General features: G+C 30.6%; 67 protein-coding genes, 2 pseudogenes and 1 other annotated feature (1 of these 70 cut by a window edge). Of the genes and pseudogenes, 15 read left to right on the top strand and 54 right to left on the bottom strand.

Features of this window, described 5'->3' with window-relative positions; genetic code table 11:
* Both V5E38_RS10330 and V5E38_RS10335 read right to left on the bottom strand, forming a co-directional pair.
* Nucleotides 1-193, bottom strand: partial view of a DMT family transporter gene (locus tag V5E38_RS10330; RefSeq protein ID WP_499213215.1) — the beginning only. It extends 719 nt beyond the left edge of the window; the window shows 193 of its 912 coding nt (coding positions 1-193); the start codon lies at nt 191-193; its stop codon lies off the left edge, out of view.
* Nucleotides 194-207: 14 nt separating this feature from the next.
* Nucleotides 208-762 (bottom strand): GNAT family N-acetyltransferase, encoded by a 555-nt coding sequence (locus V5E38_RS10335; protein ID WP_499213216.1) that lies wholly within the window; start codon nt 760-762, stop codon nt 208-210.
* A 317-nt stretch (nt 763-1079) separates the two neighbouring features.
* On the opposite strand from V5E38_RS10335, the gene spxA reads away from it, so the two are divergent.
* The 3 genes from spxA (at nt 1080) to V5E38_RS10350 (ending at nt 2459) form a co-directional block, all read left to right on the top strand.
* Complete coding sequence (spxA, locus tag V5E38_RS10340; protein WP_499213217.1) at nt 1080-1475, top strand: thioredoxin domain-containing protein; 396 nt, start codon at nt 1080-1082, stop codon at nt 1473-1475.
* A 105-nt stretch (nt 1476-1580) separates the two neighbouring features.
* The gene (locus V5E38_RS10345; RefSeq protein ID WP_097978623.1) at nt 1581-1994 is read left to right on the top strand and encodes an RrF2 family transcriptional regulator; all 414 of its coding nucleotides are present in this window, start codon (nt 1581-1583) and stop codon (nt 1992-1994) included.
* A gap of 129 nt (nt 1995-2123) precedes the next feature.
* Nucleotides 2124-2459, top strand: coding sequence for an IDEAL domain-containing protein (locus V5E38_RS10350; RefSeq protein WP_097978622.1), 336 nt, complete (start codon nt 2124-2126; stop codon nt 2457-2459).
* 225 nt (nt 2460-2684) lie between these two features.
* Here the strand turns inward: V5E38_RS10350 and V5E38_RS10355 are convergent, their stop codons facing one another.
* The 6 genes from V5E38_RS10355 to V5E38_RS10380 form a co-directional block, all read right to left on the bottom strand.
* Nucleotides 2685-3593: an SH3 domain-containing protein gene (locus tag V5E38_RS10355; protein ID WP_499213218.1), complete on the bottom strand. Its 909-nt coding sequence runs from the start codon at nt 3591-3593 to the stop codon at nt 2685-2687.
* 333 nt (nt 3594-3926) lie between these two features.
* Nucleotides 3927-4493, bottom strand: coding sequence for a hypothetical protein (locus V5E38_RS10360; RefSeq protein ID WP_499213219.1), 567 nt, complete (start codon nt 4491-4493; stop codon nt 3927-3929).
* Between the two features lie 369 nt (nt 4494-4862).
* Nucleotides 4863-6338, bottom strand: coding sequence for an MDR family MFS transporter (locus V5E38_RS10365; protein ID WP_097978620.1), 1476 nt, complete (start codon nt 6336-6338; stop codon nt 4863-4865).
* A 363-nt stretch (nt 6339-6701) separates the two neighbouring features.
* Nucleotides 6702-6950, bottom strand: a complete 249-nt coding sequence (locus V5E38_RS10370) for a DUF3243 domain-containing protein (protein WP_056466188.1) — start codon at nt 6948-6950, stop codon at nt 6702-6704.
* Nucleotides 6951-7105: 155 nt separating this feature from the next.
* A complete protein-coding gene (locus V5E38_RS10375) occupies nt 7106-7969 on the bottom strand; it encodes a DegV family protein (protein WP_499213220.1) in 864 nt (287 codons plus the stop codon).
* 537 nt (nt 7970-8506) lie between these two features.
* Nucleotides 8507-9175: a DUF6944 family repetitive protein gene (locus tag V5E38_RS10380; RefSeq protein ID WP_499213221.1), complete on the bottom strand. Its 669-nt coding sequence runs from the start codon at nt 9173-9175 to the stop codon at nt 8507-8509.
* Nucleotides 9176-9282: 107 nt separating this feature from the next.
* Nucleotides 9283-9554 (top strand) — a binding site (T-box leader).
* Nucleotides 9555-9625: 71 nt separating this feature from the next.
* On the opposite strand from V5E38_RS10380, the gene lysS reads away from it, so the two are divergent.
* A complete protein-coding gene (gene lysS, locus V5E38_RS10385; RefSeq protein WP_499213222.1) occupies nt 9626-11194 on the top strand; it encodes a lysine--tRNA ligase in 1569 nt (522 codons plus the stop codon).
* A 64-nt stretch (nt 11195-11258) separates the two neighbouring features.
* On the opposite strand, the gene V5E38_RS10390 is transcribed toward lysS, so the two are convergent.
* Nucleotides 11259-11411, bottom strand: coding sequence for a hypothetical protein (locus V5E38_RS10390; protein ID WP_165347078.1), 153 nt, complete (start codon nt 11409-11411; stop codon nt 11259-11261).
* 150 nt (nt 11412-11561) lie between these two features.
* Between V5E38_RS10390 and V5E38_RS10395 the strand changes: the two genes are divergently transcribed.
* Nucleotides 11562-12071, top strand: a complete 510-nt coding sequence (locus V5E38_RS10395; protein WP_499213223.1) for a hypothetical protein — start codon at nt 11562-11564, stop codon at nt 12069-12071.
* A gap of 35 nt (nt 12072-12106) precedes the next feature.
* Here V5E38_RS10395 and V5E38_RS10400 read toward each other — a convergent pair whose 3' ends face one another.
* The 8 genes from V5E38_RS10400 to V5E38_RS10435 all read right to left on the bottom strand — a co-directional run bounded on the left by V5E38_RS10400 (nt 12107) and on the right by V5E38_RS10435 (nt 18432).
* Entirely contained in the window at nt 12107-12421 is a 315-nt protein-coding gene (locus V5E38_RS10400) for a GGDEF domain-containing protein (protein WP_499213224.1), read from the bottom strand.
* Nucleotides 12418-12618, bottom strand: a complete 201-nt coding sequence (locus V5E38_RS10405; RefSeq protein WP_499213225.1) for a hypothetical protein — start codon at nt 12616-12618, stop codon at nt 12418-12420. The genes V5E38_RS10400 and V5E38_RS10405 overlap by 4 nt, the downstream gene beginning before the upstream one ends.
* Before the next feature lie 4 nt (nt 12619-12622).
* Nucleotides 12623-12844: an EAL domain-containing protein gene (locus V5E38_RS10410; protein ID WP_499213564.1), complete on the bottom strand. Its 222-nt coding sequence runs from the start codon at nt 12842-12844 to the stop codon at nt 12623-12625.
* A 334-nt stretch (nt 12845-13178) separates the two neighbouring features.
* The gene (locus tag V5E38_RS10415) at nt 13179-13796 is read right to left on the bottom strand and encodes a rhomboid family intramembrane serine protease (RefSeq protein WP_499213226.1); all 618 of its coding nucleotides are present in this window, start codon (nt 13794-13796) and stop codon (nt 13179-13181) included.
* Nucleotides 13797-14030: 234 nt separating this feature from the next.
* A complete protein-coding gene (locus V5E38_RS10420; protein WP_499213227.1) occupies nt 14031-14966 on the bottom strand; it encodes a serine hydrolase domain-containing protein in 936 nt (311 codons plus the stop codon).
* Nucleotides 14967-15139: 173 nt separating this feature from the next.
* Nucleotides 15140-15757, bottom strand: coding sequence for an NUDIX hydrolase (locus V5E38_RS10425; RefSeq protein ID WP_499213228.1), 618 nt, complete (start codon nt 15755-15757; stop codon nt 15140-15142).
* Between the two features lie 151 nt (nt 15758-15908).
* A complete protein-coding gene (locus tag V5E38_RS10430) occupies nt 15909-16673 on the bottom strand; it encodes an exodeoxyribonuclease III (protein ID WP_499213229.1) in 765 nt (254 codons plus the stop codon).
* 1138 nt (nt 16674-17811) lie between these two features.
* A complete protein-coding gene (locus tag V5E38_RS10435; RefSeq protein WP_499213230.1) occupies nt 17812-18432 on the bottom strand; it encodes a class I SAM-dependent methyltransferase in 621 nt (206 codons plus the stop codon).
* A 528-nt stretch (nt 18433-18960) separates the two neighbouring features.
* Between V5E38_RS10435 and V5E38_RS10440 the strand changes: the two genes are divergently transcribed.
* Nucleotides 18961-19182 (top strand): cyclase, encoded by a 222-nt coding sequence (locus tag V5E38_RS10440; protein WP_499213231.1) that lies wholly within the window; start codon nt 18961-18963, stop codon nt 19180-19182.
* A gap of 185 nt (nt 19183-19367) precedes the next feature.
* Here V5E38_RS10440 and V5E38_RS10445 read toward each other — a convergent pair whose 3' ends face one another.
* Complete coding sequence (locus V5E38_RS10445) at nt 19368-19994, bottom strand: 3'-5' exonuclease (RefSeq protein WP_499213232.1); 627 nt, start codon at nt 19992-19994, stop codon at nt 19368-19370.
* Nucleotides 19995-20155: 161 nt separating this feature from the next.
* Here V5E38_RS10445 and V5E38_RS10450 point away from each other — a divergent pair, with 161 nt between their 5' ends.
* Nucleotides 20156-20563, top strand: a complete 408-nt coding sequence (locus tag V5E38_RS10450; RefSeq protein ID WP_176522655.1) for a CidA/LrgA family protein — start codon at nt 20156-20158, stop codon at nt 20561-20563.
* Nucleotides 20550-21239, top strand: a complete 690-nt coding sequence (locus tag V5E38_RS10455) for an LrgB family protein (RefSeq protein ID WP_499213233.1) — start codon at nt 20550-20552, stop codon at nt 21237-21239. Before V5E38_RS10450 ends, V5E38_RS10455 begins: the two co-directional genes overlap by 14 nt.
* Before the next feature lie 130 nt (nt 21240-21369).
* On the opposite strand, the gene V5E38_RS10460 is transcribed toward V5E38_RS10455, so the two are convergent.
* The 11 genes from V5E38_RS10460 to V5E38_RS10510 form a co-directional block, all read right to left on the bottom strand.
* Nucleotides 21370-21606, bottom strand: coding sequence for a hypothetical protein (locus V5E38_RS10460; RefSeq protein ID WP_088010547.1), 237 nt, complete (start codon nt 21604-21606; stop codon nt 21370-21372).
* A gap of 119 nt (nt 21607-21725) precedes the next feature.
* On the bottom strand, nt 21726-22613 hold the full coding sequence (locus V5E38_RS10465) for a GNAT family N-acetyltransferase (protein WP_499213234.1): 888 nt from the start codon (nt 22611-22613) through the stop codon (nt 21726-21728).
* Between the two features lie 16 nt (nt 22614-22629).
* Nucleotides 22630-23859 (bottom strand): MFS transporter, encoded by a 1230-nt coding sequence (locus V5E38_RS10470; RefSeq protein WP_499213235.1) that lies wholly within the window; start codon nt 23857-23859, stop codon nt 22630-22632.
* 235 nt (nt 23860-24094) lie between these two features.
* Nucleotides 24095-24709, bottom strand: coding sequence for a TetR/AcrR family transcriptional regulator (locus tag V5E38_RS10475; protein ID WP_499213236.1), 615 nt, complete (start codon nt 24707-24709; stop codon nt 24095-24097).
* Nucleotides 24710-24883: 174 nt separating this feature from the next.
* Nucleotides 24884-25195: a thiamine-binding protein gene (locus V5E38_RS10480; RefSeq protein WP_499213237.1), complete on the bottom strand. Its 312-nt coding sequence runs from the start codon at nt 25193-25195 to the stop codon at nt 24884-24886.
* Between the two features lie 253 nt (nt 25196-25448).
* Entirely contained in the window at nt 25449-26378 is a 930-nt protein-coding gene (locus tag V5E38_RS10485) for a D-2-hydroxyacid dehydrogenase (protein WP_499213238.1), read from the bottom strand.
* A gap of 514 nt (nt 26379-26892) precedes the next feature.
* Nucleotides 26893-27615 carry an amino acid ABC transporter ATP-binding protein gene (locus V5E38_RS10490; RefSeq protein ID WP_098428921.1) on the bottom strand — a complete coding sequence of 241 codons (723 nt, stop codon included), beginning with the start codon at nt 27613-27615 and terminating at the stop codon, nt 26893-26895.
* Nucleotides 27612-28268 (bottom strand): amino acid ABC transporter permease, encoded by a 657-nt coding sequence (locus tag V5E38_RS10495; protein WP_097978601.1) that lies wholly within the window; start codon nt 28266-28268, stop codon nt 27612-27614. The genes V5E38_RS10490 and V5E38_RS10495 overlap by 4 nt, the downstream gene beginning before the upstream one ends.
* A gap of 63 nt (nt 28269-28331) precedes the next feature.
* Nucleotides 28332-29141 carry a basic amino acid ABC transporter substrate-binding protein gene (locus V5E38_RS10500; protein ID WP_499213239.1) on the bottom strand — a complete coding sequence of 270 codons (810 nt, stop codon included), beginning with the start codon at nt 29139-29141 and terminating at the stop codon, nt 28332-28334.
* Nucleotides 29142-29447: 306 nt separating this feature from the next.
* Nucleotides 29448-32528, bottom strand: coding sequence for a sbcc family protein (locus V5E38_RS10505; protein ID WP_499213240.1), 3081 nt, complete (start codon nt 32526-32528; stop codon nt 29448-29450).
* A 2-nt stretch (nt 32529-32530) separates the two neighbouring features.
* Entirely contained in the window at nt 32531-33685 is a 1155-nt protein-coding gene (locus V5E38_RS10510) for an exonuclease SbcCD subunit D (protein WP_499213241.1), read from the bottom strand.
* A 203-nt stretch (nt 33686-33888) separates the two neighbouring features.
* On the opposite strand from V5E38_RS10510, the gene V5E38_RS10515 reads away from it, so the two are divergent.
* Complete coding sequence (locus V5E38_RS10515; RefSeq protein ID WP_499213242.1) at nt 33889-34206, top strand: thioredoxin family protein; 318 nt, start codon at nt 33889-33891, stop codon at nt 34204-34206.
* Nucleotides 34207-34491: 285 nt separating this feature from the next.
* On the opposite strand, the gene V5E38_RS10520 is transcribed toward V5E38_RS10515, so the two are convergent.
* Both V5E38_RS10520 and V5E38_RS10525 read right to left on the bottom strand, forming a co-directional pair.
* Nucleotides 34492-35115, bottom strand: coding sequence for a phosphatase PAP2 family protein (locus V5E38_RS10520; protein WP_499213243.1), 624 nt, complete (start codon nt 35113-35115; stop codon nt 34492-34494).
* Between the two features lie 99 nt (nt 35116-35214).
* Nucleotides 35215-35391, bottom strand: coding sequence for a YozD family protein (locus tag V5E38_RS10525; protein ID WP_069032035.1), 177 nt, complete (start codon nt 35389-35391; stop codon nt 35215-35217).
* A 153-nt stretch (nt 35392-35544) separates the two neighbouring features.
* On the opposite strand from V5E38_RS10525, the gene V5E38_RS10530 reads away from it, so the two are divergent.
* A complete protein-coding gene (locus V5E38_RS10530; RefSeq protein ID WP_499213244.1) occupies nt 35545-35700 on the top strand; it encodes a hypothetical protein in 156 nt (51 codons plus the stop codon).
* A gap of 13 nt (nt 35701-35713) precedes the next feature.
* On the opposite strand, the gene yodN is transcribed toward V5E38_RS10530, so the two are convergent.
* From yodN to phaQ, 4 genes are all read right to left on the bottom strand, one after another.
* Nucleotides 35714-36337: a germination protein YodN gene (gene yodN / locus V5E38_RS10535; protein ID WP_499213245.1), complete on the bottom strand. Its 624-nt coding sequence runs from the start codon at nt 36335-36337 to the stop codon at nt 35714-35716.
* Between the two features lie 16 nt (nt 36338-36353).
* A complete protein-coding gene (locus V5E38_RS10540; RefSeq protein WP_286133683.1) occupies nt 36354-36485 on the bottom strand; it encodes a hypothetical protein in 132 nt (43 codons plus the stop codon).
* 168 nt (nt 36486-36653) lie between these two features.
* Nucleotides 36654-37226, bottom strand: a complete 573-nt coding sequence (gene phaP, locus V5E38_RS10545) for a polyhydroxyalkanoic acid inclusion protein PhaP (protein WP_499213246.1) — start codon at nt 37224-37226, stop codon at nt 36654-36656.
* Nucleotides 37223-37645: a poly-beta-hydroxybutyrate-responsive repressor gene (gene phaQ / locus V5E38_RS10550; RefSeq protein ID WP_499213247.1), complete on the bottom strand. Its 423-nt coding sequence runs from the start codon at nt 37643-37645 to the stop codon at nt 37223-37225. The genes phaP and phaQ overlap by 4 nt, the downstream gene beginning before the upstream one ends.
* Nucleotides 37646-37804: 159 nt before the next feature.
* On the opposite strand from phaQ, the gene V5E38_RS10555 reads away from it, so the two are divergent.
* Together V5E38_RS10555 and V5E38_RS10560 are read left to right on the top strand one after the other, a co-directional pair.
* Nucleotides 37805-38587: an alpha/beta fold hydrolase gene (locus V5E38_RS10555; protein WP_499213248.1), complete on the top strand. Its 783-nt coding sequence runs from the start codon at nt 37805-37807 to the stop codon at nt 38585-38587.
* A gap of 156 nt (nt 38588-38743) precedes the next feature.
* Nucleotides 38744-39367 (top strand): DUF4257 domain-containing protein, encoded by a 624-nt coding sequence (locus tag V5E38_RS10560; protein ID WP_499213249.1) that lies wholly within the window; start codon nt 38744-38746, stop codon nt 39365-39367.
* A 142-nt stretch (nt 39368-39509) separates the two neighbouring features.
* On the opposite strand, the gene V5E38_RS10565 is transcribed toward V5E38_RS10560, so the two are convergent.
* The 5 genes and pseudogenes from V5E38_RS10565 to V5E38_RS10585 all read right to left on the bottom strand — a co-directional run.
* Nucleotides 39510-40979, bottom strand: coding sequence for a recombinase family protein (locus V5E38_RS10565; RefSeq protein WP_499213250.1), 1470 nt, complete (start codon nt 40977-40979; stop codon nt 39510-39512).
* 53 nt (nt 40980-41032) lie between these two features.
* A pseudogene (locus tag V5E38_RS10570) lies at nt 41033-41128 on the bottom strand (YodN-related protein); the annotation flags it as partial.
* Between the two features lie 222 nt (nt 41129-41350).
* Nucleotides 41351-41569 carry a YozE family protein gene (locus V5E38_RS10575; protein ID WP_025671848.1) on the bottom strand — a complete coding sequence of 73 codons (219 nt, stop codon included), beginning with the start codon at nt 41567-41569 and terminating at the stop codon, nt 41351-41353.
* A gap of 112 nt (nt 41570-41681) precedes the next feature.
* On the bottom strand, nt 41682-41972 hold the full coding sequence (locus tag V5E38_RS10580; protein WP_499213251.1) for a YokU family protein: 291 nt from the start codon (nt 41970-41972) through the stop codon (nt 41682-41684).
* Nucleotides 41965-42378, bottom strand: a pseudogene (locus V5E38_RS10585) (lysine 2,3-aminomutase); the annotation flags it as partial. The pseudogene V5E38_RS10585 and the gene V5E38_RS10580, both read right to left, overlap by 8 nt.
* 874 nt (nt 42379-43252) lie before the next feature.
* Here V5E38_RS10585 and recJ point away from each other — a divergent pair.
* Nucleotides 43253-44932 (top strand): single-stranded-DNA-specific exonuclease RecJ, encoded by a 1680-nt coding sequence (gene recJ, locus V5E38_RS10590; RefSeq protein WP_499213252.1) that lies wholly within the window; start codon nt 43253-43255, stop codon nt 44930-44932.
* Nucleotides 44933-45117: 185 nt separating this feature from the next.
* Entirely contained in the window at nt 45118-45375 is a 258-nt protein-coding gene (locus V5E38_RS10595; RefSeq protein WP_499213253.1) for a hypothetical protein, read from the top strand.
* 85 nt (nt 45376-45460) lie between these two features.
* Here V5E38_RS10595 and V5E38_RS10600 read toward each other — a convergent pair whose 3' ends face one another.
* From V5E38_RS10600 to V5E38_RS10655, 12 genes are all read right to left on the bottom strand, one after another.
* Complete coding sequence (locus V5E38_RS10600) at nt 45461-45958, bottom strand: GrpB family protein (RefSeq protein ID WP_499213254.1); 498 nt, start codon at nt 45956-45958, stop codon at nt 45461-45463.
* Nucleotides 45959-46539: 581 nt separating this feature from the next.
* Nucleotides 46540-46833, bottom strand: coding sequence for a hypothetical protein (locus V5E38_RS10605; protein WP_499213255.1), 294 nt, complete (start codon nt 46831-46833; stop codon nt 46540-46542).
* Nucleotides 46834-47478: 645 nt separating this feature from the next.
* Nucleotides 47479-47844, bottom strand: coding sequence for a hypothetical protein (locus V5E38_RS10610; protein ID WP_499213256.1), 366 nt, complete (start codon nt 47842-47844; stop codon nt 47479-47481).
* A 164-nt stretch (nt 47845-48008) separates the two neighbouring features.
* Entirely contained in the window at nt 48009-48299 is a 291-nt protein-coding gene (locus V5E38_RS10615; RefSeq protein ID WP_499213257.1) for a hypothetical protein, read from the bottom strand.
* A gap of 101 nt (nt 48300-48400) precedes the next feature.
* The gene (locus tag V5E38_RS10620; RefSeq protein WP_499213258.1) at nt 48401-48754 is read right to left on the bottom strand and encodes a hypothetical protein; all 354 of its coding nucleotides are present in this window, start codon (nt 48752-48754) and stop codon (nt 48401-48403) included.
* Between the two features lie 316 nt (nt 48755-49070).
* Entirely contained in the window at nt 49071-49574 is a 504-nt protein-coding gene (locus tag V5E38_RS10625) for a hypothetical protein (protein WP_499213259.1), read from the bottom strand.
* 140 nt (nt 49575-49714) lie between these two features.
* Nucleotides 49715-50044 carry a hypothetical protein gene (locus tag V5E38_RS10630; RefSeq protein WP_499213260.1) on the bottom strand — a complete coding sequence of 110 codons (330 nt, stop codon included), beginning with the start codon at nt 50042-50044 and terminating at the stop codon, nt 49715-49717.
* Nucleotides 50045-50369: 325 nt separating this feature from the next.
* Nucleotides 50370-50537 (bottom strand): hypothetical protein, encoded by a 168-nt coding sequence (locus V5E38_RS10635; RefSeq protein WP_499213261.1) that lies wholly within the window; start codon nt 50535-50537, stop codon nt 50370-50372.
* 179 nt (nt 50538-50716) lie between these two features.
* Nucleotides 50717-51040, bottom strand: coding sequence for a hypothetical protein (locus V5E38_RS10640; RefSeq protein ID WP_499213262.1), 324 nt, complete (start codon nt 51038-51040; stop codon nt 50717-50719).
* 89 nt (nt 51041-51129) lie between these two features.
* A complete protein-coding gene (locus tag V5E38_RS10645; protein WP_499213263.1) occupies nt 51130-52272 on the bottom strand; it encodes an anti-sigma factor in 1143 nt (380 codons plus the stop codon).
* Complete coding sequence (locus V5E38_RS10650; protein ID WP_129692254.1) at nt 52265-52765, bottom strand: RNA polymerase sigma factor; 501 nt, start codon at nt 52763-52765, stop codon at nt 52265-52267. Before V5E38_RS10650 ends, V5E38_RS10645 begins: the two co-directional genes overlap by 8 nt.
* A 596-nt stretch (nt 52766-53361) precedes the next feature.
* The gene (locus V5E38_RS10655) at nt 53362-54753 is read right to left on the bottom strand and encodes a M1 family metallopeptidase (RefSeq protein ID WP_499213264.1); all 1392 of its coding nucleotides are present in this window, start codon (nt 54751-54753) and stop codon (nt 53362-53364) included.
* A 369-nt stretch (nt 54754-55122) separates the two neighbouring features.
* On the opposite strand from V5E38_RS10655, the gene V5E38_RS10660 reads away from it, so the two are divergent.
* The gene (locus V5E38_RS10660) at nt 55123-55551 is read left to right on the top strand and encodes a DUF4362 domain-containing protein (RefSeq protein WP_129692252.1); all 429 of its coding nucleotides are present in this window, start codon (nt 55123-55125) and stop codon (nt 55549-55551) included.
* 154 nt (nt 55552-55705) lie between these two features.
* On the opposite strand, the gene V5E38_RS10665 is transcribed toward V5E38_RS10660, so the two are convergent.
* Together V5E38_RS10665 and V5E38_RS10670 are read right to left on the bottom strand one after the other, a co-directional pair.
* On the bottom strand, nt 55706-56161 hold the full coding sequence (locus V5E38_RS10665) for a DUF4304 domain-containing protein (RefSeq protein WP_165347235.1): 456 nt from the start codon (nt 56159-56161) through the stop codon (nt 55706-55708).
* 131 nt (nt 56162-56292) lie between these two features.
* Nucleotides 56293-56541, bottom strand: a complete 249-nt coding sequence (locus V5E38_RS10670; protein ID WP_098948406.1) for a hypothetical protein — start codon at nt 56539-56541, stop codon at nt 56293-56295.
* Between the last annotated feature and the right edge of the window lie 161 nt (nt 56542-56702).

The raw sequence follows: 56702 nt of genomic DNA on the forward strand, positions 1-56702 counted from the left end.
AATCTTTTTTATTAATTTTCCAGCTTTTTTGGGTAAGACTGATTACTCCTAATGTTAATAATGCTAAAAGAAATCTCATTTCTAGTAATAACCATGGGGAAATACGATCTAATACTACTTTACTGACAACATAAGTCATACCCCAAATACTTGCGGCCAATGATAAATACAATGCTCCTTTAAAGAAGTTCATTTCATTCCCAGCTCCTACTTTTTATTCCAATCATTTTTCGATAGTCCAAACATAATTTCATTTACATATTGGCCTTTAAAATATGAATTTTCTATTATTTTTATCTGTTGAAATCCTAACTTTCTTAATAATTTAATTGAGGATGAATTTTGCTGATCAGCGATTGCGTTTATTTTTTCTTTATTTAATTCATTAAATAAATAATCAAGAATCCCTTGTAATGCTTCAAAGGCATATCCCTTATTTTGGTACATTGGCTCTAATGTAAAGCCGATTTCAATTTGATTTTTAGGAATTGATAAAGTGTGTACTCCAATATCCCCTATTAGTTGACCATCCATTTTATTTTCAATCGCAACCTGAACCCATGAATCAGGAATATTCATTTCAGCTGACTTTTGCTTTTCGATAAAATCAGTCGCTTGTTCATATGTATAATTTTCCCAGCCTTGATAAATCGCAACATCGGGATTTGAACGATATTTATAAAAGTTGCTAACATCTTCATCTTTAAACCTTCTAAGTTTTAATCGACTAGTCTCTATTTCAAAAAATTCTAGTTTGCTCATATTCCACCTCTAAAAATTCTCGTTCTATTTTAATTGTACATTCTATTATACTTAGAAATTTCAAAATAAACTAACTTTTTACACTTTAATTTTTATTTCATTTTTGTATTTCGTTTCAGTATAAAATACAATCCATCATTTAAATTTTTAAAATATAGTTGACACTTTTAACTGTAAATAATAAAATTACAGTATACTCATTTAAATTGAGTAAGGAACCAAACAATTTGTTTTATTAGATAATATATACTGACTAGTTTTTTATCCTAACTGTAATTTTCTTTATTACATTTTAAATATAAGGAGTGTGTAAAAGAATGGTGAATCTATATGTAACATCAAGTTGTACATCTTGTCGCAAAGCAAAAGCTTGGTTAGAGGAACATGAGATTGATTATACTGTGAAAAATATTATGAATGAATCTCTTACACTTGAGGAGATTAAATCTATTCTTCGCATGACAGAAACTGGTACTGAAGAAATTATTTCGAAAAAATCAAAAACGTTTCAAGAATTAAATATAAATATTGATTCTCTCCCACTGAATGAATTATATAAATTAATCATAAATAATCCCAAAATGTTGCGCCTGCCAATAATCCTTGACGAAAAAAGATTACAGGTTGGTTATAATGAAGAAGAAATTCGTAGTTTTCTTCCTCGTAAACTACGAACATTCACATACATTAATTCACAAAAAGTAGCTAATTAATAACTTTTTTTAATAATTAAAGGTCCGTTTTCTAACACATTTTATTGCAGTACTAAATATAATCACGAAATATATAAAGAAATTAACGATTTTAGGAGGCAGACCATGAATAGTGATTTCACTCTTGCCATTCATAGTTTAACTTATCTTGCGCTGCAGCCGGATCGGATGTCAACAAGTGATGCAATATCAGGGAGTGCCTGTGTCCATCCAGTTCGTATTCGTAAAGTGCTTAGTTTGTTAAAAAAGCATGGATTTATAAAATCGAAGGAAGGCACTGGTGGTGGATTTATTTTTGCCATCGATTTAAATGAAGTAAATCTATGGGACATTTATATGATCACCTCTGAGGGGGCATTGCAACCTAAGTGCCCAGAATCAAATGAAAAGTGTGTTGTTGGGGCAAATATGCAAAATGTTCTTTTTAATATTTTCTTAGGTGCAGAAAAACATCTTGGGGGTTATTTAAAGCAATACACTATTAAGGACATTGTCGATCATATTAAAAGTGAGAAGTAAGCAGCTAAAAAAGTGAAGGCTAAGCCTTCTTTTATCCGAAATGTAACAAAAAAAATTACAGTTTGTTTTAAGGGCTGTAATGATCACAAGTTTTTTAATTAATAAATCTAAATAAGTAGGTGGAATAAAATGAACATAAATAATGATTCTATTTTAAAAATAGGTGACTGGGTTAAAGGTATATCATTGCAAGGAGAATTAGTAATAGGTTATGTTGAATCATTTACTAATCTTGATGAAGTAGTAAAGGTAAATGTCATAACTTCAGATAATAATACGACTGTTGGAAAGTCTATTCAAATGCTAAATAGAAACGTAAAGAAAATACCTGATTCGAAAGTGACAAACAAAGAACAGATTCACTTTCTAATTGACTTGGCCCTCTCAACAGGAGATGAGGATTGGTTTAATGAGCTATCTTCTCAGTTAAACTCCATGAGGCAACTTGTTAATAGCGTAAAATAAAGCTTTTAAAACAGAAGTAATAAGAGTTCCTAAAGGTTGTCTATTAGACAGCCTTTTTTTAGTTCAAAATCTTAACAAAGCCTTTCTGATAAGACTCCACTTCTTCCCCTTCACTCGAACGATAAACAAGAAGTTCATCTCTGAAATTAATCATCATGAATCCACAAGTTACTTAGTTTGAAATATAAAAAAACTGATCAAATCATTGACCAGTTTCAAATCATATTAATATTGAGTTAATTTATTCAATGGTGCTTGAATAATTAGTGGTTTTTTTGCAGGATCTAACCATTTTAAAATGGATACTACATTTGTTTTAGATGTAGCTGTGCAGCCTGCAGTATACCCTGAAGTTCCAGCTACGTGAAAAAAGATTGCACTACCTTTTCCCGGGGTTCTCGCAGTATTATAGTTAATAACAAATCCATAATCATATTGGGAAATATTCATTTTTTCAGCAGTTTTCCATCTACCGTCATTTTCTGATGCTAATTGCCAAGTATTATATAATTTACTATTCGAATCATCTACCCAAACATCATTTGAAGTAATTTTACGATAAGTCATTTTCGTACCTGGATTTGCATATCTACCGAATGCTGTTGTAATTGTATATTTCCCTTCAGGTGTTTCATAATCACCCTCATTCTTACTACTAATCATGCCGTTTTTACCGATCACACCTGAATATGTATGTAACTTTTTCCAACTAGTACCGCTTTTTTCAAATGTTTCAATAAAAACATTTCTTGTACTTTCATTTTCAGCTGACACAATGATTAATTGCTTTGAAGTACCTAAAGTTTTCATTTTATTTACGGTCGTAGCAGAAACTGTTGTTGGAGTTTTTTTAATATATTTACTTGAAACCCATCCAGTTTTTGTTCCACTTTTTATTTTATACCAAGATCCACTTGTGCTTGTAATCGTAACTTTCGCACCCTTTTTAAGTGTCCCAATTACTTTATAACTAGTACTAGGACCGCTTCTTACATTTAAAACTGATGCAGTTACTGTACCGCTTATCGTCGCAGCTTCCACGGTCTTAATTGAATTCGGAGTAGTATTTCCATAGAATAAACCTCCAGTTAAAATTGATAGTGCTAAAGTTGTTTTGCAAATACTTTTAATCATTAAATCAGCTCCATTGTAAAGTAAATCTATATTCGAGCCTTTATTATACATAACTAACCTTACATAATAAGGACATTTTTATTACAATTCAATTAGTTTTATAACAGTTCTCTTAAAATTGTAGAAATTATTAAAATTCTTCCGATACTATTTAAATTATAATCAAAAATGACAAAAAAAGATGCATTTTAATTTGTTCTCTTCTGTGGGACAAATGCTAAAAAAAGTAATTGAAATAGCGTAATATTAACACTAAACAAAGTATTGGAATTCGTACCAAGGATTTGTTTTTTTATTTACATATCTACAATAAAATAGTATACATTTCTACTATTATTTTTTTAATTTAAAATTAGCAATTTCTTTTCCACCCGATGTTACTATTAAAGTACCATCTAAAGCATTTTCTTTTAGTTTTTCTAGTTTGTCTGTTGACGGAACTCTCACAGGAATTTGAGAAGTTTCCTCGGTTACACCTAAATCAAATGTAAGAATGTATTTTCCAATTTTATTGGATTTAATTCCCCCATCAAACTGAACACCATAACCTAAGCCCGTTTCATAATACGACGAAGGATTAAATAGATTAAATCCCATTATATCTTTAGAAATAGTAGCTAATTTTTTGCTAGGAACTAACTTTACCTTTAAAGTCGTATCTGCTGTTCCTCCGATTTGTCGATTTCCATTATTTTTAATTTTAAATTCGTAGAGTAAAGCTGTTGGAATAACCTCTTGTCCCTTTTTATCACCTTCAGTTAAAATGGTTGAGCCAACATATTTTTTATCTTTAACAATCTCAACTTTTTTACTAACAAGGTCTAGAGATGGTTTAGACGAGCAAGCAGTTAATAGAACAAGAAGCAAGGTAATACTTAAAAGAGTTGTGTACCATTTCATCACTTGTCCTCCTTTAATGTCAATTACGCTTATTTTATCATAACATTTCCATTTTTCAGAAAAAATTATCACATATACAAAATATCTTCATTTGTAAAGTTGTAATATGTTCAATTTCTAAGGAAGGATTGAACCAAATTTAACTATAATAATCGCTTTAAATACACAATGTACAATAACTATTGTACTTAAGATTTTAGTGCTATTTTATAAACCATTTATCCTTAATTAATTAAACAAAAAGCCTAATATCAATAAAAACAGACCATTCCGCTACAGCGAAATGGTCTGCGATTTTAAATCGATTTCTAAATTTTATCCCCGTAAAGAGATCCCGTTAATTTTAAATTTTGGCTTCTTTATTATTTCTTAATGTCCGACCATCATTGAAGATTTTGATTCGTCAAGATCTGCTTTTGACGCATCTGCATCTTGCACTTTTGGTTTACGTAAAATAATTGCTAACAACGCTCCTACTAATGCAATACCTGCTGCTAGTAAGAATGTATCACCAAATGCTGAAATCATTGCATTTAATGGATTCGTTGTTTTTGCCATATAATCCTTTGTACTTGAAGTTAAAAATCCAGCCATACCTGCTACTGCAAATGATACCATTACTTGCTGAGCAGCTGCAGTTAAAGGCGTTACACGACTTACTAAATGTCTTGGTGCAGATTGTAATACGTGTGTATTAATCGGCATCATTGATAATCCCATTCCAGCACCCATCATTGCAAGTGTTAACATTATAAATGTGTTTGAAGAGTCAACTGTAATTTTAGAGAAAATGAATAGTGCAGATGTGATAATTGTTAAACCAACTAACGCCATCGGTCTAGCTCCAACTTTATCATACATTTTCCCACCAATTGGCATCATTAAAGCAGATGCTAATGCTTGAGGTAACATAATTAAGCCCGTTTCAAATGCCCCATATTGTTTAACTGTTTGTAAAAATAATGGAACAATTAGGAAAGAACCGAATAAAGCAATTTGCATAATCCAAGTAATTAAAATACTTCTAACAAAATCAGACGATTTAAATACACGTAACTCAAGTAAAGGTTGTTTTAGGCGAAGCTCAACAAAGATGAAAAGTAATAATGCAACACCACCAACAATTAAACCTGTTAATGTTCCTTTTGAAGTCCAACTTATTGAACTTTGACTAACTCCGTAAGCTAACATTGAGAAAGCGATTGGAGCAATAATAATTCCTAATCCGTCTAAAGCAGGTACTGATTTAGATTCAAAATTAGGTAAAAATTTAGCGCCAATGATCATTGCAATAATACCGATTGGTAAATTAATTAGGAAAATCCAATGCCAAGTAGAATACTCAACAAACCACCCTGAGATAACCGGACCTAATGCAGGCGCAAGTAACATCGGAATTCCAAGCATCCCCATAATTGAACCGATTTTTTCTGGAGGAGCTAATCTAAAGATAATTGCCATACCGATTGGCGCAACCATTCCTCCACCAATTCCTTGTATTACTCGAAATAAAATTAACTGTTCAGGTGTTTGAGCTACAGAACAAAGAACTGATCCGATTGTAAAAAACAAAATCGTTAATAAGAAAATTTTCTTAGCTCCAAAACGATCAGACATCCAGCCTGCAAGTGGTATAACAGCCGATAATGCCAATGTATATCCTGTAATCGTCCACTGCATTTTTGTTAAATCAGATTTAAAATATTCGGTAATTCCAGGTAATGCTACGTTTACTACCGTACTATCTAAAATAACCATGATCATACCTACGATTACTGCCATCATTGGACCAATAATCGTTTTTACACTAAACGGCGTGTCAGCCGAGTTTTGCTGATTATTCATATATTATCCCCATTTCTTCTATCTATTTTTGTTAAGCAGTATTGAAATTCGTTCAAATTTTCCATTCTATTTATTAGTGCAAAAAAACATTTTATGATAAAAGCGAAATTTGAACAGAAAGTCTATCATACAAAAAAACAATTAAAATGTAAATAGTAATTGTCCTTAATCCGAAAACAGTACTCACAATAAGTACAGTATATGTTAATTATATGTCCTTTTCAAGTTTAATATTTAATTATTTTTATTGTTTCTTTGTAAACCTACTTTGTTGCTTCAAACAGAAAGTTTTAATAATAAAACAAATAAAAATAGCCCTTATGATTCTATTCACAGGGCTATTTTTTAATCACATTATTTTAATTATTTATTTTTAACATACTTCATCATTAGATGAGCAATTGTATGTTGTTCTTGTTCATCTGCAACTTCCCAAAGGTCTTTTAAAATTTGTTCTTCTGCATTTTTTGGTTCAACTTCATTTGCTAAATAATTTCCTAAGCGATATGCCATTTCAGAAATAGCACCTTCACCAACACCTTTTTCACCTGTTGCATCTAAACGATCACCTAAAAAATCTTTCCATTGATCCCAGTTATCTAAAATTGACATCGTTTTTCACCTCATAATAATAGTTGTTGAAGATTACATAAATACTATTTGCCTTTTATGAAGTAATTATGTATGAATTATTATCCGGGTAATATTATCAGAAAATTTAAATAAAAAGAGCTAACCATTTTGCAAAATTAGCTCTTTTAGTTATTTTATTTTTTATTCTCGTTCATAAAAAATATCGCTAAAGTACCAGGCCCTGCATGAGCACCTATAGCAGAACCGATTGAATTAATGACAAATTCCTTACATCCAAATGTCTCTGCCATCGCATTTTTAATTTCAATTGCTTTTTCTTGATCGTCACCGTGAGAAATACCAATTAATTGAGTTGATAAATTTGTCCCTCTAGATTCCATAATTTCAAGAATTCTTTTTATCAATTTTTTTGAACCTCTAATTTTTTCAAGTGGAATTAACTTTCCATCTTCAACGTGTAAGATCGGTTTAATATTTAATAAATTGCCGACAAAACCAGCAACCTTACTCAAGCGACCTCCACGCACCAAATATTGAAGGTCATCCACTGTAAAGATATGTTCTATATGTTGTATGCTATGTTTAATATTAATAACAACATCTTCTTTTGTAGCTCCCTCCATCACAAGCTTTGCAGCATTAACAGCAATTAACCCTTGTCCGATTGATGCACTTTTTGTATCAAATATCTCTAAATCAAAATCAGGAAATTCCTCGTCAAATTCATTTTTTACCATTACTGCAGATTGATATGTACCTGAAAGTTCAGAAGAAAACGCTATATAGATACATGGTGTATTTTCTTTTGCATATTTAACGAAGGTATTATAAATATACTCATAAGACGGAAGAGACGTTTTAAATACTTTTCCATTACGCATTTCATTAAATAAAGTCTTTGAATCCAATGTTAAACCATCAAAATATTCTTTTTCATCTTCTGAATAAACTCGTAGTGGAATGACATCAATATTATATTGTTCAATGATCTCTTTTGGTAAATCAGCCGCACTATCCGTAATAATTTTTAAATTCATCTAATCATACCTCTGTTTCAAAAAATTGGTTTATTCTATTTAAACGCATAAATTCTATTCTCTCACAAAATGCTTTTACAGAAAAACAAAATGGTTTAATATAATTTTAACATAATCGGGCAAGAAGTCTCCTTCCTCAAGTGTGTGAAGGATTTTAGTCCAACAGTAGGTGGGATGTGAATTGCCTTTTTTCGATAGAAAAGCATATGGTTATATGCTATGATTTTCTTATGAATTGTTCTTTGATAAGTAGTTATAGAGGTTGAGTGGACAAATAAGACATAGTGCGAAAACCAAGCCCGTCACCCTTCCACTCGTAATATAACTAAGGTAACGAAAGAGCCTCCATTCGTTGGACATCTACCGCAGGAACTGTGGGAAGTAACGCTCGTGGAGATGAAAGGTTGCTTTCGTCACGGAATCGAGAAGTCCCCACTTCAAGCGTTAGCTAAGTGGTGGGAGTAGTTCACTAATAATATTTGCTATTAACTAATATATACCTTCTTTTTTTCATATTCTTCACAAAAAATTATTAATTTACCATTCGAACTGTTGATTTGGATAATAGCCATATCGATATTCTAATTGTTTTTTTTCATCTTCACTTCTTTTTTGACGCAATGCATAAATAATTAAAATGGATCCGAACACTTGTACCCAGCTACCAACAAGTAATAAATCTTTACCTAATATAGTCTTATCACGTAGTAACGCCACATTAGCAATACCGTCAATTAAAGCTCCTAAACCGATTAATTGATTGCCATAAGCCTCAATTTTATCTAGTTGCGTCCCCTCAATCAATGCTCCAGTTGTTTCAATTTGAGCACCAATTGATTGTATAATACCTCCTAGCGCGTTTAACCTAATACCTTCTTTTTCCATTCCTTCAATTTCTAAATTTGTTGCAAATGTATTTGTAGCATTTCCGGCTGCTTGAATCCAAGCACCAATCATCATTGTTAATTCATATTCTTTTTCTATTTCATTTTCATTTTCTTTTTTTGCTCTCTCATATAATTTTTCTCTTCCAATTGCTTGAATGGTGTTGCCAAAAGCTTCGATTGCATTACCTTTAGCGAATAAACTTCTACCAAAGTTTTCACTTACGATTTTTGTACTTGAAATACCAACTGCAGCCGTTGATGTACCTAATAATAAAAAATATGCACCGATTAGGGGTAAATCATCAACTAAATCCCTCAATTTGGCACCTCCATTCAAACAGTATTTAAACTAGTTTATTCAACTTTAAATTTAATTGACAATTAATATTGTTTTGATTAATATAATAACAATTAATATTTCGAAATTTAAAAGCTATGAAGAGAAAAGTAGTAAAGTTAAAATTATTTACAGAGAACTCCTGTGTGCTGAAAAAGGAGTAATAATAGACTTTATGAAAAAAGACTTGGAGCTTCGTATGGAACTAAAGTTCACTAGTTCACTTTAGGGATGGTACGACGGGTTCTCCCGTTATAGAGATAGGGTATAAGCATTCGTGCCGTACCTAAATAAGGTTGGTATGGTAACATATCAATAAACTGGGGTGGTACCACGAAGTTTACAAACTCTCGTCCTCAAGATGATTAAATCTTGGGGGTGGGAGTTTTTTTATTTGCAATAGTTAAATAAAAATAATTTTGAGGTGAAAACATGCACTGGGCATATAAAATCGCAAATGAATTAATTGAAAAATATCCAAATAAAGAAACTTATGTATGTGCATCTGGCATAAGTCCATCCGGATCGGTTCATATTGGAAATTTTCGTGAGATCATTACAACTTATTTTGTTGTGAAAGCTTTAAATAATTTAGGTAAGAAAACAAGATTTATCTTTTCTTGGGATGATTTTGATCGTTTTAGGAAGGTCCCAAATAATATTGATCCAACTTATCATCGTTTTATAGGGAAAGCTTATTCAAATATTCCTGACCCATTTGGTTGTCACTCAACATTCGCTGAACACTTTGAAAAGGAATTTGAAAATTCCTTAACTGAACTAGGAATTCAGGTTGAGTTTATTTATCAAAGTAAAGAATACAAATCCGGTAGATACAATGAAGACATAATATATGCTATTGAAAAAAGAAAAGAAATTTATGATATTTTAATGAAGTTCAAAACAAGTGTTCCAACTGAACAAGAACGTAATGATTTTTACCCTATTACTCTGTACTGTGAAAATTGTGAGAAAGATGATCCTTCAATAACTCAATATAATAAGGAAAGCAAAACTTTAGATTATACATGCCGTTGTGGATTTTCAAATCAATTATCTGTAGAAGTTTCAAACAATATTAAATTAAACTGGAAAATTGATTGGGCAATGAGGTGGATGAAAGAAGATGTGGTTTTCGAACCTGGTGGAAGAGATCATTCATCTGAAACCGGGAGTTACAATGTTTCAAAAGAAATTGCTAAAGCTATATTTGACTATGATGCACCTCATTATACACCTTATGAGTTTATTAGCATAAAAGGTCAAAATCAAAAAATGTCGAGCTCCTCTGGTTATTTAATAACCCCAGCTGAGTTAATGCAAATCTATTTACCCGAAGTGATTCTCTTTATGTTTGCTAAATATAAACCAACAGCACCATTTAAGATTGGTCTAGATGAAGACGTGATTAAAAACTATTCAGAATTTGAACGGTATCAATCAAATTATATTGATCAATCTTTACTCGATTTAGATATTTGCCAATCGGTCGAATTTGCACATAACGGCAAAATTGATAAAAAATATCCAAAGTTTAATCATGTAGCTAGCATTCTGCCTCTCGTTAATTACAATATAGATCTTTTAAAAGACATATTTGTTAATAATGGAGAAACTTACTCATCCATTGAAATACAGAAAATTAGTCAGTTGGCTGAATATTGGATTAAAAAATACAATCAACAAAAAAATATTATAATAAATGAAAAACAGGCTTTTGAATTTTATCACTCTTTAACTGAAGAACAGCAATATTGGTTGAAAAATTTATGTGACTATCTATTAAATACCGAGCTCCAAAATCAAACTGAATTAATGAAAGAATTATACTCGATTTGTTATCATGACGATAAAAAAATAATGAAAGCAAATCAAAAATCTTTTTTCACAATGATCTATCAGCTTGTTTTAAATAGAACAAGTGGGCCACCTATTCCATTGTTGTTTCAAGCAGTGAATAAAAATCAGTTAATCCATTTATTTAACTTCAACAAAGGTTAATATAAGGGCAAAAATAAAAATGAGACTCAGATTTTTAAAATCTGAGTCCCATTTTTATCTATTTCTATTGAATACGATTTTTAAATGCTTCTTCTGTCACAATATAATCTTCTTCTCGATCTTCATGTTTACGGTCTTCAGGAGCGACTAGTGATCCTTTTGGATGAGTTGGTTCATGACCTTTTTTCTTATGATTAAAGCTTTTACCTCTTGCCATTATAAAATCCTCCTTAGTTAAATCATCATTAATAATATGAGTAATTGGACTTTAACTTATAGATGGTAGATTATTACAAGGAGGAATTTTAATAGTCTGATTTTGATGATATGATAATGAAAAGGACTTAATTAATTGTTGAGGTAGAAGATGAAAAAAGAATTTGCAATCAGTATTTCAAATCAGATTAAAAATTGGATGGCTTCAAATAATTTTTTATTTAATATTGAAGAAATACCAACAACTTTCAATACATTACAAAATTTTCAACAATGGACAAACGGTAAACCAATTGTTTCAGCCTTTCATTTAAGTAAAGTCGAGGAAGAAAGCTATTATTTACTATTAATCGACTGGCATCGTAATGACAATTTTTATTTAGTCATATATGTTGAAAATAAATCTACAACAGTTGCAGAAATAAGAGAAATTCGTGAGCAAGATGGACAATTTTCGCTAGTTTGGAATTATAATCCATTGAAACGGGACGGTAAAAACGCTGAACGAAAATCCTATTTCAAACAAGTATTTGGTTCTCTTCAAGTAGATATACCAATTCCGAGCACTCCTAATGAAGTTGAACGATTTTTTAATGATCTCTACAAATTATGTAGAAACCGTCAAACAGCAGACAGGATTATAGATCTATATGATATTTAAATTAAAAATGAGCACTCTACCAAAAGAAACACCTTCTATAATCTAGAAGGTGTTTCACCGTTCAAATCTTCGTAACAAATAACACAATTTTTCCCGTTTTGTTTTCCTGCATACATAGCCTTATCAGCGCGATTAATACTCTCAACTACACCTTTTTGTAGATTAAATTTCGATAGTCCAAACGTCATTGTTACGTGTATGATTTGACTTTCATAATGAAATTCGTGTTTCTCAATCGCACATCTAAGTCTTTCAGCTGTTTCTTTCGATTGATTAAACGGTGTATTTGGTAATACGATTAAAAATTCTTCTCCACCCCATCGCCCTAAATAATCATTCGAACGAATCAATTCTTTAATTCAAAAATCAAAAATGAGCAGTTTAATTCAGTTTCAGTTGTTTTTTCTAAATCAGATAGAATCAAGTCGTGTAGTCCTCTTCGATTTAATGCTCCCGTTAAAGGATCTTTTAATGAAAGATCTTCTAGCTCGGTTTTCTTGCATTCTAAATCATTTACTAATACCTTTATTTTTTTTTCAGCATCCATTCTTTTACCATAAATCGTAAGCATAGTTGAAGTAGTTAAAATATAATATAGAGTTTAGAGAGACATTAATATCATCAATAAATGCATTATCTATTTTTAATTTATCAAATGGAAATTGTTGTAAATAACTAAAAGAAGAATAGCCTGTTCCAAAATCATCAATTGAAAGTCGAAAATGAAACCTTTTAAGATTGAGATACTCAAATCGATTTTCCCAAAATAATATTCAATTAAAGTAATTCACATAATAATCTAAATAATACCGAACAAGAAGTAATATGAAAGTGCATAGAACGAGAATTTTTTGTGTCTTCTCAAGTTTTTCTGCATTTACAACACCTTTCTGGTTATATATTCATACTTAATTATTATCTTAGGATAATTAACTTAAGGTTATTTTAACTTTTATATTTACGTTTCTCAACGTCAAAAAAATGGAAATTAACTATAACTAACGTTAACTATCAACTAAATCCAAACCAAAACAAACCTAGTTCAATCCGAACTAGGTTTGTTTTGAAAAATATTTCTAATGTTAAAACTTATTCTCAATATGTACACTAAACATTAACAGAGTTTTGAAACCGTGCACCCTTTTTTAATAAAAGAGGAGTAATCATAAAACCGATGATCATACCTGCCAAGTGACCAGTTAAACTTGTCGACGGGATAATTAATGAGGATAGTAATCCAATTCCTAAAAATGTTATGACAAACTTACGATCATCAGAAAAGAGCATATTTTTTCTAAATACGGTAATAAATAAATACATTCCTAAAAAAGCATAGCCTACACCGGATGCCCCTGTCTCAACTGTATTAGGCGAATAGTTAAAATTAATAATAAGTCCAGTAAGAATAACCGATAATAAATAAAATAATAAAAATTTAACTGAACCTAACGCTCTTTCTAAAGGTCTACCTAAAATAATCATAAAAGTCATATTCATAAAAAAATGAGCGTAGCTTCCGTGCATAAATGCATAAGTAAAAAGTCTCCATATTTCACCTTGTTTTACTAATTCGTGCTCATAACCACCTAAATTGATGATATTTTCAATCGTATACCCACCTAAAAATGTCGTAATAATCGCTAAGATAGTACATAAACCAACCATAATTGTTGTGATTGGATATTTCCTAATAAACGTTTTGAAGTCTTCTGTCACCAAAAACATCAATCTTCATCCCTTCTTGGAGCTATTATCAAGTTGTTATTTATATATTCTAATTACTTAATTCGACATTTTTCCGTAAACTCCTATTCTCAAATAAAAAAATCATACAAAATTTAGAGGTAGGAATAGGAATTATAGGATTAAGGGTATTTTAAAAAGATTATATAAAAGAGTAGGCAATACAGGATTATTAATCCTTGGTTTACGTATCCACCTTTACTCCCATTTTAAGTCCTATTCATTTGTTAATAGTAAAGGATAGTATTTTTGAATGATTTTTAATGGGGTAGAAGTATTAATATATTTTGCACTTGTAAAAACAGCTACGAATTGATTTTTTGGTGAAATAAAGATGAATTGACCTCCATATCCCATGGCAAAATAGATCGTTGAATCAAGATCCTTTAACTCATTATTTTCAAGCACCCACCAATGATAGGCATATGAACCAACATGCGGATATGTATGGTACTTCGCTTTTGTTGATTTTTCAATCCACTCACTTGAAATAATTTGTGTATTATTCCATTTTCCTTTTTGCATCATTAAGATCCCAAGCTTTAGTAGATCATCTGTCGTTAAACTTAAGCCAAATCCCCCAATATTAATTCCTTTTGAATCTTCGTGCCAAATAAACTCTTTTATACCTAAAGGATCAAATAACATTCGTTTTGCGAAAGTAGAAAGTTTTTCATTCGTTACCATCTGAATAATTGCACTAAGTACTTGAGATGCTCCAGAATCATAAATCATTTTTTCACCTGGTTTATTAACCATTTCTTTTTCTAGTACATATTGGATCCAGTCTTTACTATTAATCATTGGAAATGGACGCCCACCCCATTCTCCCCACTCTTGCCAATCATATCCAGCTGTCATAGTGAGCAAATGTTCGATCGTAATGTCTCTTTTTTTCGATTCAATATTTGGAAAAAATTTAGTAATTGGTACATCAACACTTTCTATAAATCCTTTATCAATGACAATTCCTATTAACATCGATAAAACACTTTTCGTAACAGAATTAATTTTGAATAGTTTTGTTTCGCTTTTTGAATTTTTATAAAAATTATATTTAATTTCTCCATTTTGATAAATAAGACAAGTAGAAATGCGTTCTTTTTTTAATTCATTTTCGAATTTTACATAATCCATAAAATTGGTTTTCAAATCATTTCTCCTTTTGAGTTGAGTTAGTAAGTTCCTTCTATTTTAATTCCAAATATGTATATATTTCATTCATTCAATCATTTTTAATATTTTGTCCCCTTTAAAACAAAATCGAGCTGCGCTAGCAACTCTAAAATGATTTTTTAACATCTTATCTATTTTTAAAATGATCTTTAATCAAAACAAGTTTCTTTATTAGGATTTCGATAATATTCAAACATTAAATCTAATTGAGGAGCAGTATTTCGATTGAGAGAAAGCTCTGGTAAATGCTCTTGATCAAAGAAATCAATATCACTTGTTTCTGTTCCAATTGAGGGATTACCACCAACAATTTCACATTGTATAAATAATTTGTAGTAGTGATATGAATGAGGTGGATGGTCGTGCTTTGTCATGTCTAATACTGCTAATAGTTTTTTCACTTCAACTTTATAGCCTGATTCTTCAAATATTTCTTTTACTACATTTTCTGAAGCTGATAATCCAACGTCACAAAAACCACCTGGTAAAGACCATTTATTTTCTAGCTTTTCTTTTACTAATAATATTTTACCGTTCCTAAAAACGACACCTCTAACATCAAGCTTTGGTGTGGGATACCCCCGTTCATTGCGAAACAATCCTTCGATTTCATCAATTTGTAATTCTGAATAATGATTTAAAATATCAGCACTTATATGTCTTAGTTCTTCATACCTTTCTTTATCAAAAACATCCTTCGTAAAGGTCAATCCTGCTTGAGAAATTGCTTGGATTCTCTGTGCCCATTCTAACCATTTTATACTCATAGGAATCCACTTCCTTTTCTACTTATAGGTAGTCTTCTTAACAATCTATACTTTGTCCTAAAGTTAGTTTACGCATAATTGCTTCTCGTTGACTTACTAAATGCCTATATAAAAAAAGAAAGCTCTAAAACCTTAGAGCTTTTTTCTAAAATTAAATGATCGAATTTTCCATCGTTAAAACAACGGGACAATGATCACTTCCCATAATGTGAGAGTGAATTTCTGAATTTATTAATTCATTTTGTAATCTATTTGAAATAATAAAATAATCAATACGCCATCCAATATTTCGTTCTCGGACCTTTGCCATATAAGACCACCAACTATATGAACTTTCTTTAGTTGGATTTAAAAATCGAAAGCTGTCAGTAAAACCACTTTCTAATAATGCTGTCATTTTACCACGTTCTTCTTCCGTAAAGCCAGAATTCGTGCGATTTGATTTTGGATTTGCCAAATCGATTTCATTATGTGCGACATTTAAGTCTCCACATAAGATGACAGGTTTTTGTTCATCGAGCTTATTTAAGTAGCTTTTAAAATCATCTTCCCATTTTAATCTTATTGGTAATCTAGCTAAGTCTCGCTGAGAATTTGGCGTATAAACATTTACCATATAAAATTTCTCGAATTCTAAGGTTAATACTCTTCCTTCTTGATCTTCTTCTTTACCATTAAATCCAAAACTAACATTTAATGGTTTATGTTTCGTAAAAATTGCAGTACCAGAATAACCCTTTCTTACTGCAGAATGCCAAAATTGATAATAACCGTCTAATTCCAGAGTTATTTGATCTTCTTGGCACTTCGTTTCTTGTATACAAAATAGATCTGCTTTTTGTTCATTAAAATAATCTAAAAATCCCTTTTGTACACATGCTCTTATTCCGTTTACATTCCATGATATTAATTTCATACTTTTTTCTCCAATTTACGTTTAGGTTTCAGTTTTACTAATGATGAACGATAAATAAGCAATACTTATTTACACCTTGTCCAATACGCTTTTATATTCATCTGATGCTGACTTAAATTTATCTAAGAGATCAATTAATGTATCTTTGACTGTAGACTGACCTGGTAAAATTTTATCGAAGTTAAATTCTATTTTTAAATCCTCATTGTCAATCGTGATACACTAAAAAAACGTTATATTTCTTCAATACTGAATACTTTTTGGGTAGACGACTTATTTATGTTATGAATTGTTTCATTTAATTTATTTATCTCAGCTTTAATCTTTACAACATCATGATTTATTCTGACATGTCCCCAGTCTCCTACGTTGTCCACAAGCGTAAAACACGTAGCTTCCGTCCATACTTCCTATTACTACTCTCGATTTACCCTTTTCCACAGTGACCACATACTAATTTATCACTAAAAATATTAGTTGAGTTTTTCTTGCCTCTACCATTAACAGATCTACTATCTATAACTCTTGTACTCCTGCTAAATCGGCTAACATCTTTATAGATTATTAGTGAATGTTTTGGTTTTCACTTGAAGGTGACTAACGCGTACTAATTTTGAAAACCAGTACGCTTTATCATATTAGTTCCACTTACTTCTCACATACATATTGACTAAGTCATACCCCTTATCATCATATCCCTTATCTCTACAGTATTCTGTGTAATACTTTTGTTGGTTTTCTAATCAATTAAGTTGATCCTCCGAGCTAGATGATACCCTAGTATATATAGCAACTATTATTTTTTCTGATTCGTCCATACTTATATCACCTCATCAAAAAGCATAATAAGTTTATTTTATCATGAACACTGATTGTGCTGCATATAATAATAGATTACAAATTAGATTGCATAGAAAAAAACCATCTACTTTTTTATGGCAGATGGTTAGGTGGTATTCTTTGGTACAAGAAATAGTCTCGATGGATCAGATGATAAGTATAATATAAAATGGATTAACTAAAACGAATTCTCCAAAACGGGAAAGCCCCGGCGAATTGTACTAAAAAAGCTCAGACTTTATTTCACTGAGTATTTCTTATTTAAATTCACTTATAGCTTCCTAATAATGAAACACCATCAGCTCACTTTTTTGATGATAATCTTTCTATACATTCCATCAAACATTATTGAAATATCTTCTTTAACAGATAAATTAGCCTTTTGCTTGTCACACAATTTTTCAAAGTTGACTCCTATGTCAGTACCAAATAATTTTATTAGTGGTCTAATTGCTTTTTTTAATGGCGAAATTCCTTTATTTTTTGGTGTAAATTTATCAAAGATGATAATTTCTCCATTTGGTTTCAATACTCTCAACATTTCTTTAAGACACTTATCTGGATCTGGAACAACAGATAATACAAGGCTACATACAACTAAATCAAAATGAAAATCACAAAAACTCATGTCTTGAGCGTCCATTTTTAAAAATTTTATTGATGAGTCTTTAAATTTTTCTTTTGCTTTGTTAAGCATATCATCTGAATAGTCTATAGATGTAATCTCTAATTCTTTGTGATTAATCAATTCCAAATCTGCACCAGTTCCTACTCCCACAAATAGTATCTTTTGATTTTTTACAAAATCGGTTTTATTGAAAATCTCTTTCCTTGCGCGGAGGAATTGCCCAGTGTTAAAAAACTTATCATATATAGGAGAATAAATTTTGTAGATCAACTCATTCCAAAGATTATTCATAATACACCCCATTTTAATTACTATATGACTTTAAAGGGAAAAATCCTAATTTCTAATAACATTCTAACATAAATTTCCAATGCCTCTTTTTATTTTATCTAAAAATGAGAGGTATTTTCTAAATTAGCAGGCGACAATGATGAATTCTGATTTTCAATTTAAACTGTCAATTCGTTATTTTGAAATATTAGATAAACATGAATAAATTTCTACTTCAACAAACCCTTGTTTAGTATGATTTATGGTAAATTTTTACATTTAAATAATTAAAAAGGCCTATAACTAAAACAACTAATCATATTTTTTATATAATAATATTACATTTCTTGTTTTAACTTTTTACCAATATCACCTTTTTAAAGAAACTCTTTGTCCTGTGAGTTTCTCCCTTTTTTCAAGCATTTTTGCCTTTGTCCACTATGAAATCTTTGTTGAACAACATAAACTATTTTGGTAGATCGTGAGGTTATTATTCATTTAATTAGAATAATATTATAATAATCTCCAAATACATAGGGAGGAATCAAAATGGATAAAAGAGTACAATTCGACTTTGAAATTGAGTTTACAAATGGTGGAGGAATACAGGGACAGGATTTCCGTCTTGATATTGAAGGAGATGACATTTCTGACGAAGAGTTAGCTAAGTATATCGTAGAGGATATGAGATTGTTAATGGTTGGTGTAGTTAGAATACTAAACAAAAAAATAATTAATGAAAAACATAAGAGAATACTTCCAGATCGATGAACTGAAATAAATCAAAAAAGACATAGCCACGAAAAGTAGGTTAATGTCTTTTTTTTAAAATTTAGATGAGCCAGCTCTGCTCCCTTTCCATCATCTTTGCAGAATGAATGGCTCATTTAGTTTATATACAGCTTAGTTGGATATTAATGAGTCTGCATTAAAAAAGACAGAAAAGGAAAATAATCCTAATCTGTCTTTATTTTTGTTCTTTTATGGCTTTTCTTCGGTTTTACTAATGATGAACGATAATCAAACTGATGAATTTGCCCGTGATAAATTAAAGTTTTATCATATAACTCTTCGAATGATGAGATTTCATATTCCTTCGTTAATTGAAGAAATATTTTAGCGCAAGCCTCAGCATCCGCTAATGCATGGTGATGATGTTCTAATAAAATACCGAATTGACTTGATAAAGTATCTAATGTATAACGAGATTGTTTTGGCAATACCTTCTTAGCAAGCTGCAGTGAACATAGTAAATTATTTAACGCTGAAGGTATACCATATCTTGATAAATTATCTTTTAATGCATAACCATCAAATGCTAGATTATGTGCTACTAATGTTTTCCCCTCAATTTTATCTTTAATCGTTTCATAAAATTCTGGGAAAAGAGGTGCATCTTGTACATCTCTTGGCCTAATTCCGTGCACAGAAATATTCATCGAATAAAATTCTTCTTCAGGATTAATTAGAGAGTAAACTTGGTCAACAATTACTCCTTCTTCAACAAATACAAAACCGGCAGCACAAATGCTATGTCGATTGTAATTTGCCGTTTCAAAATCGAACGCTACAAATGATTTCATTTTATATAACTTCCTCTATTTATATGATAAAACTATTATAATCTTTTTTATAAAAAGATGCATTTTTATAATAATGAATAAAGTTCACATTTTCGCCATAATTTATTGTACAATAATAAGATTAATAGTCTATTAGATTGTAGAATCAAAGGATGTTGAAAATGAATTTTGTAAAATTGATTGTTCAAATAAGCTTTCTTTACTTATTATTTTTTATTGGAAATTTAATTCAGCAACAATTTCATCTAATTATTCCAGGAAGTATTATTGGTATGTTGTTATTATTTTGTTTACTATTTATACCATTCTTTAAGGAAAAATGGATTCGAAATGGGAGTAATTTTTTAAGTAAGCACTTAACGCTCTTGTTTATTCCAGCTACTGTAGGAATAATGAATTATTCTTCTATTTTAAATTTTCACGGTTTAATTTCTATTATAATCGTATTAATTAGTACAGCAGTTGTATTTACAATTACCGCAAGCATTAGTTCGTATCTTACTTCGAGAGCCCATAAAAAACAAACAACTGATTTATTAATTGGGAGGGATACGAATGAAGGACTTTAAAAGTTTACTATTTATCCTCTTAACCATTTTATGTTATATTCTTGCTAAAAAAATGTACGCTAAATTCACATACTCGTTACTGATTCCGATTGTTACCTCAACTACAGTTATTATCATCATTCTTGTAAATCTTCACATTACTTATGAATCGTATATGCTTGGAGGAAAATGGATTAATTTGCTTTTAGGACCTGCTGTTGTTTCTTTTGCCTATCCATTATACGAGCATCGGGCAACATTAAAGAAACATTGTATGTCGATAATAGTTAGTGTAATGGCTGGAACAATTGTCGGTCTACTTTCAGGTGTATACTTATCTCTATGGCTCGGATTAAAAAAAATCATCTTGCTTTCTTTAGCAGCAAAATCAGTTACGACCCCATTAGCTATGGGCATCACTTCAATGATTGGTGGTATTCCATCTTTAACGGTTGTATATGTAATGATTGCTGGTATTTCAGGATCAATGTTTGGTCCTGCTATTCTATCTAAACTTAAAATAGACCATCCTGTTGCGATTGGCGCTTCATATGGAATATCATCACATGGAGTTGGTACAGCAAAAGCAGCAGAATATGGTAAAATTGAACAAGCAATTAGTTCAATTGCAATGACGCTTAGTGCGATATTTGCCTCTATTCTTATCCCATTTTTCATAAAATTAATACTAAAATAAAACTTCCCACAAGGTATTTATTTTCCTTGTGGGATATTTTTTGATTTTCACAGATCAGTATATTTCAAAACAAAAAAAGTGTCTCAAAAGTATGATAACTTATGAGACACCTAATTTAATATTTTTTAATTTACCAAGGTCTTCCACAACATCCACCATGCCATCCCCATGGTCGATAATAACCCCACGGTCTTCCCCATCCCCAAGGACGTCCCCAACCCCATGGTCTTCCCCATCCCCATGGGCCAAATGCCGCTGCACCAAATAAAAACGGAAAGAAGAATGGGAAAAACCTTTCATCTTCTTGTTGCGGTACTCCTGAATATGGATAATACGGTTGCTCAATTTGTTGACGATAATCATACATTATAAATCACCTCCATACTATCTAATGTACGGAGATTAGCTCATTTAGGAGCAAGGTCATGTAATAGGCAGAAGTACAAATTCTTAAGTGAAGAGTACTGTCACTCTTTCCTTCTTATCCTAAATCATTTTGTACATTTCATATTGAGCTATTTTTTCTTTCTTAAATTCTAGTTTATGCAAGAAACCTTCAAGGCTATTGTTATTTGGGATTGATGTTGAGAAAGATTTTAAATTTAGTTCACTAGCCGCAGATTGTAATAAGCTAGTTGCTATTTTTCGATTACGGTAAACTTTATCAATAATTAGGAGACTTATTCTACCATTTTCATTAACTGCTATAGCACCAACATTTTCATGGCTAACTTTAGCTAGAAAATAACTAAAATTAGTTAGTTTTTCTAAATAATCAATGTCATTTTGCCAGTTTATATGATAGTCCCAATTCGTAATTGTTTCTTTGAAAGTATTAAAATCAACTTTATTTATTACTGTGCTAGAATCTAATTGTAATTGGTGTAAACTTGTTAAATCTGATTTAGAAAAGTAAGAAAGGTCATAAATCTTTTCGTATCCAAGTTTCTTGTAAAAGTTAATTGCTCGATCATTTCCAACAATTACTTCTAGGAATAGTTGTTTACATCCGTTTATCTCTGCTTCCTCTTTATGCAGTTCAAATAATTTTTGGCTAACACCTAATCCCCTATAATCTGGACTAATAGCCAAAGTTCCACATCGCATTGTTTTAATTGTTTCATACTTTTTAATACCGCCTAAAATCACACCTACCGCTTCATTTTCATAAATTGCTACGAATGAGTGCTCCGGTTTGTTACCTTCTGGACCAAAAAACAAATTGACAAACTGTTCCTTAGAATAATTGAATTTAACGATATAATCTGAAAAACCGATCGAAAATGCTTGATAAGCTAATTCAACGTCTACTTCGCTACATCTAAAATAATTTATTTTTTCTACCTCAATATTCTTCTTCAAATTTGTTTCCATATAATCACGTCCTTTTTTATTTAGAAATAATGAGTTCATTTTCATTTTCTTGAATTTGATCATAGTTAAAATCAAATTTTTTCTTTAATAGTAAGTAACTGGTTACACATAAAATCATAATGATTAGACTACCATGAAACAACCAAACAAGATGTGGCATTGATAAAAATGATAATAAGGGTGATGCCGCTACAAAACCGATTGTAAAGCCAACCCTATTTAACAAATTTGCGACTCCGAAGATTCTACCCCTTATGGAATTATCGGTTTTTTGAATCATTGTTGAAAAATAAGTACCTGCTGCATTATCAAAAAAGCCTGTAAAAAATGCGAAGAAAAATACGATCCATAAAATTTGATTCGATAAAAATAGAATAAAGCCGATTGATGTTAAAACTGAAGTTCCGTAATACATAAATAGAAAATGTTTTTTTAACCAAGATACCTTAGGAATTAACCAAGTCGAAAGGATTCCTCCAATCCCCCAAGTTCCCCAAATAAGTCCTTGGTAAAATGTTGCATGTTCTGTGCTAATTTTTTCTGCTAATATTGGTACTCCGACATTATGAGAGCTTGCTGAGAATGTTTGAAATAGAAATACAATGAATACAAATACTAAAAGCGGTTTGATTAGGACATAAGTTTTTACTTCTTTCAAATCATTAAATAGTTGTTTCCATTGATTGTTTACACCTTTTTTAACCGTATTTTCCCATTTATAAAAGATTAGAACAAATGCAGATAAGAAATAAGAAAGGGCATCTATTCCGATGATTACACGATAATCTACAACCGTTGATAGAAATGCTGATCCTAAAAATCCAATAACCATACTAATTGCAGCAAGGCGTGAAATAAAAGCATTTATTTTCAAAATATTTTCTTCACCAAATATTTGGGGTAAATCTGCACTAAAGCTGACTGAAAAAAAGCTTCCTAATGCACCAATGATAAATGCTACAATTGCAAACATTAAAGGCGAAGGGAAAATACATAAGGTAAGAATACTCATTCCTCTAGTAATATCGCTAAATATCATTAGCTTTCTTCGATTATATCGATCGGCAAATACACCAGAAAATAAACTTGTTAAAATCCCTCCACAAACTCGAAGGGCTAAAACCGCAGCCAACCATGATGTACTTTTCGTCATCGAGTAGATCACTGCATTCATTACTACTAATTCCATCATACTACCTATATCCGAGAACGCCTTTGTATATAAAAAATAGACTTTCTTTCCCATTATAATCCCTTCATTCTACCAAAATAAAAAAATTACATACTTATTAATACATAGACAAACAAATAATTCTAATTTGGACTGAATTCATCGTGATTCCTCCTTTCCAATTAAAACTGACTATTAAGTTTATTTTATTCTATGATTAGTGTATGTTCTTTGCTTTATTTTTAACATAAAAAATTTTCTGAATTTAAAGTTTTAGGTAGGAAAGTTTTCACCTTCACTACCATAAACTTTAATTTTGAACTATATAAGACATAATCATTTCTTCTACTGCTTTAAATTGTGCTTTGTAAATTTCATCTTCTTCTACAACTGAATAATGTAAGCAAATGCCATCTATATTAGCCCAAAATAAACTCGAAATAATATCAGGATCGATTGTTTTCTTAAATTCACCAGATGCTATTCCTTGTTTAATAATTTCACTTAAAAATAATCGGTATTGATCTTTGTACCTTTCAATCATAATGGCTTGTAGATTTTCATGCCTAGCTGAATTAATCCAAAACTCCATATGGACTCTAATCATATTTCGCCATTCTTCTGTTAAAGAAATTTCACTATACATTTGAAATAACTCTATTAACTTATCTTTTGATGAACTAATATTTTGAAATCGTTGATTAATTTTTTCAAATGTTTGGACTGTTCTTTCTTGCATTAACGTTAAATAGAGCTCTTCCTTACTTTTAAAATAATTATAAATTAGCCCTTTACTCGTTTTAGAATATGCAACTATATCATCCATTGTTGTCGTATGATATCCTTTTTCTCCAAAACATTTTAAAGCACTTTCAAGAAGACTCTCTCTTTTGCGTTCTTTGTAATCATCTGAGACTTTTGGCATTGAACACATTCCTTTACTCAATAAATATATTTAAACTGACTGATTAGTTTAGTTTATCAACTAAAATTTGGAATTTCAAGAGAATATTCGAAATAATCACGCGATTATTTTCAAATCACACAAAAAAAGTGACAATAAGTCGTTAAACTTATTAATCACTTTATCAAGTAAAAATTAGTTTTGTTCAAGTTTTGCTTGAACAGAAGCTAACTTCCCTTCCATTGTACTCTTCTTATCGCGACGATCATCAATGCGAATAGTCGTTGCAACTCTTGAAATTCCATTTTCAAATGGTACCTCATGCATTTCTTGTACAACTTTTAATAATAACGGTAATTCGCCTTCAATAATTGTATTCATAGGTGTAAGTTGGAATTTCACTTCGCCATTATACTTTTCTAAAACTTTATGTATATTTGCTACATACGCACTCACACTAGGTGATTCTGTGCCAATTGGTACGATTGAAACGTCAATAATTGCCATTTTTATATTCTCCTTATTTATCAATTTGTTACTTGTCTATCCTAACATGTTTGAGATAATAATGAAAACTCGACGATTGGCGAGCTTTCAGGCGAAGACAGAGGCGTCGTTTCACTTATACTTTGTTCCTAAAATTTGCAACTACGTCGAGTTCCCTTCAGCAAATTTATAATTTCTAAATGTGAAATGATAAATTTAACTATTCATCTCCTGGCAAGCCATAGGTAAATAATCCCCATTCTACATCATAAAATTAATATCCCTTTTCAATCTTCACTATATTTCTTAGTTTTTCGTTATTTTCTAATGTTGAAAGTGTATTGACAAAACACTTAACACCATCATTTGGTAAAGTAACTGCCGAAATATGTGGTGTTATTTTTACATTAGACATTTGCCATAATTCAGAATCGGCTGGAAGTGGTTCAACAGCAAAAACATCTAAAATAGCTTTTCTAATATACCCACTATTCAAAGCTTCCTTTAAAGAGTCCTCACATACAGTTGCTCCTCTACCAACATTTATAAACCCTACATTATTTAACTGTTTAAATGTACTCATATCTAATATATTTTTAGTTTCATTCGTAAAGGGAAGAACACTAATCATCCAATCTGTATGATCTAAAATTGTAGATGCTTCTTGGAATGGTACTATTTTTTCAAAATATTGTTTTTGATTACCACTCATAGAAACTCCATATACTTTCATTCCTAAGCCTGATAAAACTTTACCAATATGTCCTCCAATTTCTCCTGTACCATAAATGACGACTTTTTGGTCTTCTAAAGATTTTGGGATATGAAATTCCCACTTATTTTTACTCTGTAAATTTGAAAATTGTTCATGTAATTGTGAATCCTGGAGTATGTAACTTAAACAATATTGACTCATTTTTGGACCAAAAACATCAATCGTTCGCGTTAAAAGCACATCATTTTTCCATTTAATTTTCATGAAACTATCTACGCCCGCTGCTAATGAATGGACCCACTTTATGTTTCCAAATTCAAAATTTGGTGTTGGACGAAAACCAACAAATGTATCAGCCCACTCATAATCCTCTTTTGTTACTTCATTTTCAGGTAAAAAACGAAACTCTTTTGATAGATTATGTGATTCAATTAGGTCTTTTAGCTTATGATGAATTCGGCTAGTCACTAGTATTCTTTGAATTTCCATTGTCCTACACTCCTTTTTTTGTCTTAAATAAATTTTAGCATAATATTCCGAAAAGAATGAAAAGAAAACACTTCGAGTAATATAATAGAATTCGAGACCCTTTTCTCTCCAATCTAAAGGGGGTTCTAGATGACCTTTTGGTTCTTTTCAACTCATAATTAGTTAGGTTTTATCAACTTTCTAAGTGATTTAGAAAGAATTAAACGATATTTGCTAGATTTCCATTTAAAATAATTTACTATAGTATAGAAACTACGTCTTAATACCCTAACTGGTACGGGTAATTTTTAATCTTATTTGCGATTCTTAAGAATTTAATTGCTGTTTAGCTGATTTTAATTGCTGTTCTGTCACTTTTATTTGCTATTCTCAAAATTTATTTGCACAGTTGTACTCCTTATTTGCGGTTCACTTAGATTTATTTGCAGCTCAGACTGAATACCAAATCTACTTTGACATAAAAAAAGAGGTTCCCTTAAAAAATCGGGACAACCTCATCTGTTTACTATCTTCCTTATAATACTTTACTTAAGAAACTTTTCGTGCGCTCGTGTTTTGGGAAATCAAATATTTGCACTGGACTGTTTTCTTCCACTATGTAACCTTGATCCATAAAGATTACGCGATCACCAACTTCACGAGCAAATCCCATTTCGTGTGTAACAATGACCATTGTCATTCCTTCTTTAGCAAGTTGCTTCATAACCTCTAAAACTTCACCAACCATTTCGGGATCTAGAGCTGATGTAGGTTCGTCGAATAACATAATTTTTGGTTCCATTGCAAGTGCTCTTGCGATCGCAACACGTTGTTTTTGTCCTCCAGATAATGAGTCAGGATATACATTTGCCTTATCTGAAAGCCCTACTTTTTTTAATAATTCAAGTGCTTTCGTTTTAGCAAAATCATTCGCTCGATTTCTTACTTTTTTAGGTGCTAGAGTAATATTTTCTAAAACTGTTAAATGTGGAAAGAGATTAAAATGTTGGAATACCATGCCTACTTCAGTACGAATTTTATTTATATTTGTTTTTTTATCTGTAAGATCGACGTCTTCGATAAAGACTTTACCCGCTGTTATTGTTTCTAACATATTTAAACATCGAAGAAAGGTTGACTTACCAGAACCAGAAGGACCGATTACAACGCATACTTCACGTGGTTGAATTGTAATGTTGATATCTTTTAATACTTCTAGCGAACCAAATGATTTTTTTAATTTTTCTACTTTAATCATCCCGTAGTCAACCTTCTTTCAATGCGATTTAAAACAAAGCTTAATGTTAATGTTAAGACTAAATAGATTACTGCAGCAGATATATACGGCTCCCACACTTTATAATATTGCCCCTGCATTGCTCTACTCCAATACATAAGCTCAGGTGCGGCAATAATAGCTGCAATTGAAGATTCCTTAATTAAGACAATAAATTCGTTTCCAAGTGGAGGGATCATACGTTTTATCGCTTGAGGTAAAATAACATGTTTCATAGCTTGTACATGCGTCATTCCTAATGAACGAGAAGCCTCCATTTGACCCTTATCGATTGATTGAATCCCGGCACGAAAGATTTCAGCAATATAAGCTGCTGCATTTAATGATAGTGCAATGATTGCGGCCGCTATTGCGTTTGTCTCTCCTATAAAATACGGAACTACCCCAAAGTGAATTAATAAAATTTGTACAAATAACGGTGTGCCTCTAAAGAAATTGATATACCAAACAAAAGGTAATGCTAACCATTTATTTGATTGCATTTTACCTAATCCAATAAATAATCCGATTATTGTACCTAAAAATATTCCTGCAAAAGATAAGCCAATTGTTAATGCAGTTCCTTTTAGGAAAAACGGTATGTATTCTTTTACAATTCCAAAATCAAATCCCATTTCTTTTCCCCCATTTAGATAAAATTGCGTAACACAAGTGCCTGTTACGCAATTTTTAATTTCCTATTTATTTTCTTCTGCTTTTAATGTTTCAAGATCTGGCTCTGATCCAAAATGCTCTTTATAAATTTTTTCATAAGTACCATTGTTTACTACTTCTTTAATTGCTTTATCAAGTTTACCTTTTAATTTACTTCCATCTTGAAGTAATAGACCGTAGTATTCAGGTTCAAAGCTATTTTTATCATCAACAACAACTAGCTTTTTATCTGGATTATTTTTTGCATATGCTTCTAGAACACCATTGTCCGCAACTACTGCATCAGCTCCTCCACTAAGAAGCTCTAAAATTGCTAAATTGTTATTTTCAAATTTTTTAAGATTTTTATTGTTTTTACCAAACATTTTTTCAACAGCTTCTTGTCCTGTTGTACCATTTTGCACTGCTACAACCTTCCCCTTCAAATCTGCGGCCGATTTAATACTACTACCTTCTGGAACTAGAATTTTGTTAATCGAAAGAAAATAAGGAGTTGTAAAATCATATGTTTTCTCACGATCTGCATTGATTGAAATAGAAGACATACCAATATCAGCAGTTTTGCCACCAATTTCAGCAAATAATGGGTCCCATCCAGTATTCACAATTTTGATATTTACCCCAGCTTCTTTCGCAACTGCATTTGTAAAATCAACATCGAATCCTACTATTTTACCGTTATCAAGATATTCAAAAGGCGCATAGGCAGCATCAGTAACAACTCGTAATGGTTTGTCTGCTGTTCCGCTTGTTTTCGTATCCTTACCACAACCCGATAAAATTAGAGCCGTCGTCACAGCAAATGCAAACGATAGTTTTTTAACCTTTTTCATTTTAATACCCCCAATTAATTTTGTTTTATGTAAGTAAATTTCTGATTAGATTAAATATATTGAAAATTTTATATATTTAGATTTTTAATCATTATATCTATTCTTGTTTAAATATGCAATACTATGTCATTTTTTGCCAATTCCCTCCATTCAACAGGCTAATTCAAAGGATTATTAAAATAAGATTTTATATGATTAATGTATTTATAGATAATTATATTTCATTCAAAAAAATTCTAGTCGAACTCTTATTAGTAAAAATAAAAAACCGGAAACATTCGCTTAGTTTCCGGTTCTCTTACAGCTTTATTTAATTAAAATTGATAACTCTGAATATCCCTTGTTCGTTTTATGAACTTCAATTACTGCAGGCATTGCATCCTTTACATCTTGCACATGAGAAATAACGCCAATTACACGTCCAGATTTCTGAAGTTGAATAAGTGTATCAATTGCTTTTGATAATAATTCATCATCTAGTGATCCAAATCCCTCATCTATAAACAACGTATCAATTGATACGCCACCTTTATGCGCTTGAATAATATCTGCCATTCCTAATGCTAAACAAAGTGATGCATTAAACTGCTCTCCACCAGATAATGTTTTTACATCCCTAGCAAGGCCCGTATAGGAATCATATACTTCCAATCCTAAACCACTTTGTTTCCTACCTTTTTCAACTGCATCTTTTCGTTGCAATTGAAATTGGCCATTTGATAAATGATCAAGTCGAATATTTGCCGATTCAATAATTTGTTCAAAATAATCCAATAAGACATACCGTTCAAACGAAATCATTTTATCATTATCGCCTTTTGTAACTTTATATAAATCAGTTAAACCTGCTAATTTTTGTTCAGTTTTTACAAAATCCTCTTGATAAATTTGTAGGTCAATTTTCAATTGACTTAATCGCTTATTTAATTCTTGAATACGAATCATCTCATTAACGATCGCGTCTAAATGCTGAGTAATTTCTTGTACCTTCATTTTAAGTTCACTTACATCAATTTTTTCCATCGATTGAACTTGTTTTTCAAGCAACTCTTTTTCAGTACTTAATCTTTGAAGATTCTCTTCAAACATTGATAAATCATTTCGATATTGATCAATCATTCGAATATAATCAATTGCACTTATAAAATCTGATTCTCCATTAAACTCATACTCAACAATTTTTTCATGATAACGAATCGTTGTTGAGCGAATCTCTTCATTTAATTTTAAAACTTCTTTCTCAAGATGAGTACGAGTAGTCTCTTTAACCGTCTTCTGTTCAGTTAGGATTCTATATTCTTCTTCAATTTTTGAAATTTTAGCTTTTAATATTGCTATATTTTTTTCAATATCATTTTTTTCCAATTGCCATTTCTCAAGAGTTCTCAAAGATTCCGGTAATTTTGATTCAATTTGTACAATCTGAATTTTTAATTCATTTATTTCATTCGTAAACTTATTCATTGCTTCAGTTTTCTCGGTAACTTTTACGGTTAAATCCCTAATTAATTGTTCTTTTGTTTTTATTACATTATTAATCTTTTCGAAAGTAGCTTTTTTCTCAGTCAGATTTTTTAAGTTTGATTCATTTTCATTAAACTCATTAGCAAGAGCTTTAAGACCTTCATTTGTAAAATCAAATTGTCCATGCTCCTCAAAAAATGATTGTTCATCAATTTTTAATGAGTTTTCCTTACTTTTAATTTCCCCCTGAATTGTTGCTAGTTCAGTCTGGAATTGATTTACTTGTATTTTCAATTTTTCTGCTTCTTCTTCATTAACAGTCCCATTAAATTTAGCAAGTGATGGGTGATGTGTGCTTCCACAAACTGGACAATGCTCTTGATCTTTTAAATCTTTCGCTAAAAATGCTGCTTTTTGCTGATGCATTTCACTTTCAATTCTGTCTAATTCATTTTTTAGCTTAACATGGTCTAAATTTTTTATTTGATATTCATTTTGTTTTTGCTCTAATTCTTTTTTTGCAAAAAAGATTCGTTTAGCAAACCCACCTTTTAATGAGATTTCCTTGTTTAATAAGGAGAGTTTTGCCCATAGATCATGAACACCTTCTAAATCATTTAGTTGCTGTTTTAATTGATTTAATTCTTCGTTCTCTTTCTTTAAACCATCTTGTAATGTCTTTTCTTCATTTTCGAATAATAGGAACTGCTTTGACTTGTTTTGAAACGCTACCTTATGATTTTGAAATCGATCAACATCTTCTTTTAACGCTAATAAATTACTCAATTGGCTTTCTAAGCTACCTAATTTTTTTTGCTCTTCAGGTAATGTAGCAACTTCCGCAGAGATTTTTTCAATTTTAATAAGTGTTTCTTTTAAACTTTCTATTTCGAATAATAATTTATCGTTTGTTACTTGAAGTGAATTTTTTAGTTTCTCAAGTTCAGTTTTTATAGGCAATACTTTTTCAGCATTTGTGGCTAATTTTATTTTTACTTTTTTATCTTCTATTTCTACCTCTTGACCTTTTAACATGGTTAATAATTCAATTACTTCATGTAGTCGTTCAATATTTTTATTATGGGCCTCTGCTGAAAATAGCTTTTGTTGACTAACTTCTAATTGTGATTTTTGGATTTTCTCATTTTCTTCAAGCCTTTTTAAATCATCCATTATACTTACTATGTGTCCAGTCAAAATCTCATTAACAATATGAAGATTAATTTGAGAATCGTCGGCAATTTGAATTCCTTTTTCTCTTAACAATTTTTCAATCACTTCTAATTTAATAACGATTTTCTGCTTTAAATTAGTAAATTTACTTTCCATGTTTTTTCTTGCTAAATTTAGAGTTTCAGTTACTTTTTCAAATAGTTCAGTTCTGAAAATTTTCCGCAAAATTTCTTCCTTTTCTTTTGTATCCGAAACTAATAATTTTCGAAATTCACCTTGAGGAAGTAATACGATTTGTTTGAATTGATCTGCATTAATCCCTAATAATTCTTCTACTTTTTTATTGACGATTGAAGTTTTGTTAAATTCCTGGCAATAAGGCACTTTTTCTTCATTCTCAATTTTATAAAACTCGATTTTATCGCCTGTTATACCTTTATTTTGTTTCTTTTGATGACCTTTTTGTCTAAAAATATTATAATGGTTTCCTTTTAATTCAAATGTTAATTCAACACTAGTATATAGATCGTCATCTGCAAAATGACTTCGAAGCAATGTTTGGTCATTCCTATTTTCACCGCTCGCCTCACCAAAAAGAGCAAAACAAATTCCATCAAATATTGTTGTTTTACCTGCACCGGTTGGACCAGTTATTGCAAATAGTCCTTTTTCGTTTAGTCGACTAAAGTCAACATTTACCTTATCCTTGTAAGGTCCAAAAGCGTGAAGTATTACTTTTAATGGCTTCATATCTATTCCTCCCTTACAAAGATTTCTTGAATAATCTCTTTCATATATTGTTCATCTTCATTTTTCAAATCTTCATTTTTCATTTCTTTATAAAAAGATTGGAACAACTCAAGTTGATTTTTTGATTGTTTTTCCACTAAACTAAGTTGATTTGTTTTATCTGTTTGTAATGTCGTTCGCTTTCGACTAACATGCATCGCATTTGGATAAACTGTTCTGATTTGCTCCATCGGATGAACGACCATATGCTCATCAGTTAATTTTACAAATACATAATCATCATTTACAGAATGCTGTCTGATTTCCTCAATCGTTCCTTCGATCGATCTTAAATCTCGTTTTGGATGAAAATCTTTCTTAACTACTGATCGCTCACCGTCAGCTTTTAATTCAACAATTAAGCAGCCTTTTTTATGGTTTTCCTCGGAAAGTGAGTACTTTAAAGGTGATCCAGAATAGCGAATTGATTTGTTTCCTACAAAATGTGCTCGATGTAAATGTCCTAGGGCTGTATAGTTAAAATGTTTAAAATTATGATGTGATACATATTCAGCTCCACCAATAGAGAGTGTACGTTCACCTTCTGTCTCTTCATCTGAAGGCTCTCCATTATTTGTTACAAATGCATGTCCAACAAATACATTTCGTACTGATGGGTCTAATTCTTCATCTCTTATTTTATTTATGATTGCTTTCATAGCGTCATCATGTGAATGAATATCATCGTTTTGTAAAATATAACGTACAATACTTGGTTCGGCATATGGAATTAAATAAAAATGAACTTCGCCATCATCATCATTCAATATAACTTTCTTAAATGGTGTTTGAAATTTCCCTACTAAATATAAGCCTTCTTTTTCCATAAAACGGCTACCAAATTCAATTCGTTCAGCACTATCATGATTTCCCGCAATCGCAAGGATGGGCGTATTACATTCAATTACAATTTTATGGAATACTTCATTTAATAGTTCAATCGCCTCAGTTGGAGATATACTTTTATCATATAAATCGCCTGCTATAACAACTGCATCTGGCTTTTCTTCTTTGATTATTGAAATGAATTCATCTAATATAAATCGTTGGTCTTCTGTCATATGTACACCATGTACAATTTTACCAAGGTGCCAATCTGCTGTATGAATAAACTTCATTAAATACACCTCATCATTTTTATTTACTTTCATTGTTACTAAATTTATAGAACAACTTTTCTATCTTATATTTTACATCAACATACGAACGTTTGTATGCTTTTTAATCACATAAATTCTAAAAATGCATTATTAAGTTAAAATAATTGAAATACTAATTAATATGATTCAAAATAAACCTATCACAGCTTTAGGAGGCAATTATGGAAAAAATAGAAGATGTAAAAAAATACGAGGAAATAATTAAAAGTGAAAAGCCAATCGTGGTGAAGTTTTATGCAACTTGGTGTCCTGATTGTACACGTTTAGATGCTTTTATCGGAGACGTAATTGAAGAGCACCCATCATTTACTTGGTACACAATTGATCGCGATGAATTTCCAGAAATCGCTAGTGAACAACAAGTAATGGGAATTCCAAGTTTACTTGTATTTAAAGATGGCGAAAAAATTGGACACTTACATAGCGCAAATTCAAAAACACCAGAATCAGTTGAAGAATTTTTATCAACTTTTGAGTAATATAAAGTTAGTAAATCTTAATGAGACTGGGATTATCCCTAATATCTAAATAAAATAAATTAGACCACAAGGTAATTGAGCCTTGTGGTTTTTCGTATGCATATTTTATTTTCTGGTTTACTTGTATTTCAATAGGCAATTTGGACTTGATTTATATCATATACATCTCTTGAGGTGATGATTTATTGTGCTTAATTTCATTGAAGATGTTGTTCGCATTGCACCTGGAAGAAAAAAGAAACACCTATATCATTTTGATTATATGTGTCATTTTTTCATATTAAATTAAAGCTGTTTTCTTTCATGTAAATTAATAAATACATTTTTACAAATACTGTACCATGCATATCCTACTAACCAGCCAGCAATAATATCTGAGAAATGATGTACATGAAGGTAAATTCTGCTCATTGATATTAAAAATATCATTAATAGAACGATAAATTGAATCATTTTTTTGTGTTTCATCATTGCAGGTTGAATGACAATTAAAATAAAGCCTAATGTTAGAAAGAAGGATGTTGCCATAACTGCATGTCCACTTGGGAAACTAAAGCCACTTTCCACATAGTACATCGAACTTGGTCTTGGTCTTTCATATAGATCTTTTAAAAAGGAAACAACCACTCTAGCTGTCAATAATGTAATAATTAATGATAAACCAGTCCAAATGCGCTTACGTATAATTGAATAAACTAAAACAATGACTGCAAATGTTAAATACATTTTTGAAGAACCAAAATCTCTTAAAAAATAACAAAATGAATCTAGTGCATCTGTTCGAATGAATTCAAAGAATTTAAACGCTGAATTGTCCAAACTCCGAATCATGTTTGAATCATAAATAAGTCCTAAAATAACAAATAGAAAAATAGAAGTAAAAATTAGGATCCAATTATTTTTTTTCATATAAACCTCCAATATATATTCCAGTTAATGCATCTTAATTGCTTGTACTTTGGATACACAAAAGAAAAACGACGAGAGCTCCCGTCGCCACTTTCATGACTATTCTTCTTCCTCATCGATTTCATCAATCATACATTTTTCCAGTAAGTACTCAAAAGTAATATCCGCTAGTTCCTCAATTTCCTCTTCCTCAGGAACATAACCCCGCTGAATGAGCTGTTGATAGAAAAATTCTGCTATTTCTTCCGTATCAATAACTACCTCAATTTCTTTCACTAGCATCACCCCTTACTAGTTAATATGTGAAAAAGGAGAAAATATGAAAAAAAACTTACCAAGCACAAAAAAATATTAATATGTAACCTTTAGCATAATACAACATTGACAAGCATATATTCAATTAAAACATGTTAAAGGAGCGAGATTCCAATGATAAAAATGGACAAGCTAGCTAATTTAAAAGAAATTATGGTTAATGATGAATTGTTTGAAAAAGCTGTTGAAAAACTGACGAAAATTGCATTTTTTATTTTAATAGGGATAGGCATACCTTTTATGATTCATATAATTCTACAATTATTGTAGAATATCCTCTCTCTCAATTTGTTTTCTTCTCTGAGAATTTATTTAAATTTTTAAGCACTAGATCCATCACAATTTTATATTCTTCATCTTGGAAGATTGAATATAAAACAGCGTAATCATTATATATATCTAATAATCCATCAATTATTTCTTGTTTTGTTGTTTTATTTCTGTTTTTATTAAAATCATTCATTGAGCGAAGTTTTTCTAAGTCTAATTTTGTAATGCCATTTTTATCATTTCTTAGTTTTTTTAGAATTGCATTTGCAGTTTGTGCTGATGCAATTAAGGTTAAATCTGTTTCATCGGCTTCTAACCATTCTCCATCAGTAATACGCGCTAATTCGTAAATTGTATCTTCCCATGCGTCATTTTTATAACGCCAAACCTCTGTACGATACCCCACAATTCGAAAAATTTCTTTTTCATAGCCATTGACTTGAACAAGATCCCCGAAAGAAAATGAATAATTTACTTCTATCCATTCTTTTTCAAGTTTTTTCCCATCATATTCGTTGAGAAGCTGAAGAGTATTCTCAACATAAAGTCCGTCATGATTATTGACTTCATAAACAAAAACGCCGTCCATCAGTTTAATATTTATTAACTTTCTATTTTTATTGGCTATTTTAGACAAAAATACCACTCAAAGTTTAAGTGAGTGGCTTATCAGCTGTCTTTATTTTTATATCCTCATTTTTTATTTTTAAAGTTAATTTTAGTAATGCTTCTGCAGCGAGTTTTGCATTTAACGATCCAATTTCTTCATATTTAAACTGATTCATGAAGAAACACCCCTCTATAGACTATTCATATGTTTTGTCTATAGTTCACCGAGGTATGTATTGTAACCGATTAAACTGGCTATAAGATAAACTTATAAGGCATAAAAAAACAACTCTTCTGATTTTAAGGAGTTGTTTGGAGTGCGAAGACAAATGTCTAAAATTTACTTATTTATTAACAGATGCAAACAATTTAAAGCTATCCTCAATCCGATGGTTAATGTTTGTATATGCAGCTCTAAAGGATTGCAAGTAGTGTTCATTTAATGATGACCATACTCGCTCTCTTTCCTTCAAACTCTCTATGTAGTACTTTCCCATTTGTACATATTGCTCTTCTACCCTTTCAATTAACTCAACTGAGGCTTTGAACGGAGTAGCTAATAACTCAGTAAATTTATTTACCGTTTCTTCAAATAGATTAACACTTGATTGAATTTCTGGAGATTCTTCTATTTTAATTCTTGTTGTATTTGTTTTTATATGATTATTAAAGTACTTTATTTCTTCAAATAAACCATTTACTACATTACGATATTCCTCATTAAATTTCCTTGTTTCTTTTAACACTTTAATAAACGAATTTAACCTTTGTTCTCGAGCGTCTCTTATGTATGTCAAATTACTTTCGTATTGATCCCAGAGCGTATTAAAAAAATGATCCATAAAATATTTTTCTACTTTGTCGTCTTTAATTTTTTGAACCTCTGCCTCTGATTTTGAATCGTTCTGTATCGTCAAACTTCTTCCTCCTCTTTTGGATTCGAATTTTTCTCTAATTTATCCTCTCTATGTATTGGAGGAATGTAGAGCTCAAGAAAACTAGTGTACATTTTGAAAAATTGATCAAGCATTGATTGATAAAGTTCGAGTTGTCTTGCGTTACCTGTTAAGAATGCCTTCCCAGATTCTGTAATTGAATAACAGCGCTTAGCAGGTCCGCTTCCTTTCGTATCCCATTTTGATTGTACAAGATTTTCTTTCTCTAGTTGTCTTAATAATCGATATAAATTTCCTTGGTCAAGTGTTTGAAACCCGAATGCGTGGAGCTTTTGAATTAGATCATAGCCATGAAGTGTCATCCGACTAAGGAGTAGAAGTATAAAAGGCATAATAAAATTTTTTGATGGAGTAATATTTTTATCTTTATCATTGTTCATTGGTAACACCTCTATAAAAAATCTAATAGGTGTATTTTACACATATATGAATATAGGGTCAATACAGTAAATATAATTTATTATAAATTTTCAAAAAACTTCAAACATAACGTTTATTCGTTAAATATTTTAGTAAAAAAATACAAAGGAGTGATAAAGTTGTACGTTATAAAAACCGAAAGGATCAAACTGTATTATGACCGGTTAGGTACTGGAGAACCTCTCGTATTAATTCATGGTCTTGGAGAAGTAAAAGAAAGCTGGTTTAAACAATATGAACTAGCAAATGAATTCGATTTAATTATTCCTGATTTACGTGGCCATGGAGAAAATGATTTAACTGAAGGCATCTCAATTAAGAATTTCGCAAAAGATGTACTTGATTTATTGGATGAGTTAGGAATTGAAAGTGCGCATATTCTAGGCTTATCTATGGGTGGGACTGTTGCACAAGAGATGTACCGCCAAGCACCTGAAAGATGTCGCTCTTTAATCTTAGTAAGTACATTTCATTTTGCTCCAAGATTACTAGGATTATGGTTTATTCATTATAAAGAGTTTCGTTCAAAAATTTTCACCCCCCAACAGATAAAAGAGATGACAGCAAGAACATGCCTTTTTTCATGGGAAAAAGAGTCATTACAACAATTTAAACAATATTATCGTCCAAATCCAGAAGGATATGACAGGTCAATGAGAGAATGTTTTAAGGTTGATAATAGAGAATTGTTACCAAAAATTAAGGTACCAACGCTTATTATTGGTGGTCAATATGATCCGATTACACCAGTATGGCTCCAATTAGTAATGCATAAAAGTATCCCAAATTCAAAATTAGTTATTTTCAAAAATACTGGCCATGTAACAAAAATGGAAGCTTCAGAAAAATTTAATCAAACGATTCGCTCCTTTTTAAATAAACAAGAACCCGTTAAGATTTAAAATTAATTTCTAGCAAACTAGCTGAACCTATTTTCAGCTTGCTGATCAAGTTTTTAATAAATATCTAAAAAAATATGCTTTATCATCGTATTGAATCTAAGAGTACTATTATAAAAAAAGCCTCCATATAGTTTAACAAAAACGGGAGGTACCAATATGTACGAGAATTGGCTGGATACATTATCATCTAATGATTTATTTCTGACCTTTCTATCAATATTAATTGGTGCGATCGGTGGTTATGCCAATATATTATTAGCTAATGAGGGCTACATTAGAAGTTATCGGTTTAAAGATTCTGAAGGTAGAGAAAGATATTCACTTGGTTCTAAGCGAGAAATAATACTTGGAGCAATGGCAGGTTGTATATCATACCTTATTGCTGTTCTTACGACAGATGATCAAACTCCTGTATCTATTATCATTTATGCTTTTATTTGTGGAGTTAGCGGCGGTGCATATTTAGAAAAATTGGTTGATAAAAACGTTAATAACAAAATCATTGATTTTAGTTCAACGCTTGAAGAAATGGAAAAAGAGAAAAATGAGAACAAAAAGGCAAGTGCCACTTCGAATACAAATGGAAGTATGCATCAAACTGATGCTGGTGTTGTCGATGGAACAGAACAATATAATGAAGATGACAGCACGAATGATGAAACTAATGGAGAAGTTGATTTTCATTACAATATTTTAATGAAAAGGTTAAAATGTGCAAGAAGTACTAAGGAAGCTGAAAAATATTTTAATGAATTAGTTCGATTGATCAATAACAGATAAGTTTTTAAAAATTGCATTACAACAAAAAAAAGTTCAGTTCAATCTTTTCGAAGAAGGTAAACTGAACTTTTTATTTTAACTTTAAGATTCTCAAAATCGAACATGGTTAGTTTTCTCGTTTCATAGAAAGTTAATTGATGCATTAGATCCATTCTATTTTAATCGTGGCAATTTCCTTACTTCGAGTAGTATCATGACTTGAATCCATATTACTACTAAACCATATTTTATTAATAAATGATTTTAAAAATTGATTACATATTTCAGAATCGATTATTTCTAAATCGTCAAGCGTTTCAATGATCTTCTCAATTTTTTGACGATCATCGTTTTTGTTTCTTAAATTCTCTATTTGGGTCTGATAGAGTTCAATTTGCTCGGTCATTTGATTCATTTGAGCGATTAGTTCATTTTTTAGTTCTTCATATTCCTCTTTCGTAATTTCTCCATCCATTCTCATTTCTCTTACGTTATTTTGTCGTTTTTTAATTTTTTCTTTTTGTTTAATTAATGAGACGAGTTCAGTCGTTAATCTTTGTTCTAATTCCATTGTTTTCTGAGAATCTAGCATTTTTAGCGCGTTCTCTAGCTCTGATTTTTTTTCTTTAATGCTTTTTAAAACAAATTCTTCAACTAATTGATATTTATAGCCACGATCTTTACATTGATTGTTTGATATTTTATAAGAACATGATTTTATAAAATCAATATTTGAACGATCTTTTTGAATATATCGCTTCCGCCCACAGCAATTGCAATATATTAAATTTTGTAATCTACGGATTGCTTTTCGATTTTGAAAATAAACATTTTTATTACTTTCTAATATGGTTTGGACGGCAAAAAATTGCTCCTTTGTTATGATAGCCTCATGAGCATTTTCAATAAAAACTTCATCAATAATTTTATTATGAATACGTCTTTTAGCCTGTATGGCCCCATAATAGACAGGATTCTTACGTAATTGGCTAATATGTGATGTAGTAAGGATTTTACCTTGCCTACTTCTCCAATTTAACCTATTTAATTGCCGTGCTATTTCATTTACTGAAACTCGTTCTAAAGACTTATCGAATATTAGGCGAATAATCTTCGCTTCATCTTCAATGATTTCTAATTTTTTTTCCGAATTTTTACGATACCCCAGTGGGGTCTTATTACTCATTACCCATTTTCCTTGCTCCGCTGCTGCTAATCTCCCTCTTGATAACCGCTTTTTTATCTGCTTATATTCAAAATTGGCCAATACTGCCTGAAATGAAAATAACATTTCATTCGTTTCCTGGGATAAGTCTATTTTACCTTGCGGGGTTAATATTTTAATATCGTTTAAGATTAATACTTGCTTGATTTGTTCTGCATGAGCATTATCACGTGAAAGACGATCTATATCCATAATAATTAAATAATCAAATTCATGTATTTTCTTAAGCAATAAATTTAATTGTTCACGCTCTGTATTGACACCACTCGAAATTTCTTGATAAATGATATATTTTAAATTATGTTGATTGGCAAGCTTAATCAAAGCATTTTTATGATTAAGTAGAACTTCATCAACATCTTTTTGCTCTTCATTTCTTGAGAGTCTGAGATAGATAGCTGCTAACATGTAATCACCTTAGCATTATGCATTTTACCTAAATGATCAATTCCCAATAAAAATAGAAAGTTTATATTTGTTATCTTACCGACAGTACCATATAACGTAATCACGACAATATCATCTACGTTATATTTTGGTTGTTTTTTCTTTGTCATACTTCTTACCTCCTTCTCCATACGTCGTGACTAATTCGTTTTTACTGTATACTATGCAACCAATAGATAATTGTCTGTCATTTTCATAGTAAATAAAAAAAGGGATTAGCCTATTTTATAGGTAAGAAATAAATAGCTAGTTTCAAAAATGGTAGAATCAATAAATTAGTGGGATATTTTGTAATAAAAAAAAGATGCAACTTAGTTAAACTAAGTCACATCTTATTGATCTTCTAAATATAAGTTCCATGCTTCATCAAAAACGCTCATCGATTGATGGAAAGTTCCATCAAATTCTAAATACGAGCTAATTTCGTCATAGCTTGAAGAATGTTTTGGAAATGAGTGATCATTAAAAAGATGATCTGCCAATATTCCAATTTCATTAGGAATTTTATAGTTTCTATGCTTCATCATATAATGGTAAAATGACTTTCTCATGATTCTCCCTCGGTTTTATTATTTATTTTGTCTCTTTTTCTAAAAATATTGTTACTTTTTGAATATGCTTTATACAATAACAGAGTTATTTTATATTTTAAAAATACTCGTTCTATGACGAGAAGTCAAAATAATTTCTTTTTAATAATCTCGGTTGCTTCATTAATTCATCATATGTGACGGTAACCGGAAGTAATTTTGTTGAAATGAGAAATAACTGATCTTCTATTGATTTGACCATTTCTTCCTTCTGATAGGTAAATTTACACCGTTCACAATGGAATGATGGTACTCCTGTAATTGTGATTGCTCGGGAACCATCCGGTAACTCCCAATGTACAACTGCTTTTGTTTCCTGTACATTCTCCTCACCGCACCAATCACATTTTAAAGTATTATTCATCTTTCTTTACACTTCCATCCATTTTCTGAATTTGTGATTGAAACTTTTTCTCTTTTAGTTCATCCCTTTTTTCTCGTTTATTTTTTAACGAACTATGTGTTGGATCTGTTTGATATTGTTCTCTCTTTTTCATTCTTTCTAAATCTGAAGGAATAAGACTTTGTACCTGATCATTCATGATACTAGCAATCCCAACCTTAGCTGCCTTATTTAAATAATCAGGGTAAACTAGTGAAAAATAATCTTCTGCCGTATCCTCTTTATAGTTTTCAGGCTCTGGATAGGATGTGATGACACCCTCAAAATTCCTTAGTACGGTTTTTTTACTGCTTTGAGAGACGATATAGTTTGGTTGAAGTGAGATTTTACCTCCTCCTCCTGGTGCATCTACTACAAATGTAGGTACTAAATTTTTTAAATAATGTACTTTAAAAATGGTACTACATCAAATAAATTTATTTTAGCTTAACCTCCTTTACTTAATCCAGAAAAGAGTTCGGAAATAAAAAAAACGGACTACTTTTTTACTGTAGTACCGTTTTTGAAGGCTATCATAACACTTTTTGCTATTAAATTGATATTTGGTTTATTACGTAGAATAACTGTACCAACGGGTTTTATAGGAGCTGATGTAGCACTGTTATTCTTTGAATCATCGTTTACCATGCTACCCCGCCCTTTCCCTTTTGTATATTTCGAACTGTTGCTATGCAGGGCGGTTAAGTGCTTATGCACATACCGTATTAAATTATATGAGTCGTATGCTTGCCTGTGTGCCTATGTACATGTAAATAAAAAAATAGAATGGAACACGTTTAATGACATGTGATCAAAGTAAGTGTGTGTTACTCTGAACAGTCTTGTAATAAGAAAAAGGATTAGCATATATGCCAATCCCTTCATCTTAATCATTCTCTGCTAGCCAATGTTCAACCTTTTTGTTCATCTCTAATTATAATTTTTCAATGTTAACCTCATCATATCCCGCTTGTTTCCATACTTACGCGGAAACATTCTTTTTAAAGATACCCAAGGATCACCTTCATCTGGCTCTCTATATTCTCCAACTGAATATGAGGATCCTTGTCGCTTCAATTTAATCAATAAAGTTCCTTAATAATATATTAAGGAACCTTCTATTTATTAACTCCAAACAGTATATAAACTAGTTTTTGAGTATCTATTTCATTTTTAAATAAAAATAAAATGTTTTTATACGAGAATAATTTCTTTCATGTCGTACATTCTATACATATGAAAGTTAAATTCGGAGGTACTTTATGAACTGGAATAAAATTAAACCAATAGAAGATGAAACAGAATTTGCAATGATTCGCTACCTCTCATCACAATATTGTCTTTATCCAACCATTACCCAACATTTATTCCATTTAGGGATAAATACATCTAAAAAACTGGGAGACTTTCTCATTCCTTCACTTAATTCAATGCACCATCCATTTTTGCTAGATGAAATGAGTATTGCAGTCCCCCGAATCTTACAAGCTATTACACGACATGAACAGATTCTAGTATTTGGAGACTATGATTGCGATGGGATGAGCTCTTCGACAATTTTAAGCCAAGCTTTAATTGAATTGGGTGGTCAGGTAGACACACGATTACCTTTAAGAACTGAAGGTTACGGATTATCAAAGGAAATCGTTAACAGTCTATCAAAATCTTATTCACTGATTATTACAGTTGATAATGGGTCAAGTGCACATGACGCTTTACAGGCAGCAAAAGTAAAAGGAATTGATGTGATTGTCACTGATCATCACGAAGTATTGAATGGAAGACCAGATTGTTTGGCTTTTATTAATCCAAAACGAAAAGATAACCACTATCCGAATCCAAATTTATGTGGTGCAGGCGTTGCATTAAAATTAGTACAAGCTATTTATCATAAGTTAAATCGAGAATGGATTGGTGAATCTTTTAAATTTTTTGACCTAGCAACTTTAGGAACAATCGCAGATGTCGTGCCATTAACTGGAGAAAACCGAATTATTTGTTGGCATGGATTACGAAAAATAAAAAATCATCCTCATCCTGCTTTCAAAAAAATAATGGATAAATTAAGGATTAAAACTGTTGATAGTTCAACATTTGGCTTTACGTTGGGTCCAATTTTTAATGCGTGCGGACGAATTGGTGACCCAAATTTTGCTGCTGCCATTCTTCGCTCTACTAATCCAACTAATGAAGAAATTGATGAACTCATTGCATTAAATGACAAACGAAAAAAAGTAACAGCAGAACAATTCTTGACGATTCAGGAAAAAATACATAGTGAAAATTTACTAAACGATGACGTTTTAGTGATAAACGGGGATTTTCACAAAGGGATTATTGGGATTCTCGCATCCAGAGTTTCAACCTATTATAAAAAACCTACAATTGTTATCTCTAGTGACGGAACAGGCTCAGCAAGAAGTTTACAAGGAAGTCAATTTTCCATTATTAATTGTATATCTGGGTGCGAAGATTTATTGAAAAAATTCGGGGGGCATCCAATGGCAGCTGGTTTTTCGATCAATCTAACCGAAAGTCAGGTTAATTTATTCCGATCTAAAATACAAAAAGAAGCATTAAAACAACATATCAGTTCACCACAACAGTTTTATATCAGTAACATACCCATTCACACATTTCCAAGAGAATTAATGAATGACTTGCCTATTTTAGAACCTTATGGAATGGGCATGCCAAAACCAATTTTTAAAAGTAATGCAACTAAAATAGCATCATCTCAATATTTTGGCAAAGAGAAAGAGCATTTAAAATTACTAATTAAGGATAAAAATGTTTTGGGATTTTCACAAGCACATCTATTTCATAAACTAAAGGATCTATCTGAATTAGATTTATTTTATTCAGTGAATTGTCATAAAAAAGAGGACTTCTTTTTACATGATTTAATGAAAAAGAAGTCTGATATGCTAGTTAATGAATAAATAATTATTACCAAAGATTACAAATTTCATTAAGGAATGGTATAGACAAATGGTTCAAAAAACTGTGGTCTTCCAACAGTAATTGGAAATTATTTATATCAAAAATTGTTCATATGAAACTTTCTTAATAGAACATAAAATATTTAAGAGTTATTTAAATACCAAAACCTGAAGGAGTATTTATCTTGGATACAAACATTTTGTACTTTAAAATTTACGAACATGAAGTAACATCTAGTGATTATGTGAATTGGGCTATAGAAATGCTATTAAACGATTACTCAACAGACTCATTAATTAACTTGGCATCATTTATCGAACCACTCGATATTCTTGAAGTTGAAGAATATTTTCAAAGATCGATAAAAGAACTAAATATAAGTAAACCTACACATCAAGAATGTGCAGGATATTATAAAAGTCATTCAATAAGGTTTAATTGAAGCTTAACCTACTTTTTATTATTAGGTACATTACGGGTAAGTTGTACAAAAACTAGATAATATTATTTAATAAATTACTTATGTGTCACAATTTTTTAAATTCAGGCGAATGCATTAACTTTTCGAAAAACTTGTTTTTGCATTCCCTATAATCATCCATTACCTTCCCTTCGAATTTCCTTTTTAAATTATCATACTCTACTCTGTACTTATCATTTAATAATAAAATATCTCGGAATTTCCAAAAGAAATCAAATTCAGAATCAATAATCGTTAGTTGTACCCCTAAAGGTGGGTCAATTGAATCATTTTTAAATGCTCTAAACGAGTCAGTTTTAGTGCTACCTTCATTAAGTTCAAAAACAGATGTAAGCGCTTTAACTGCTTTTTCGAATTGCTCAGGAATAACACGCACTTGTATATCTAGATCACCCTTTGTAAGGCTTTTAGGGATAGCTGTACTTCCAACGTGCTGGACATCGGCTTCTAGCAAAAGACCTTTAATTAATTTTCTATGAATTAAGAATGATTTCTCTGCTTTTACAAAAAGCAATGAATTATTCGAAAAACTAACTAGTTCCATTTAATCCTCCAACCAATCATTTTTTTTATTAATTCTACTTTCTTATTCAACGAACCTACCATTTAGCACAATAAAAAAATCGACTATACAGCCGATCAAGTTATGCAACTAACGCATGCGTTAGCTGCATAACTTAAATAGAAAATATTTGATTCTCATAGCTTTTTTACCCATTAAGTTTCTTTACTTCTTTGTTATGTTCGAACACACCCAAAAATAATATTATAGTGATGATGAAATCTGAAGGTTCAAAAGAATGAAACAAAAAGAGTATGAGATGCAATAATATTCCAGTTAATATAATTAAATAAATGTTAATTTTCTTCGGGTATATTTCAGCACTTTTTTTCAATAATTCCCCCTCCTAATTCCAGTATATTTCTCTTTATTTATTAAATTTCCTTCTTCAACTAAACTGCCATTTACTTTAATAAAAAAAGCCGCATATTAGCAGCTCTTGCTCTTCAACTAATGCAATGCGTTAGTTGAATAAGGAATATATGGTTTTTAATACCTATGAATTTAATCATTTTTTTTTAACGTAATAGTTTCCTCTTTACCGTCCCACTTTATGTCAATTTTCATTTTTTTTCACCTCTAGTTGTTAAACAATCGGTGCATCTATTGGGTAAAGATATTTCTTTGTGTTGGTCTAGTGCCTTCCCATCGCCATTAAAGTCGGTTTCTCCCCCATTAATAACGATATTTAAAATTTTTATTTTTTCTGGATTTTCCCCCTTGTACTTTACTACATAAGCTCCATCTTCGTTATCCCCATCTATAGTCGATTTGTACGTGCCAATCCAATTTGTGCTTTCACCTTTAAAAGTGAGGGTTTTTTGTTCACAACCGACCAATACCAAAATAAGTAACAAAAATAACATCAATGTTTTTTTGTTTTCACACTATCATCCCTCCTTGTAAATTTAGTCAATGAAGCCTTTTACTTGTCTTTATTAAGCAATATGAATTTTTTATATTTTAAATTACATCTTTTAAAGGGAATAACACCATTACCTTATTGAACTATGCTGCCATTTTGTTGAATAATAAAAAAAATCGACTAAGCAGCCGATCTTGTTGTGCAACTAATGCACTGCGTTAGTTGAACAAGTTTTTCAAAAATAAGTTACGATTCCTAGCAGGACAACAAAAGCAACATAAAATATTAGTAAGTTCCCGATTATTCGTAATATTTTTTTGTTAGATTTCTTACCGATCTTCAAAATGATATAAATGATAAGTCCCATAAAAAAGAGCATATTTAATAAAGGTAAAATTGGGTAAATGAAATTGAACATTCTTTTGTCAACTCCTACTTAAAACTTTATAAGTAAATTTTCCCTTAAGTCACAGTAAGCGTCAATTGGGTTATTTTCTGTGAATTTCATCACAGTTTATAAACAAGTAATTCTCTTTATTTTAAGATTTTTATTCAATTAAACTGTCATTTAGTGCAAATAAATAAAAAAGACCGCAGAAGCAGTCAATACTTGTTCAACTAACGCACTGCGTTAGTTTTATTTCTTCAAATCAAAAGATTCTTCATTTCCATCCCATTTAATGGTTACTTTAAAAACATCCGAATCTTTAGTAACTGCACAACCCGAACAAGAGATATTCATTCTAATGACGGTTTCATCACTTTCACTTGCTGTTCGTTTACTCCCACCAGTTCGTCCATCGACATTGATTTCTAAATTTTTTTTCATTTGTTTACCATCTTTGAATACAAATTCAAACTGACCATCTTCGCTAGTACCATCTACGTTTGTTGTGTATTCTCCTTCCCAATGTTCGCTTCCACCTTTAAAATGAAGCGAATCATTTGAACAACCAACCAACATTAGTAAAGTAACCGAAATCAAAAAGTAAATTTTCCTCAAAATAACAACTCCTTTATTACCATAATATGTTAATTTTTGCCTTAAATGATATTTCCTTCTCTAGACATTAACTATGTTTCTAGTACAACTAAACTGTCATTTAGCTGCATAAGAAAAACGATCCTTCGTTATTGAAGAATCGCATTGCGTTAGTTGTATAAGCGTTATTTATGTAGTTGTGATATATATAAAGATTGTGATGCAACTAGAATGATAAATACCGATAAGACAAAGAAGGCAATTGACCAACTTTTCTTTTTTAAAATATAGTGCTCTATCCCCGATAATAACATATATACAGCAAGGATCATTCCTATAAGTCCAGAATATAAAAAATTTACAGGATATGATTTTAAAGAAAAAATAAATAATACTGTGATTGGAATGATCAATATCATTTGGGTAATTACGATAGGTTTTACCCTGTTCTTGAAATAACGGTCGCTAAATGTCATTAAACGTAATCCCTCCTTCCTGTAATAAAAAATACATCTATGTCTATAAAGTCGATTATGTTGTGTAACTAAAGCATCAGTTTGTTGAATAAAATTGTCTTTTATTTTTTAAAGTTCACAAATGAACCAATTAAAGCCCCTATTCCTCCAAAAAGTAGTGTTGATGAACCTTTTAAAAAATGAGCGTTCAAAAAAGCAATATTTAATAGCCCATTATAAAGAAAAATAAATATGAAGCAGATTACAATAAAATACCATTTTGAAGTAAACCCACGATTCAAACCGTGTTCTTTCATTTTCTTTTTAATCAAATGTTGTGTGTAGAATAAGAAAACAAGAAACAGAACTAATAAAACTAACACGATGCTAATCGAAATTTTCATTTTTATAATTGTATAAAAAATCATAGAAACAATTCCGATAATTATTAATTCAATCCTTTCATACCGATTCATAATTACTCCTTATTATTCATTATTTTCTATCTGTTATATATAACTAAAATGTTGATCAGAAAATTATCTATTATGTGTCAGTAATCGTCAATTGGGTTATTTTGTGTGTACTATGAAAATATTTTCTGTATAAAAGGAAGTCACTTTTCAAAATAAATAATACTTTTTCTTATACAACTAATCTGCTATTTTGTTGAATAAGAAATTAGCGATCTTCTATTGAAGTATCGCATGCGTTAGTTCAATAAGGAATTATGGACTTTCAAATAAGACGTGTAAATAGGTGACATATAAATTAAATCTATAAGATACTCCCTTAGTAAAACTCCTCTAATAGATAAAGTTGTTTTTTTGTAGGATTTAGAATGAAAATTGCTGTATCAACCGATTTTTTGTGTGTGATCAGATAATATCCTTCTTCACTAACTACTATGGGATGACGTGAAAGTGCTAATTGATTATCCTTCTTAGAATCTCTTGAATACTCAATTGCGATTTCAGTGAATTCATTCACCTTTTCTTTAAGCATAATACTATTTTTCTCGTCGATTTTCTTCCAATAATTCTTTTTGGTTAACTTTTTAAACTCTTCTGTATCATACGAATACACCGTAAATAACTGACCATCCAAACCAAGTCCACCAGTATCATTAAGAATAATTTCAGATTTCGTAGGATGATTAATTCCTACGTGCCAATTATGCTTAACGAATATTTCATCTGAGAAAAAATGTTGATAGAGAAAGTACCACCCAAAAAGTCCTATTAGTATTGATAACGTGATGTACGATACGAATTTTTTGTTAAAAACTGATTTCATCGATTAGTTCTCCAAGAAATTTTATTCAATTACCCTAATGTTATCACATACTCTTATCCAACTAAACTGCCATTTTGTTGAATAAAAAAGCGATCTTCTATTGAAGAATCGCATTAGTTAGTTGTATAAAGAAACTTAATTTATTTAACTCTTACAAAATAGAAACCTGTCCCATTTTCTTGTGGAACAAACCCTTGTTGAGCTGAACTATTTTCCACCATGTTTTGCTCTTCTGCTGATATAAATGTGTAAAGATCTTTTCCTTCAGCTATCATACCTTCAAGACGATCTTGTTCTTCTCTAGAAACGACTCTGTATTGATTTCCATTATTAGTGGCTGTTTGTCCAAATTTTACTTTTGATTGTTCAGTTTGTGCAAATACCTTTGTACTTTGCGAATCTTTCGTAAAACCGATCGATAATGCTAAAGCTCCTGCAACACCAAGTGTTAACACTAATTTCTTTTTCATAAACAAACCTCCTAATTAATTTTGGTAAGAAATTCCATCTTGTTGGTATAAATACAGTAACACAATTACCATAAATAATTTGTCTAATATTGTTCAGCTATCCTGCCATTTACTTGAATAAGAAAAAGCTATCGAAGCAGCTTAAAGGTTGTTCAACTAATGCATGCGTTAGTTGCATAACAAAGCTTGTTATTTGCGACGAGATTTTGAAACTCGCTTATCAATTTCTGTAACAGAAAAACCGATTATAAAAACAATTAAACAGAGCAAAAAATTATTTATTTTCTCATTAAATAAATGCATGCATTAGTTGAAGATAAATTGTTTATTCTCTTTTCTTTTTTGATTTAAGGCGTAATACATCTAATGTAAAAAAGAATCCGATAATTGCAAGAAAGAATGCCACTGAAGATAATTTTGAAGGGTAATTCCAGATACCAAACACTAAAATAACAACAGTTAAACACATTCGATAGAGTAATAATTTTTTCATGCAATTACCTCCATCTAAGATTTTTAATTTCATTTTTTAAAATTATATTTCGTTACGTCTGTAAGAAGTACCTGTTTCTTATGCAACTAATCTGCCATTTTGTTGAATAAAAAAATCGACTAAACAGCCGATCTTGTAGTCTAACTAATGTAATGCGTTAGTTGAATAAGACAAGAATTTCATCTCTTTACTTTTCGCATAAGTATAAAACTAATTAAATAACATAGACTTGTAATGCCAAATACCGCAAAGATTCCAGGCGTAAGAGCCATGTATAAACTAATAGGAAGCGACCAAATAAAAGCAAGTAGTAATATCCATTTCCTATAAGTTAATGAAGCAAATAATGCTAAACAAGCAGGAAAAAACAACATAATTGCAGTACGTGTCACCACATCGGTTTCTGTACTATTTGAATAGGGATTAAAATAATTCAAAACAACCCATAATAAAATACTTACTACACTTGAACAGACACCTAAAATAGATGCATTTTTCAACATTTTCCTCCCCCTATTCTCTTCTTTGTCATTTAAACTAATAAACAATTAGGTCTTACATAAAATTATTTGTTACGTTTCATAAGTATTTTTTATTTTGATTCATTCCAATTCCAAAAATCAACTTCCCCTACACTTGCTTTTCCTACCCATTTTTCTTTTTGTAATTTTAAAAGTTCTTTTGTTGGACCAGTGACTACAGCTCCATAGATCCTCACACCATTTCTTTTGATGTAGTTTGTTTTTTCTAGCAATCTCTGTTTAGAAAAAGATGTTACATTTTGAGAGATTAAAGTATTTGAATTCATTAAATCTAACACATCCAAAAATTCTTTATTTCTTTTCGGAGCATCACCATATGATTCAAACCCTAAATTTACTGAACCTGTAATTTCAGTGGTCACAAAACCATTTCCCTTTTTTTCTTTTGAGATTACTTTTTCATTCTTTTGCAAATTAAATCCAGAGTACGGAAATCCAAGTGAAGGTTCAACTTGTTCAATGTTATTTTTGTCAATACCAGTATCTACTGCAAACCAAACAGGTAGCAAGTTTTTTTCCTCAAGCAATTTTAAAACAGCATTTGTGGTTAAGTAGTCAGAAAATGATATATAAAGTTCTGATACTGTTCCTTCTGGCAATTTAGTTAACCTTTTAAAACCATCTTCTATTTGAATGCTCTTTTGTTGTTCTGGATAGCTAAAAAATGGATAAGATTGTTCCTTTTTTGAAATATTTATGGTTGGTAAACCGAAGAAAAACGATGATTTTAATTCTCCAATATTCTTTTGCCCATCTCCAAGTTGCTTAATAAGTTCTCCGTCGATATAAAGCTTTAAAATGCCACTTTGAACACTATCATTAACTGAAACATTTGGATGTGTCGCTTCTACTGAGGTTCGAATAATTTCAGAATAATTTGAAGCACGATCGGGTTCACCCCAAGAGTAAAATATCGTTGTTACCGACCAACATGCGCAACCAACAAGTAACAAAATGGAGAGTGCGGTTAATGCATTTTGTATACGAGCTTTCCATATCCCTTTCTTGATTAAAGCCTTTTCATTAATATTATTTTTCTTTTGTTTAGTGCTATCATCCCCTTGCATGATTTCATCTAAATAAGATTGATATATTTCCAATTTATCAAGTTCATTTTCTAATTGAATTTTTTCACTTTCAGAGAGTTTCCCATTCGTATAAGCCTCTAACTTTTCTCTAAAATTCTCATCCATTACCATTACCTCTCTCATTATTTCTTAAAGTTTGTCTAGCACGAAAAATTAAAATTTTGACATTCGATTCAGAAATCCCCATTACTTGTGCAGTTTGTTCATATGTAAAATGATGAATAGATACCAGTAATAATGCATTTTTTTGTTTTTCTGGCAGTTCTCTTATATTAATAAGTATCGATTGAAGTCGTTCTTTCATTAACAATTGCTCTTCAATCGTTAAAGAATTATTAGCAACATCATAAGAATCAAGATCTTTATGTATAAGTCTTTTCTCTTTCCTCTTCTTATCAATAAATAAATTGTACGCTACTTTAAATAGCCAAGGTTTCATTTGTTCACTTCTCAGTTTCTCAATTTGTAAAAATGCCCGAAAAAATGTTTCTTGAACTACTTCTTCAGTAATTTCATAATCTAATGAAATGGAAAACAAATAACGTGATACTTCCTTGGCATATGCTTCATAAATTTCTTCTAATGTCTCGTTCTCCATCTCTTCCCCCCTTCATATAAAACACGTTTGAGTGAATGAAAAGTTACATACTTTTTTAAATTTTTTTAATGTTTCTCATGAAATTGTTGCTTACTTTCCAAATAATGTAAGGTAAATTGCTTGTTATCATGTAATTAAGAACAATCTACAAAAAAAAGAGTCATATACTATGACTCTCGAACTTTAGATAAAAACATAGTATTTACATCTGCAAAATATTACTTTTAAGTAGCTAAAATAATACAGTGAAACATAATCTCGATTAAAAAATTTTATCCGTTACCAGCTGTTAAATTTCCATTTCTCATGATATAGATTACTTTTAAAGTAATTCTACTCATCTTAATTAAATTCAATTTAATACTCAATTAATCCTTTACTTGTTAAACTATACTCATTTAAATCAATAAAGATTAATCCATAAAGTAAATCGAACTATTTTCAACAAATACTTGATAGTTAACTCTAAATCGAAAATTAACCTTCGCAGATGATATTTGAAAATGTAGTTATAGTTGTTTTATTAGAAATTCATAAACTTCTTCTAATCATCGTTGTAAACGGTGGATTGTTAAGATTGGACCAACCACTACTGGTTAGCTTTCGGCAACATTCAACCATTTTTCAAATATTTTATCTTCTTTTATTCTCAGTTCGTATTTCATAAACCTCAGAAATTCTTTTGTATCCACCTCTTTATATTGATAGTAAGCAAAATACTCTTTTAAAAACCTTTCCATTGTTTTACGACCACCGTGTGCATTAAATATTTTCAATAATTCATGGGCAGACTGACCATACACATAACTGGAGTATTTCATAGGCATATATTGATCAATTGATAGATTAGAAGGTTTTGGTTCTAACTTAATAGGCAGCTTATAATTGGGAATTTCCTTTTTTCCTGCTAAAAATAAACTAGTTGCAAATGATGCAAACCCTTCATCTAACCATGCATCATGATAGGGATCATTGCTGATTACTCCATAAAACCATTGATGGGCGATTTCATGAACAATCATACTTCTTGTATTAATACTTCTACCAGTTGAATCAACAGTTACAACCCCTGGATACTCCATCCCAGCATCGCTTGCAATGATATCCAATTGTTTAAATGGATAGGGACCTATTATTGATTGAAAGTATACCAATGATTTAGTTGCCGTATCCAGAGCAACCTGCTGATCACTTTCATTAAAATTTAATAATCTAATATCAATCTTACCAACTTTTTTACTAATTACGTTTGGCTTTTTTAGGATTCCAACAAAGACTTCTTTTACATTTTGGACACTTAATTGATTCGAAGGTTTGCTTGAAAGTTCATCTTGGTCACTAGTTGTGATAACGGTGTATTCATTTGGCACTTCATATTTTAGGTTAAAGTTACTGAAAGCTGTATGATATGATTCGCCCTTGAACTGGTAAGGAAGTTTATTCCATCCTTTCCCTTCTATGTAAGTCGGAACCATAGGGTACCATTGTGCTAGATAAAAGTTATCACTTTGTTTCGTAAATCGAAAACCATTGTCAGGTAAGGTAAATGAATAAGAGATTGATATACTAGTTGTTTGATCAGGCTCTAAAGTTGTTTTTAATGGAATAGTTAATTGATCTTCAACAAGGTTGTATGGTGAATGAATATCATTTACACGAATACTTTGTATGCGGATTTTTGACGGATGTTGGAGTGTGGGTGAGTTTTCTTTTGTAAACATGTTTGGTATAAAATATAGTTCAACAGAATTCAATTTGTCTTTCGAAGTGTTTGTAATATCAATGAAAGCTTGTACATCAAACGTTTCATCTTTTTTCATTTTTAATGAAAGATTGTAGACTGTATTTACACCAGGTGACTTACTAATTGGTTTGAAATTTTCCTTAATAACTTTACCTGTTTGCATTGAATTACTATCCTTTTGGCAACTAGCCAAAATCAGTGAAATGACTATTATTAAGAAGATTAAACTACTTCTATTATTCATTAATTTCCCCTTTCTTTTCCCAGAAATCTATTACCTCAATCATTTTTACAAATAATCAATAATTGAATGTTTGAAAATTTACTGACTTTAATTTTTACTAAATTTTACCATAATCATAACAACTATTGAATTGTCTTTTAGAACTACTCTTTACAAGTCAATTAAATGAACCCCCAATATAGACCATTTTATTAAGCAAAATTATTTATATACTTTAGAATGCTGTAGCTAAGGGAATATAACCTTTTTATAGTTAAACAAGGATCACGATATACAGAGAGTTTTTCATAGTTTTAGATAAATAAAGGGAAATTATCTAAATTCTAGAATTTATAATTAATTTACTAGATGAAGGGCTGATAAAAAAAAATGAAAAGAAAACTAATGATGGGAATGAATGGTTTTATTCTATGTTTGGGGTTAGCTGCTTGTAATGGTACACACAAATCGAATTCTGCACAAACCCTTCCTGATTATAAGCCAGCAGTTGATGATGTAATAGATACCCATGGAGAAGTGAAGAATAAGTCAAAGTTTCTAACATTTTTAGACCATGTTAAGAAAGGGGAACCCGACCAAGTTAGAGTGGTTCATTACACTACTGAAGGCGACCCAATTTTACATGATTTACACTATAACGGAAAAGAGATTTACTCGACTGTTGACACAAGAAGAGACAATTTCGGAGATAAAAAAATTTATGCAACAATTTGCAAAACCATTGTAGAGACCGAATTGAACTATGTATTGACTAGTTGCAAAGATTCCACTCACGATACGTCCATCTTAACAAAATAAATAAGTTTAAAAGCACCATTCAATTGAAGGGTGCTTATTTTTATTTCAGATCATTAATTTTCCTAAAACTATCTTTTCGTTTACTTGAGATAGAAAAAAGCTATCGAAACAGCTTATTGATTGCTCAACAAAGCAAGCGTTAATTGAATAAGAATTAATCAATATCAAGGAATTTTTTTGTTTCAAGTGTAGTATGAAATAAGAGTTCAGGTTCTTTTTTAAGTAACTTTTGTAAATCCGATATGCTCTTTATCGAAAGTATGTATTTGTTAATATTCTTATCAAATTGCTCAATTAATAGTTCTTTTTCCACATTATGAATTTCGATAAGATCTGTTAACTTTCTATTATATTTAAATTTGAAACTAAGACGTATATTACCATTAGTGTAATTAGAGATTTCCTTAGTGTTCAAATCTTTAATAACATAGCTCAAGTTAAGATAATATCCGTTTGTGTAGCTAGTTTTTTGTAAACCTAAAACAGAAATAATATCTTCATTGTCAAAGTAATAATTACTTCTTCTTTTTTTCATCCCGTTGGCTAGAAGAACTTCATCTACGAATTTTTTGAACTCTTTTATATCCATAAAAACTCCTTTTAAAAGCATTCTCATCTACTCCAATAATAACATTCCTTTTTAAGCTAATCTGCCATTATGTTGAATAAGAAAAAGCGATTTTCTATTAAAGTATCGCATTCGAAAGTTGATTTAGAAAAAACTATATTAAAGCTCAAATATTAAATCTCAAATAAAGTAAATTGTTCTGATTCCACTTTCTTTTTCTTTGTGGATTTTTTCTTTTCAATTACTTGTTTCGAACTATTATTTACTTGAACAGCTATTTTTACTGCACTTATATAACTGTGCTCTTTATTGCAATTTGGACAGATGTATATCTGTTTGTTAATACGTGAGTCAGCTAGTTTCATACGTTCTTCTTTTGACATTCCTATGTTTTTAGCACATTGCCCACAAGTTTTCTCCATTACCTTCAACCCCTATTTTAAATTCTTTTCTGTAAGAAGAAGCGTTAAATTATGTAAACGGTTCATAAAATAATTTATCATAATGAATCCTAAATGTCTTATTGAACTATGCTGCCATAATAAAAATAATGACTAAATAGCCGATCATGTTTTACAACTAA

Source organism: Rossellomorea sp. GAMAL-10_SWC, assembly GCF_049568075.1.
Classification (GTDB): domain Bacteria; phylum Bacillota; class Bacilli; order Bacillales; family Bacillaceae_G; genus Gottfriedia.

Excerpts from the sequence above, each read along its gene's own strand:
- V5E38_RS10335 (WP_499213216.1), bottom strand. The coding sequence starts at position 762 with ATGAGCAAACTAGAATTTTTTGAAATAGAGACTAGTCGATTAAAACTT.
- spxA (WP_499213217.1), top strand. The coding sequence starts at position 1,080 with ATGGTGAATCTATATGTAACATCAAGTTGTACATCTTGTCGCAAAGCA.
- V5E38_RS10345 (WP_097978623.1), top strand. The coding sequence starts at position 1,581 with ATGAATAGTGATTTCACTCTTGCCATTCATAGTTTAACTTATCTTGCG.
- V5E38_RS10350 (WP_097978622.1), top strand. The coding sequence starts at position 2,124 with ATGAACATAAATAATGATTCTATTTTAAAAATAGGTGACTGGGTTAAA.
- V5E38_RS10355 (WP_499213218.1), bottom strand. The coding sequence starts at position 3,593 with ATGATTAAAAGTATTTGCAAAACAACTTTAGCACTATCAATTTTAACT.
- V5E38_RS10360 (WP_499213219.1), bottom strand. The coding sequence starts at position 4,493 with ATGAAATGGTACACAACTCTTTTAAGTATTACCTTGCTTCTTGTTCTA.
- V5E38_RS10365 (WP_097978620.1), bottom strand. The coding sequence starts at position 6,338 with ATGAATAATCAGCAAAACTCGGCTGACACGCCGTTTAGTGTAAAAACG.
- V5E38_RS10370 (WP_056466188.1), bottom strand. The coding sequence starts at position 6,950 with ATGTCAATTTTAGATAACTGGGATCAATGGAAAGATTTTTTAGGTGAT.
- V5E38_RS10375 (WP_499213220.1), bottom strand. The coding sequence starts at position 7,969 with ATGAATTTAAAAATTATTACGGATAGTGCGGCTGATTTACCAAAAGAG.
- lysS (WP_499213222.1), top strand. The coding sequence starts at position 9,626 with ATGCACTGGGCATATAAAATCGCAAATGAATTAATTGAAAAATATCCA.
- V5E38_RS10390 (WP_165347078.1), bottom strand. The coding sequence starts at position 11,411 with ATGGCAAGAGGTAAAAGCTTTAATCATAAGAAAAAAGGTCATGAACCA.
- V5E38_RS10395 (WP_499213223.1), top strand. The coding sequence starts at position 11,562 with ATGAAAAAAGAATTTGCAATCAGTATTTCAAATCAGATTAAAAATTGG.
- V5E38_RS10405 (WP_499213225.1), bottom strand. The coding sequence starts at position 12,618 with ATGGATGCTGAAAAAAAAATAAAGGTATTAGTAAATGATTTAGAATGC.
- V5E38_RS10415 (WP_499213226.1), bottom strand. The coding sequence starts at position 13,796 with ATGTTTTTGGTGACAGAAGACTTCAAAACGTTTATTAGGAAATATCCA.
- V5E38_RS10425 (WP_499213228.1), bottom strand. The coding sequence starts at position 15,757 with ATGAGTATAAAATGGTTAGAATGGGCACAGAGAATCCAAGCAATTTCT.
- V5E38_RS10430 (WP_499213229.1), bottom strand. The coding sequence starts at position 16,673 with ATGAAATTAATATCATGGAATGTAAACGGAATAAGAGCATGTGTACAA.
- V5E38_RS10435 (WP_499213230.1), bottom strand. The coding sequence starts at position 18,432 with ATGAATAATCTTTGGAATGAGTTGATCTACAAAATTTATTCTCCTATA.
- V5E38_RS10440 (WP_499213231.1), top strand. The coding sequence starts at position 18,961 with ATGGATAAAAGAGTACAATTCGACTTTGAAATTGAGTTTACAAATGGT.
- V5E38_RS10445 (WP_499213232.1), bottom strand. The coding sequence starts at position 19,994 with ATGAAATCATTTGTAGCGTTCGATTTTGAAACGGCAAATTACAATCGA.
- V5E38_RS10450 (WP_176522655.1), top strand. The coding sequence starts at position 20,156 with ATGAATTTTGTAAAATTGATTGTTCAAATAAGCTTTCTTTACTTATTA.
- V5E38_RS10455 (WP_499213233.1), top strand. The coding sequence starts at position 20,550 with ATGAAGGACTTTAAAAGTTTACTATTTATCCTCTTAACCATTTTATGT.
- V5E38_RS10460 (WP_088010547.1), bottom strand. The coding sequence starts at position 21,606 with ATGTATGATTATCGTCAACAAATTGAGCAACCGTATTATCCATATTCA.
- V5E38_RS10465 (WP_499213234.1), bottom strand. The coding sequence starts at position 22,613 with ATGGAAACAAATTTGAAGAAGAATATTGAGGTAGAAAAAATAAATTAT.
- V5E38_RS10470 (WP_499213235.1), bottom strand. The coding sequence starts at position 23,859 with ATGGGAAAGAAAGTCTATTTTTTATATACAAAGGCGTTCTCGGATATA.
- V5E38_RS10475 (WP_499213236.1), bottom strand. The coding sequence starts at position 24,709 with ATGCCAAAAGTCTCAGATGATTACAAAGAACGCAAAAGAGAGAGTCTT.
- V5E38_RS10480 (WP_499213237.1), bottom strand. The coding sequence starts at position 25,195 with ATGGCAATTATTGACGTTTCAATCGTACCAATTGGCACAGAATCACCT.
- V5E38_RS10485 (WP_499213238.1), bottom strand. The coding sequence starts at position 26,378 with ATGGAAATTCAAAGAATACTAGTGACTAGCCGAATTCATCATAAGCTA.
- V5E38_RS10490 (WP_098428921.1), bottom strand. The coding sequence starts at position 27,615 with ATGATTAAAGTAGAAAAATTAAAAAAATCATTTGGTTCGCTAGAAGTA.
- V5E38_RS10495 (WP_097978601.1), bottom strand. The coding sequence starts at position 28,268 with ATGGGATTTGATTTTGGAATTGTAAAAGAATACATACCGTTTTTCCTA.
- V5E38_RS10500 (WP_499213239.1), bottom strand. The coding sequence starts at position 29,141 with ATGAAAAAGGTTAAAAAACTATCGTTTGCATTTGCTGTGACGACGGCT.
- V5E38_RS10505 (WP_499213240.1), bottom strand. The coding sequence starts at position 32,528 with ATGAAGCCATTAAAAGTAATACTTCACGCTTTTGGACCTTACAAGGAT.
- V5E38_RS10510 (WP_499213241.1), bottom strand. The coding sequence starts at position 33,685 with ATGAAGTTTATTCATACAGCAGATTGGCACCTTGGTAAAATTGTACAT.
- V5E38_RS10515 (WP_499213242.1), top strand. The coding sequence starts at position 33,889 with ATGGAAAAAATAGAAGATGTAAAAAAATACGAGGAAATAATTAAAAGT.
- V5E38_RS10520 (WP_499213243.1), bottom strand. The coding sequence starts at position 35,115 with ATGAAAAAAAATAATTGGATCCTAATTTTTACTTCTATTTTTCTATTT.
- V5E38_RS10530 (WP_499213244.1), top strand. The coding sequence starts at position 35,545 with ATGATAAAAATGGACAAGCTAGCTAATTTAAAAGAAATTATGGTTAAT.
- V5E38_RS10540 (WP_286133683.1), bottom strand. The coding sequence starts at position 36,485 with ATGAATCAGTTTAAATATGAAGAAATTGGATCGTTAAATGCAAAACTC.
- phaQ (WP_499213247.1), bottom strand. The coding sequence starts at position 37,645 with ATGAACAATGATAAAGATAAAAATATTACTCCATCAAAAAATTTTATT.
- V5E38_RS10560 (WP_499213249.1), top strand. The coding sequence starts at position 38,744 with ATGTACGAGAATTGGCTGGATACATTATCATCTAATGATTTATTTCTG.
- V5E38_RS10565 (WP_499213250.1), bottom strand. The coding sequence starts at position 40,979 with ATGTTAGCAGCTATCTATCTCAGACTCTCAAGAAATGAAGAGCAAAAA.
- V5E38_RS10575 (WP_025671848.1), bottom strand. The coding sequence starts at position 41,569 with ATGAGAAAGTCATTTTACCATTATATGATGAAGCATAGAAACTATAAA.
- V5E38_RS10580 (WP_499213251.1), bottom strand. The coding sequence starts at position 41,972 with ATGAATAATACTTTAAAATGTGATTGGTGCGGTGAGGAGAATGTACAG.
- recJ (WP_499213252.1), top strand. The coding sequence starts at position 43,253 with ATGAACTGGAATAAAATTAAACCAATAGAAGATGAAACAGAATTTGCA.
- V5E38_RS10600 (WP_499213254.1), bottom strand. The coding sequence starts at position 45,958 with ATGGAACTAGTTAGTTTTTCGAATAATTCATTGCTTTTTGTAAAAGCA.
- V5E38_RS10615 (WP_499213257.1), bottom strand. The coding sequence starts at position 48,299 with ATGACATTTAGCGACCGTTATTTCAAGAACAGGGTAAAACCTATCGTA.
- V5E38_RS10620 (WP_499213258.1), bottom strand. The coding sequence starts at position 48,754 with ATGAATCGGTATGAAAGGATTGAATTAATAATTATCGGAATTGTTTCT.
- V5E38_RS10625 (WP_499213259.1), bottom strand. The coding sequence starts at position 49,574 with ATGAAATCAGTTTTTAACAAAAAATTCGTATCGTACATCACGTTATCA.
- V5E38_RS10630 (WP_499213260.1), bottom strand. The coding sequence starts at position 50,044 with ATGAAAAAGAAATTAGTGTTAACACTTGGTGTTGCAGGAGCTTTAGCA.
- V5E38_RS10635 (WP_499213261.1), bottom strand. The coding sequence starts at position 50,537 with ATGAAAAAATTATTACTCTATCGAATGTGTTTAACTGTTGTTATTTTA.
- V5E38_RS10640 (WP_499213262.1), bottom strand. The coding sequence starts at position 51,040 with ATGTTGAAAAATGCATCTATTTTAGGTGTCTGTTCAAGTGTAGTAAGT.
- V5E38_RS10645 (WP_499213263.1), bottom strand. The coding sequence starts at position 52,272 with ATGGATGAGAATTTTAGAGAAAAGTTAGAGGCTTATACGAATGGGAAA.
- V5E38_RS10650 (WP_129692254.1), bottom strand. The coding sequence starts at position 52,765 with ATGGAGAACGAGACATTAGAAGAAATTTATGAAGCATATGCCAAGGAA.
- V5E38_RS10655 (WP_499213264.1), bottom strand. The coding sequence starts at position 54,753 with ATGAATAATAGAAGTAGTTTAATCTTCTTAATAATAGTCATTTCACTG.
- V5E38_RS10660 (WP_129692252.1), top strand. The coding sequence starts at position 55,123 with ATGAAAAGAAAACTAATGATGGGAATGAATGGTTTTATTCTATGTTTG.
- V5E38_RS10665 (WP_165347235.1), bottom strand. The coding sequence starts at position 56,161 with ATGCTTTTAAAAGGAGTTTTTATGGATATAAAAGAGTTCAAAAAATTC.
- V5E38_RS10670 (WP_098948406.1), bottom strand. The coding sequence starts at position 56,541 with ATGGAGAAAACTTGTGGGCAATGTGCTAAAAACATAGGAATGTCAAAA.